52 protein-coding genes are annotated in these 50,291 nt (G+C 64.7%); 17 read left to right on the top strand and 35 right to left on the bottom strand.

Features of this window, described 5'->3' with window-relative positions; genetic code table 11:
* The coding region (locus A5634_RS22535; RefSeq protein ID WP_065146244.1) for a transglycosylase family protein at positions 1–1,054 on the top strand (1,054 nt) is incomplete at its 5' end.
* A gap of 81 nt (positions 1,055–1,135) precedes the next feature.
* Here A5634_RS22535 and A5634_RS22530 read toward each other — a convergent pair.
* From A5634_RS22530 to A5634_RS22515, 4 genes are read right to left on the bottom strand one after another with little or no spacing between them, the layout of a single operon-like run.
* Positions 1,136–1,561 (bottom strand): molybdenum cofactor biosynthesis protein MoaE, encoded by a 426-nt coding sequence (locus tag A5634_RS22530; RefSeq protein WP_065146243.1) that lies wholly within the window; start codon positions 1,559–1,561, stop codon positions 1,136–1,138.
* Positions 1,558–2,037, bottom strand: coding sequence for a MogA/MoaB family molybdenum cofactor biosynthesis protein (locus A5634_RS22525; protein ID WP_065146242.1), 480 nt, complete (start codon positions 2,035–2,037; stop codon positions 1,558–1,560). The genes A5634_RS22530 and A5634_RS22525 overlap by 4 nt, the downstream gene beginning before the upstream one ends.
* Positions 2,034–2,546, bottom strand: coding sequence for a cyclic pyranopterin monophosphate synthase MoaC (gene moaC, locus A5634_RS22520; RefSeq protein WP_065146241.1), 513 nt, complete (start codon positions 2,544–2,546; stop codon positions 2,034–2,036). The genes A5634_RS22525 and moaC overlap by 4 nt, the downstream gene beginning before the upstream one ends.
* 9 nt (positions 2,547–2,555) lie before the next feature.
* Positions 2,556–2,756 (bottom strand): hypothetical protein, encoded by a 201-nt coding sequence (locus tag A5634_RS22515; RefSeq protein ID WP_065146240.1) that lies wholly within the window; start codon positions 2,754–2,756, stop codon positions 2,556–2,558.
* A 63-nt stretch (positions 2,757–2,819) separates the two neighbouring features.
* On the opposite strand from A5634_RS22515, the gene A5634_RS22510 reads away from it, so the two are divergent.
* A complete protein-coding gene (locus tag A5634_RS22510) occupies positions 2,820–5,093 on the top strand; it encodes a helicase-associated domain-containing protein (RefSeq protein ID WP_065146239.1) in 2,274 nt (757 codons plus the stop codon).
* 8 nt (positions 5,094–5,101) lie between these two features.
* The gene (locus A5634_RS22505; RefSeq protein WP_065146238.1) at positions 5,102–6,751 is read left to right on the top strand and encodes a DNA repair helicase XPB; all 1,650 of its coding nucleotides are present in this window, start codon (positions 5,102–5,104) and stop codon (positions 6,749–6,751) included.
* A gap of 4 nt (positions 6,752–6,755) precedes the next feature.
* Here the strand turns inward: A5634_RS22505 and A5634_RS22500 are convergent, their stop codons facing one another.
* Entirely contained in the window at positions 6,756–7,901 is a 1,146-nt protein-coding gene (locus tag A5634_RS22500) for a thiolase family protein (RefSeq protein ID WP_065146237.1), read from the bottom strand.
* A gap of 178 nt (positions 7,902–8,079) precedes the next feature.
* Positions 8,080–8,496 (bottom strand): Zn-ribbon domain-containing OB-fold protein, encoded by a 417-nt coding sequence (locus A5634_RS22490; RefSeq protein WP_065146235.1) that lies wholly within the window; start codon positions 8,494–8,496, stop codon positions 8,080–8,082.
* Between the two features lie 148 nt (positions 8,497–8,644).
* On the opposite strand from A5634_RS22490, the gene A5634_RS22485 reads away from it, so the two are divergent.
* Complete coding sequence (locus A5634_RS22485) at positions 8,645–10,543, top strand: serine/threonine-protein kinase (RefSeq protein ID WP_155769667.1); 1,899 nt, start codon at positions 8,645–8,647, stop codon at positions 10,541–10,543.
* Between the two features lie 4 nt (positions 10,544–10,547).
* Positions 10,548–12,464: a serine/threonine-protein kinase gene (locus A5634_RS22480; protein ID WP_065146233.1), complete on the top strand. Its 1,917-nt coding sequence runs from the start codon at positions 10,548–10,550 to the stop codon at positions 12,462–12,464.
* Between the two features lie 6 nt (positions 12,465–12,470).
* On the opposite strand, the gene A5634_RS22475 is transcribed toward A5634_RS22480, so the two are convergent.
* Positions 12,471–13,454: an LLM class F420-dependent oxidoreductase gene (locus A5634_RS22475; protein ID WP_065146232.1), complete on the bottom strand. Its 984-nt coding sequence runs from the start codon at positions 13,452–13,454 to the stop codon at positions 12,471–12,473.
* 144 nt (positions 13,455–13,598) lie between these two features.
* Between A5634_RS22475 and A5634_RS22470 the strand changes: the two genes are divergently transcribed.
* Entirely contained in the window at positions 13,599–14,456 is an 858-nt protein-coding gene (locus A5634_RS22470; protein WP_065146231.1) for an LLM class F420-dependent oxidoreductase, read from the top strand.
* Positions 14,457–14,462: 6 nt separating this feature from the next.
* A complete protein-coding gene (locus A5634_RS22465) occupies positions 14,463–15,068 on the top strand; it encodes a class I SAM-dependent methyltransferase (protein WP_065146230.1) in 606 nt (201 codons plus the stop codon).
* Between the two features lie 151 nt (positions 15,069–15,219).
* Here A5634_RS22465 and A5634_RS22460 read toward each other — a convergent pair whose 3' ends face one another.
* A complete protein-coding gene (locus A5634_RS22460; RefSeq protein ID WP_065146229.1) occupies positions 15,220–17,364 on the bottom strand; it encodes a 3-hydroxyacyl-CoA dehydrogenase NAD-binding domain-containing protein in 2,145 nt (714 codons plus the stop codon).
* A gap of 16 nt (positions 17,365–17,380) precedes the next feature.
* Positions 17,381–18,592 (bottom strand): acetyl-CoA C-acetyltransferase, encoded by a 1,212-nt coding sequence (locus tag A5634_RS22455; RefSeq protein ID WP_065146228.1) that lies wholly within the window; start codon positions 18,590–18,592, stop codon positions 17,381–17,383.
* A 212-nt stretch (positions 18,593–18,804) separates the two neighbouring features.
* On the opposite strand from A5634_RS22455, the gene A5634_RS22450 reads away from it, so the two are divergent.
* Entirely contained in the window at positions 18,805–19,983 is a 1,179-nt protein-coding gene (locus tag A5634_RS22450; protein ID WP_065146227.1) for a pyridoxal phosphate-dependent aminotransferase, read from the top strand.
* Here the strand turns inward: A5634_RS22450 and A5634_RS22445 are convergent.
* Genes A5634_RS22445 through A5634_RS22430 form a run of 4 tightly spaced genes read right to left on the bottom strand, consistent with a single transcriptional unit; the run spans position 19,964 to position 22,600 of the window.
* Positions 19,964–20,413 carry an SRPBCC family protein gene (locus tag A5634_RS22445; protein ID WP_081290594.1) on the bottom strand — a complete coding sequence of 150 codons (450 nt, stop codon included), beginning with the start codon at positions 20,411–20,413 and terminating at the stop codon, positions 19,964–19,966. The genes A5634_RS22450 and A5634_RS22445 overlap by 20 nt on opposite strands.
* A 22-nt stretch (positions 20,414–20,435) precedes the next feature.
* Positions 20,436–20,906, bottom strand: a complete 471-nt coding sequence (locus tag A5634_RS22440; protein WP_081290593.1) for an SRPBCC family protein — start codon at positions 20,904–20,906, stop codon at positions 20,436–20,438.
* 57 nt (positions 20,907–20,963) lie between these two features.
* On the bottom strand, positions 20,964–22,151 hold the full coding sequence (locus A5634_RS22435) for a CaiB/BaiF CoA transferase family protein (protein ID WP_155769666.1): 1,188 nt from the start codon (positions 22,149–22,151) through the stop codon (positions 20,964–20,966).
* 8 nt (positions 22,152–22,159) lie between these two features.
* A complete protein-coding gene (locus A5634_RS22430; protein WP_065146224.1) occupies positions 22,160–22,600 on the bottom strand; it encodes an SRPBCC family protein in 441 nt (146 codons plus the stop codon).
* Here A5634_RS22430 and A5634_RS22425 point away from each other — a divergent pair.
* On the top strand, positions 22,599–24,329 hold the full coding sequence (locus A5634_RS22425) for an alpha-keto acid decarboxylase family protein (protein WP_081290592.1): 1,731 nt from the start codon (positions 22,599–22,601) through the stop codon (positions 24,327–24,329). The genes A5634_RS22430 and A5634_RS22425 overlap by 2 nt on opposite strands.
* Here A5634_RS22425 and A5634_RS27680 read toward each other — a convergent pair.
* From A5634_RS27680 to A5634_RS22395, 7 genes are all read right to left on the bottom strand, one after another.
* The gene (locus tag A5634_RS27680) at positions 24,288–24,497 is read right to left on the bottom strand and encodes a (2Fe-2S)-binding protein (RefSeq protein WP_081290591.1); all 210 of its coding nucleotides are present in this window, start codon (positions 24,495–24,497) and stop codon (positions 24,288–24,290) included. The genes A5634_RS22425 and A5634_RS27680 overlap by 42 nt on opposite strands.
* A gap of 3 nt (positions 24,498–24,500) precedes the next feature.
* Positions 24,501–25,130 (bottom strand): fatty-acid--CoA ligase, encoded by a 630-nt coding sequence (locus A5634_RS22420; RefSeq protein ID WP_065146223.1) that lies wholly within the window; start codon positions 25,128–25,130, stop codon positions 24,501–24,503.
* Between the two features lie 7 nt (positions 25,131–25,137).
* Entirely contained in the window at positions 25,138–25,782 is a 645-nt protein-coding gene (locus A5634_RS22415; RefSeq protein WP_155769665.1) for a twin-arginine translocation pathway signal, read from the bottom strand.
* Positions 25,779–26,663: a hypothetical protein gene (locus A5634_RS22410; RefSeq protein WP_081290596.1), complete on the bottom strand. Its 885-nt coding sequence runs from the start codon at positions 26,661–26,663 to the stop codon at positions 25,779–25,781. Before A5634_RS22410 ends, A5634_RS22415 begins: the two co-directional genes overlap by 4 nt.
* 402 nt (positions 26,664–27,065) lie before the next feature.
* Positions 27,066–28,469, bottom strand: a complete 1,404-nt coding sequence (locus tag A5634_RS22405; protein WP_065146222.1) for a FadD3 family acyl-CoA ligase — start codon at positions 28,467–28,469, stop codon at positions 27,066–27,068.
* 146 nt (positions 28,470–28,615) lie between these two features.
* A complete protein-coding gene (locus tag A5634_RS22400) occupies positions 28,616–29,806 on the bottom strand; it encodes an amidohydrolase family protein (protein WP_065146221.1) in 1,191 nt (396 codons plus the stop codon).
* 125 nt (positions 29,807–29,931) lie between these two features.
* On the bottom strand, positions 29,932–30,372 hold the full coding sequence (locus tag A5634_RS22395; protein ID WP_065146220.1) for a lipoprotein LpqH: 441 nt from the start codon (positions 30,370–30,372) through the stop codon (positions 29,932–29,934).
* Positions 30,373–30,471: 99 nt separating this feature from the next.
* Here A5634_RS22395 and A5634_RS22390 point away from each other — a divergent pair, with 99 nt between their 5' ends.
* Both A5634_RS22390 and A5634_RS27675 read left to right on the top strand, forming a co-directional pair.
* Positions 30,472–31,236, top strand: coding sequence for an enoyl-CoA hydratase/isomerase family protein (locus A5634_RS22390; RefSeq protein WP_065146249.1), 765 nt, complete (start codon positions 30,472–30,474; stop codon positions 31,234–31,236).
* Between the two features lie 62 nt (positions 31,237–31,298).
* Complete coding sequence (locus A5634_RS27675) at positions 31,299–31,664, top strand: hypothetical protein (RefSeq protein ID WP_155769668.1); 366 nt, start codon at positions 31,299–31,301, stop codon at positions 31,662–31,664.
* On the opposite strand, the gene A5634_RS22385 is transcribed toward A5634_RS27675, so the two are convergent.
* A complete protein-coding gene (locus A5634_RS22385) occupies positions 31,580–32,281 on the bottom strand; it encodes a TetR/AcrR family transcriptional regulator (RefSeq protein ID WP_065146219.1) in 702 nt (233 codons plus the stop codon). The two genes, A5634_RS27675 and A5634_RS22385, sit on opposite strands and share 85 nt — an antisense overlap.
* A gap of 205 nt (positions 32,282–32,486) precedes the next feature.
* Between A5634_RS22385 and A5634_RS22380 the strand changes: the two genes are divergently transcribed.
* Complete coding sequence (locus tag A5634_RS22380; protein WP_065146218.1) at positions 32,487–33,758, top strand: cytochrome P450; 1,272 nt, start codon at positions 32,487–32,489, stop codon at positions 33,756–33,758.
* A 12-nt stretch (positions 33,759–33,770) separates the two neighbouring features.
* Here A5634_RS22380 and A5634_RS22375 read toward each other — a convergent pair whose 3' ends face one another.
* From A5634_RS22375 to A5634_RS22360, 4 genes are read right to left on the bottom strand one after another with little or no spacing between them, the layout of a single operon-like run.
* Positions 33,771–34,052: a cytochrome C oxidase subunit IV family protein gene (locus A5634_RS22375; protein ID WP_065146217.1), complete on the bottom strand. Its 282-nt coding sequence runs from the start codon at positions 34,050–34,052 to the stop codon at positions 33,771–33,773.
* A gap of 3 nt (positions 34,053–34,055) precedes the next feature.
* Complete coding sequence (locus tag A5634_RS22370) at positions 34,056–34,640, bottom strand: cytochrome c oxidase subunit 3 family protein (protein WP_065146216.1); 585 nt, start codon at positions 34,638–34,640, stop codon at positions 34,056–34,058.
* Positions 34,637–35,434 carry a hypothetical protein gene (locus tag A5634_RS22365; protein ID WP_065146248.1) on the bottom strand — a complete coding sequence of 266 codons (798 nt, stop codon included), beginning with the start codon at positions 35,432–35,434 and terminating at the stop codon, positions 34,637–34,639. The genes A5634_RS22370 and A5634_RS22365 overlap by 4 nt, the downstream gene beginning before the upstream one ends.
* Positions 35,435–35,460: 26 nt before the next feature.
* Positions 35,461–36,252, bottom strand: coding sequence for a hypothetical protein (locus A5634_RS22360; RefSeq protein WP_437340006.1), 792 nt, complete (start codon positions 36,250–36,252; stop codon positions 35,461–35,463).
* A gap of 99 nt (positions 36,253–36,351) precedes the next feature.
* On the opposite strand from A5634_RS22360, the gene A5634_RS22355 reads away from it, so the two are divergent.
* Entirely contained in the window at positions 36,352–36,942 is a 591-nt protein-coding gene (locus A5634_RS22355) for a TetR/AcrR family transcriptional regulator (RefSeq protein ID WP_065146214.1), read from the top strand.
* Positions 36,943–37,011: 69 nt separating this feature from the next.
* A complete protein-coding gene (locus tag A5634_RS22350; protein ID WP_065146213.1) occupies positions 37,012–37,296 on the top strand; it encodes a hypothetical protein in 285 nt (94 codons plus the stop codon).
* Between the two features lies 1 nt (position 37,297).
* Here A5634_RS22350 and A5634_RS22345 read toward each other — a convergent pair whose 3' ends face one another.
* Positions 37,298–37,702, bottom strand: a complete 405-nt coding sequence (locus A5634_RS22345) for a hypothetical protein (protein WP_065146247.1) — start codon at positions 37,700–37,702, stop codon at positions 37,298–37,300.
* A 165-nt stretch (positions 37,703–37,867) separates the two neighbouring features.
* Between A5634_RS22345 and A5634_RS22340 the strand changes: the two genes are divergently transcribed.
* The 3 genes from A5634_RS22340 (at position 37,868) to A5634_RS22330 (ending at position 39,712) form a co-directional block, all read left to right on the top strand.
* Positions 37,868–38,581, top strand: a complete 714-nt coding sequence (locus A5634_RS22340) for a hypothetical protein (RefSeq protein ID WP_065146246.1) — start codon at positions 37,868–37,870, stop codon at positions 38,579–38,581.
* A 23-nt stretch (positions 38,582–38,604) separates the two neighbouring features.
* Positions 38,605–39,114 (top strand): twin-arginine translocation pathway signal, encoded by a 510-nt coding sequence (locus A5634_RS22335; protein ID WP_065146245.1) that lies wholly within the window; start codon positions 38,605–38,607, stop codon positions 39,112–39,114.
* Positions 39,115–39,196: 82 nt separating this feature from the next.
* Positions 39,197–39,712 carry a hypothetical protein gene (locus tag A5634_RS22330; protein ID WP_065146212.1) on the top strand — a complete coding sequence of 172 codons (516 nt, stop codon included), beginning with the start codon at positions 39,197–39,199 and terminating at the stop codon, positions 39,710–39,712.
* Positions 39,713–39,732: 20 nt separating this feature from the next.
* Here A5634_RS22330 and A5634_RS22325 read toward each other — a convergent pair whose 3' ends face one another.
* From A5634_RS22325 to A5634_RS22285, 9 genes are all read right to left on the bottom strand, one after another.
* The gene (locus tag A5634_RS22325; protein ID WP_065146211.1) at positions 39,733–41,370 is read right to left on the bottom strand and encodes an MCE family protein; all 1,638 of its coding nucleotides are present in this window, start codon (positions 41,368–41,370) and stop codon (positions 39,733–39,735) included.
* Positions 41,371–42,657 carry an MCE family protein gene (locus tag A5634_RS22320; RefSeq protein ID WP_065146210.1) on the bottom strand — a complete coding sequence of 429 codons (1,287 nt, stop codon included), beginning with the start codon at positions 42,655–42,657 and terminating at the stop codon, positions 41,371–41,373. It abuts the gene before it with no gap.
* The gene (locus tag A5634_RS22315) at positions 42,654–44,075 is read right to left on the bottom strand and encodes an MCE family protein (RefSeq protein ID WP_065146209.1); all 1,422 of its coding nucleotides are present in this window, start codon (positions 44,073–44,075) and stop codon (positions 42,654–42,656) included. The genes A5634_RS22320 and A5634_RS22315 overlap by 4 nt, the downstream gene beginning before the upstream one ends.
* Positions 44,072–45,154: an MCE family protein gene (locus A5634_RS22310; RefSeq protein ID WP_065146208.1), complete on the bottom strand. Its 1,083-nt coding sequence runs from the start codon at positions 45,152–45,154 to the stop codon at positions 44,072–44,074. Before A5634_RS22310 ends, A5634_RS22315 begins: the two co-directional genes overlap by 4 nt.
* Positions 45,147–46,178: an MCE family protein gene (locus A5634_RS22305; protein ID WP_065146207.1), complete on the bottom strand. Its 1,032-nt coding sequence runs from the start codon at positions 46,176–46,178 to the stop codon at positions 45,147–45,149. Before A5634_RS22305 ends, A5634_RS22310 begins: the two co-directional genes overlap by 8 nt.
* Positions 46,175–47,434 (bottom strand): MCE family protein, encoded by a 1,260-nt coding sequence (locus A5634_RS22300; RefSeq protein ID WP_065146206.1) that lies wholly within the window; start codon positions 47,432–47,434, stop codon positions 46,175–46,177. Before A5634_RS22300 ends, A5634_RS22305 begins: the two co-directional genes overlap by 4 nt.
* A 28-nt stretch (positions 47,435–47,462) precedes the next feature.
* A complete protein-coding gene (locus A5634_RS22295) occupies positions 47,463–48,308 on the bottom strand; it encodes an ABC transporter permease (RefSeq protein WP_065146205.1) in 846 nt (281 codons plus the stop codon).
* 45 nt (positions 48,309–48,353) lie between these two features.
* Positions 48,354–49,160: an MlaE family ABC transporter permease gene (locus A5634_RS22290; RefSeq protein ID WP_065146204.1), complete on the bottom strand. Its 807-nt coding sequence runs from the start codon at positions 49,158–49,160 to the stop codon at positions 48,354–48,356.
* A 298-nt stretch (positions 49,161–49,458) separates the two neighbouring features.
* A partial coding sequence (locus A5634_RS22285) for a CoA transferase (protein WP_065146203.1) occupies positions 49,459–50,291 on the bottom strand: 833 nt, incomplete at its 5' end.

Here is a 50,291-nt window from a genome sequence, read left to right as displayed (position 1 = left end):
TACCTCCAGCGTCAGCGTCGCCAAGATCGCCTTTACCGGCGCAGTGCTGGGCGGCGGCGGCATCGCCATGGCCGGCCAGGCCGCGGCAGCCACCGACGCCGAATGGGATGCGGTTGCCCGTTGCGAATCTGGTGGCAACTGGGCGATCAACACCGGTAACGGGTTCTACGGCGGCGTGCAGTTCGCGGCCGGCACTTGGTCCTCGCACGGCGGCGGCGAGTTCGCTCCGTCCGCCCAGCTGGCCAGTAAGGACCAGCAGATTGCGATCGCTGAGCGCGTGCTGGCCACTCAGGGCCGCGGCGCCTGGCCCGTGTGCGGCACCGGCCTCTCGGGCCCGTCGCCGCGCAACGTTCTTCCCGAGCCGGCTGCGTTCAACCAGCCGGTGGACGCCCCAGAAGTCAACGGCGAGGCCATTCCGGACCTGCCGCCGCCCGTAGAGGTTCCGGCGCCTGAGGTGCAGATGGCCGGCAACGACCTCAGTCTGGCCCCGGCTCCGGCCGACCTGCCGCCCGCTCCCGCCGACCTGCCTCCGGCACCGGCCGAACTGGCCCCGGCACCCGCCGACCTCCCGCCAGCCCCGGCCGACCTGCCTCCGGCACCCGCCGACCTGCCGCCGGCACCGGCCGAGCTGGCCCCGGCACCCGCCGACCTCCCGCCAGCCCCGGCTGACTTGCCTCCGGCACCGGCCGACCTGCCTCCGGCACCCGCCGACCTGGCCCCGGCACCGGGCGACTTGCCTCCGGCTCCCGCAGACCTGCCTCCGGCACCGGGTGACCTGCCTCCGGCTCCCGCCGACCTGGCCCCGGCACCGGGCGACTTGCCGCCTGCTCCGGCCGACCTCCCGGCTCCCGCTCCGGCGGTCGTCGAGACCGGCTTCCTGCCCGAGCCGCAACCGGCTGACGTGCCCGCGCCGGCGCCGGCTGACGTGGCCGAGCCCGCCGGGCCCGTGGAGATCCACCAGGTTGCCTCTGTCGGCTACACCCGGCAGCTGTGGCAGGCGATCGTGGACCAGAACGTGGCCGGCAACGACGCGCTCGACGCACTGGTCAGCTAGTACCGCGAACTGACGCAAAAGCACTCGCACGCATGGCGTGTCGGGTGCTTTGCGTCTGTTGGCGCGTGAGCCCGTCGGGGGTCAGGCCGAGCCCACCCACTCTTGGGACCCGTCTTCGAAGAACTGGTGCTTCCACACCGGTAATCGAGCCTTGATGGTGTCGACCAATTGCGCGCAGGTGGCAAACGCGGCTTTTCGGTGATCGGCGGCCACGGCCGCCACCAAAGCGGCGTCCCCGATGTGCAGCACGCCGATGCGATGGCTGGCAGCCACGGCCCGGATCCCGCTGGCCGCCGCGGCGACCTCGGCAACCACCTCAGCAAAGACCGCCGAGGCCGTCGGGTGCGCGGAATACTCCAGCCGAACCACCTGACGTCCGCCGTCGTGGTCCCGGATCATGCCGACAAAGCCCACGACCGCGCCGGCAGACTGGTGACCCACCAGCGCCTCGTGCTCGGCGAGAGAAATCGGCTGCTCGGTCACTGCGGCGCGCAGCACCAGAGTCATCGGTTGTGATCTTTGCCGGCGAGCTGGTCCAGCGCATGCTGCAGTATGTCGGCGAGGACCCCGAGACCGTCTTTGACGCCACCGGGCGACCCCGGGAGGTTGACAATCAGCGTCCGCCCGGCCACCCCGCACACCCCGCGCGACAGCATGGACGTCGGCACTTTCGACTCGCCGGCACGGCGAATCGCGTCGGCTACCCCGGGGACGACGTAATCCAGGACCGCCACGGTCTGTTCCGGGGTGTTATCGGTGGGCGATATTCCAGTGCCGCCGGAGGTGATGATCAGGTCGACCCCGTCGTCCAAGGCGTCATACAGGGCCTCTCCAACCGCGTTACCGTCGGCGACGACCCGGGGTGAGACGGGCAAAAACCCATGCTGCTCAAGCCATTCCGCGATGATGGGACCGCACTTGTCGGTGTAGACACCGGCCGAAGCGCGGGTCGAGGCGATGATTACGCGTGCTGACCGGCTCATCGTCTGACCCAACTTCCGCTGCGACCGCCCGCTTTGCTCAGCACTCGGATGTCGTCGATGCGGGCCGCCGGATCGACCGCTTTGATCATGTCGTACAGGGTCAAGGCCGCCACACTGACGGCGGTCAACGCCTCCATCTCCACCCCCGTTCGATCGGTACTGCGCACCATGGCAGTGATCTCGATATCCGCTATGCCAACGGCGAAGTCGACGTCGACACCGGTGAGCGCAAGCTGATGGCACAGCGGGATCAAATCACTGGTGCGCTTGGCAGCCAGGATGCCCGCCACTCGCGCCGTGGCCAGCGCATCCCCCTTCGGCAACCCACCGGTGGAAATCAGCGCTATGACGTCTGCAGAGGTGCGCAGGGCGCCAGCGGCGACGGCGACCCGCCTCGTGGTCGCCTTCTCGGTGACGTCGACCATGTGCGCTGCTCCCTGCTCATCCAGGTGCGACAACGCGGACACGGGCGCCTCAGCGTTCTTCTCAGAGGCGCCATCTCCGGACATCCCGGTGACCTACCAGGTAGCGACCGTCACCGGATGAACATAGGGCAGCTCGTCGGCAGGCAACGGGAACACCACTTCACCAAACGGCGAGAGCGCACCCGTGCGATCCGTTACGAGTTCGCTCACCGCGTGGTCGTCGGGGTCCGTGGTCGGCCAGCCGTTGTCCACGTACTTCGCTTTACGCGCCTTGGTGTCAGCCACGCCCCCCATTCTGACAGGTCCGTGGATAGTCGGCGGCGGAAGGCTCCGGGTCGGGCCTAGGCTTGATCACCGATGACCGACCACACCCCGGATATCCCGCTGGGGTCCTGGCTGGCCGATCTGCCCGACGAGCGGCTGATTCTGCTGTTGGAGCTGCGGCCGGACCTTGCCCAGCCGCCACCTGGCAGCATCGCGGCACTGGCCGCGCGCGCCCAAGCGCGTCAGTCGGTCAAGGCTGCCACCGACGACCTCGACTTTTTGCGGCTCGCGGTCCTCGACGCCTTACTGGTGCTGCAGGCCGATACCGAACCGGTGCCGGTTGCCAAGCTGATGGCGCTGATCGGCGAAGTCACTCCGGCGGCCTCGAACGATCTGGAGGCCCAGGTAGCCGCTGCCCTGGACGACCTCAAGCAACGTGCCTTGGCCTGGGGTGAAACCGCGATACGGGTGGCCGCCGACGCCGGTGCCGCGCTGCCATGGCATCCCGGCCAGGTCACGCTCGAGGATCGCACCCACACCGGAGACCAGATCGAGGCCTTGATCGCCGCGACCGACGACGCGCAGCGCGACGTTCTGGACAAGCTGCTCGAAGGGTCCCCGATGGGTCGCACCCGCGACGCCGCGCCCGGAGCTCCGCCCGACAGGCCAGTACCCCAGCTGTTGGCTACGGGGTTGCTGCGGCGCATCGACGCCGAGACGGTGATCCTGCCCCGCCACGTCGCCCAGGTGTTGCGCGGTGAGAAACCCGGTCCGATGCAACTGGCCGAGCCCGACCCGGTGGTGTCGACCACTAAAGTCGGCGATGCCGACGCCGTGGCCGCCGGAGCGGTTATCGACCTGCTCCGTCAAGTTGACGTACTGCTGGAAAGCCTCAGTGCGGCACCGGTTGCCGAGCTGCGCAGCGGCGGGCTGGGAGTTCGTGAACTCAAACGGCTGGCCAAAGTCACCGGAATCGACGAGCTGCGGTTGGGCTTGCTCCTCGAGATCGTGTCGGCGGCCGGGCTGATCGCCAGCGGGCTGCCAGATCCCGAACCTTCCTACGGCGACGGACCGTATTGGGCGCCGACGACAACCGCCGACCGGTTCAGCACACTGAGCCCCGCCGACCGGTGGTATCTGCTGGCCAGCACCTGGCTTGACCTGCCGGGCCGGCCGGCCCTGATCGGCAGCCGCGGACCCGACGGCAAACCGTATGGCGCGCTGTCGCATTCGTTGTTCTCTACCGCCGCACCGCTGGATCGACGACTGTTGCTGGGCATGCTGACCGGGCTGCCCGGCGGCGCCGGCGTCGATGCGCAGACCGCATCCGCGGCGTTGATCTGGCGACGCCCGCGCTGGGCCCGACGGCTGCAGCCCGACCCGGTCGCCGACCTGCTGACCGAGGCACATGCTTTGGGCTTGGTGGGACGAGGGGCGATCAGCACGCCCGGTCGAGCGTTGCTGGACGACGACGATTCCGCCGCCGTCGTCGACGCGATGACGCGCGCGCTGCCCAAGCCGATCGACCACTTCCTGGTCCAGGCCGACTTGACCGTAGTGGTCCCGGGTCCGTTGGAACGCGACCTCGCCGACGACCTGGCCACCGTGGCCACCGTGGAATCCGCCGGTGCGGCGATGGTGTACCGGGTCAGCGAGCAGTCGATTCGGCACGCGCTGGACATCGGCAAGACCCGCGACTGGATGCACGCGTTCTTCGCCAGCCATTCCAAAACCGCGGTGCCGCAAGGCCTCACGTACTTGATCGACGACGTCGCGCGCCGGCACGGCCAACTTCGCATCGGTCTGGCCACCTCCTTCGTGCGTTGCGAGGACCCGGCGCTTTTGGCTCAGGCGGTGGCTGCGCCGGCCGCCGAGCCGCTGCACCTGCGCGCGCTCGCTCCGACGGTGGCGGTATCACCGGCGTCGATCGGCGAGGTGCTCAACGCGCTGCGGTCCGCGGGTTTTGCGCCGGCCGCCGAGGATTCCACCGGTGCCATCGTCGACGTGCGGGCCCGCGGCGCCCGGGTACCCGCGCCGCAGCAGTACCGGTCATACCGGCCGCCACCTCGGCCCAGCAGCGATGCCCTCAACGCGATCGTCTCGGTACTGCGCAAGGTGACCGCCGCCCCGTTCGGCAACATCCGCGCCGACCCGGCCGTCGCCATGTCAGTGCTGCAACGGGCGGCAAAAGACCACGACACGGTGTTGATCGGCTATCTCGACGCGGCGGGGGTGGCCACCCAGCGGGTGGTGTCGCCCATCGTCGTCAAAGGCGGCCAGTTGGTGGCCTTCGATTCGGCCAGCGGGCGCTTGCGCGACTTCGCCATCCACCGCATCACATCGGTGATGTCGGCCACCGACGGATAATGGGACTTATGAGTGACGGACCGTTGATCGTGCAGTCGGACAAGACGGTGCTGCTGGAAGTGGATCATGAACTGGCCGGGGCGGCGCGTGCCGCGATCGCGCCGTTTGCGGAACTGGAACGCGCACCAGAGCACGTGCACACCTATCGGATCACGCCGCTGGCGCTGTGGAACGCGCGCGCCGCGGGTCATGACGCCGAGCAGGTGGTGGACGCCCTGGTCAGCTTCTCCCGGTACGCGGTGCCGCAGCCGCTGTTGGTCGACATTGTCGACACCATGGCCCGCTACGGCCGGCTGCAACTGATCAAACACCCCGCGCACGGCCTCACTCTAGTGAGCCTGGACCGCGCGGTGCTTGAGGAAGTGCTGCGCAACAAGAAGATTGCGCCGATGCTGGGTGCCCGTATCGACGACGACACCGTGATGGTACACGCGAGTGAGCGCGGCCGGGTCAAGCAGATGCTCCTCAAGATCGGTTGGCCCGCAGAGGATCTCGCGGGCTACGTGGACGGCGAGGCGCACCCGATCAGTTTGGAGCCCGACGGGTGGGAGCTGCGTGACTACCAGCAGCTGGCCACCGACTCGTTCTGGGCCGGCGGATCCGGCGTCGTGGTGCTGCCCTGCGGCGCCGGCAAGACCCTGGTCGGCGCGGCCGCGATGGCCAAAGCCCAAGCGACGACACTGATTCTGGTCACCAACATCGTTGCGGCCCGGCAGTGGAAGCGCGAACTGGTGGCGCGCACCTCGCTGACCGAGGACGAAATCGGTGAATACTCGGGTGAGCGCAAGGAGATTCGGCCGGTCACCATCTCGACGTACCAGATGGTCACGCGTCGCACCAAGGGTGAGTACCGGCACCTGGAACTCTTCGACAGCCGCGACTGGGGCCTAATCATCTATGACGAAGTGCATTTGCTGCCGGCGCCGGTGTTCCGCATGACCGCCGACCTGCAATCCAGGCGACGGCTGGGCCTGACCGCCACGCTGATCCGGGAGGACGGCCGGGAGGGCGACGTGTTCTCCCTGATTGGCCCGAAGCGCTACGACGCGCCGTGGAAAGACATTGAAGCACAAGGTTGGATCGCGCCGGCGGAGTGTGTGGAAGTCCGGGTCACCATGACCGACAACGAACGGATGATGTACGCCACTGCCGAGCCCGAGGAACGATACAAGCTGTGCTCGACGGTGCACACGAAAATCGCTGTGGTCAAATCGATTCTGAAGAATCATCCCGGTGAACAGACGTTGGTGATCGGCGCCTATCTGGATCAGTTGGACGAACTTGGGGCCGAACTCGATGCCCCGGTGATTCAGGGTTCGACGAAGACGCGCGAGCGTGAAGACCTCTTCGACCAGTTCCGGCGCGGGGAGATCGCCACGCTGGTGGTGTCGAAGGTCGCCAATTTCTCCATCGACCTACCGGAAGCATCTGTGGCGGTGCAGGTTTCGGGCACCTTTGGGTCCCGCCAGGAGGAGGCGCAACGGCTCGGCCGGTTGTTGCGTCCCAAAGCCGACGGCGGGGGCGCCATCTTCTATTCGGTGGTGGCGCGCGACAGCCTGGATGCCGAATACGCCGCTCATCGGCAGCGATTTTTAGCCGAGCAGGGTTACGGCTACGTCATTCGGGACGCCGACGACCTGCTGGGCCCGGCCATCTAGCGCGCTAGAGCGACAGGATGGTCGCCGACGCCGTCCCCGGAGCGCCGTAGACCTGTGCCAGCCCGACCTGCGGGTTACCCGGCACCTGACGTTCGCCAGCCTCACCGCGCAACTGTCGCACCAATTCGTGCATCTGCCGCAACCCGGAGGCGCCGATGGGCTCGCCGTTGGCAATCAAACCGCCGTCGGTGTTGACGGGCATCGAGCCGTGAATCTCGGTGGCACCGTCGGCAAGCAACTTCTCCTGCTCGCCGTCGGCGCACAACCCCGTTTCGGCCATGTGGATGACCTCATTGCCGGCGTCGGTGTCCTGCAATTGCGCCACGTCGACGTCCTCAGGTCCGATGCCCGCGGCCTCGTAAGCCGCCTTAGCGGCGTACACCGTTGGCGACACGTCTTCGTCGAGCGGGGCGAAGGTGGCGTGCACTTCGTAGGCGCCGTAACGGCGGGTACGAATCTCGCAGGCGCGCACATATACCGGCTTGTCGGTGAACTTGTGCGCGATGTCGGCCCGGCACATCACCACCGCGGCGGCCCCTTCGTCGGGCGCGCAGAACATGTACTGGGTCAACGGGTAGTTGAGCACAGCCGAGTTGAGAATCTCCTCTTCCGAAATCGCCTTGCGCCGGAACGCATTCGGGTTCAAGGCACCGTTGCGGAAGTTTTTGGCGGCCACCTTGGCCAAGGTGGCTTGGGAGATGTTGTGGTCGTGCAGGTACTTGTTGGCCTTCATGCCGAAAAACTTGGTGGTGACAAACTGCCCGTTCTCGGCATACCACTGCGGCAAAGCCAGCTTGGCGGGATCGTCGGTGAACGCGCCGCGCGGGTGCTTGTCCAGGCCGATGGCGATGCCGAGGTCGTACTTGCCCAATCGAATGGTGTCTGCCGTCTGCTGGATCGCGCTGGCGGCGGTGGCGCAGGCATTGAACACGTTGGTGAACGTGATGCCGGTCAGGCCGACCAAGCGGGTCACGGCATCGGGGTTGGACACTTCGTGGCTGCCGCCGAAGCCGAACTGGATGTCCTTCCACTCCACGCCCGCATCGACGAGGGCGGCCTGGATCGCCTCCGCGCCCATTTGCATGGCGGTCTTGTCGAACCGGCCGAACGGGTGCAGGCCTACACCGATGATGGCAACGTCATTAGTCATTAGAGGGCTCCTCTCTTACGAGCATTGCGACCCGCTTCACCCGGCACCGCCGCGTTCGCGATCGCCACGGGGTCCAAATGGTGGCGACCCGCTTCACCCGGCTTCGCCGCGTTCGCGATCGCCACTGCTGAATGGTGGCGACCCGCTTCACCCGGCTTCGCCGCGTTCGCGATCGCCACTAGACCGGCTGGAACGCGAAGGTCAGAACTTCTTCGCCGTCCGCATTCGTGGTCAACGGCACGAAGGTGAGTTCAACCTGCTGGCCGAACTGGAGCTTGGCCGGGTCGTTCTCGGTCAGCCTGCCTTCCACGCGAATGACGTCACCGAGTTGGACCAGTCCAACACCGAACGGCACGAACTCCTTGCCGACCGGGCCCGCGTAGGGAGCGCCCGGCGGAAACCCTTGGGTGGTCCATGCCACCAAAGTGCCCTGCCGTGGCAGCAAGACCTCGCTCATCTCGCCGACACTGCAGCGCGGACACCACTGCTGCACAGGGAAAGTAGTGGCGCCGCAGCCGTCGCATCGACTGCCGATCAGCTGCGGGTTCTCGTCAGGCCAGGTCGAGATATCCGGGGCCAGTGCCTTTTGCTGCATCGAGGATCCTCCGTCGGACGCGAGAAAATGCGACTGACCAGACCGTACAACGGTATTCCATAAAAGTGGAAATCACATTCTCCAAGACACGGACCGGCCGCTTACGTTGTCACTGCCATTGGAAATGCCCAGCATTTACGATTTGCCCATGGCGCTTGAGGTTGGCCAGATGTTCGCTGGCTACACGATCCTGCGGGTGCTGGGCGCCGGGGGCATGGGTCGCGTGTATTTGGCGACGCATCCACGGCTGCCGCGCGAGGACGCGTTGAAAGTCCTGCCTGCCGAGTACACCGACGAACCGGAGTACCGCACGCGGTTTGCCCGGGAAGCCGATCTCGCCGCCGGACTGTCCCATCCGCACATCGTGCGGATCTATGACCGTGGCGAGGAAAACGGCCAGCTGTGGATCTCGATGGACTATGTGGCCGGCACTGACGTCTCGCATCTCCTGGCGGAGCGCTATCAGGGCGGCATGCCCGTCGACGAAGCGGTGTCGGTCATCTCCGCAGTCGCCTCAGCCCTGGACTATGCCCACCATCGCGGCCTACTGCATCGAGATGTGAAGCCCGCCAACATCCTGCTCACCGAGCCCGACGGCGGACAGACTCGACGGATCTACCTGGCCGACTTCGGCATTGCGCGCCGCATCGACGACTCATCCGGCCTCACCGGCGTCAACATGGCGGTGGGCACTGTCGCCTACGCTGCACCCGAGCAGCTGATGGGCAGCACCGTCGACGGTCGCGCTGATCAATACGCGTTGGCCTGCACCGCTTTTCATCTTCTGACCGGTGCTCCGCCGTTTCAGGATGCCAATCCGACGGTAGTGATCACTCACCATGTCAGTTCCACACCGCCGGCCATCGGCGCTCGTCGTCCCGAGATGTCCGGATTGAATCCGGTGTTCGCCAAAGCGTTGGCCAAAGATCCGGCGAGCCGATACCCCAGCTGTAGCGACTTCGCCTTGGAATTGAGCAAGCACCTGACGCCGTATAACTACGACACCCCGGTTGCGTTGCACGCCCAGCACACTCAGCCTTCAATTCAACTCCCGGCACCGGCTCAGCAGAGCTCCAAGCTGTGGTCGCAGCGGCCAGCGGTACTGATCGGCGCGCTGCTGGCCGTCGCTCTACTGGTCGTCGGCGCTGTCTTCGTCGGCGTCCAGCTCACCCGCCCGGACAAGCAAGCGAGCGCTCCGGCCCCCTCGGCCAGCGCGGGACCTGTTGGCGCGACGCCCGCGGCGGCCCAGGGGCCGTTCACGGGCACCTACCGCGCCGATTTCAGTCCGGTCGGCAATCTGGACGACCCCCCGGCGCCGGACGCAAAGCCGTCCACCGCCACCTATGGCGTGCGGTCGGTGTGCGGCGGCGCGGGTTGTGTGGCGACGGCGTCCCGGCTCAGCGGCGAGACCGCGTTCGCATCGACGATGGTATTTGACCTGCTCGGCGGAAGCTGGGTGGCCGTAGCCCTTTCCACCCACCCCTGCAACGAATACACCAGCGAGATCTGGGAAGTTTTCACGCTGCAAGCACGTCCCGATGGCACGCTCGCCGGCGAGCAAACCCGCACCGCCCGCAATAACTGTCAGGAAAAGCGAACCGTCACGTTGACCCGCACCGGTGACCCACCCTCGGGCCTTCCCGACCCGGCTACCCTCCCGCCGCGGGTGACGTCAGTCGCCGAAGCGTTTCGTGGACACTACAAACTCGCCCGGACGTTTGTCGGCGGGCAGCCCCAACCTTTGGGCGACTCCGGGATCGTGACGAACTGCCTGCGAACCGGCGACCGGTGCATGAGCTACTTCCACTCCAAATCCGGTGACGTACCAATGCTTTTCGCAGGCGGCGGTTGGACGTGGGACGACCTGACCAAGGGCAAATGCCCGGACGGCAATTCGGCGACATTGCGTGCCAGCGCGACGTTTCCGCTCCCTCAGCCCATGCAGGATCCGATCACCGCACTGTCCGGCCACGGACACTGGGCGCAAACCGGGTCCTGTGCGGTCGACATCGATTTCGACGAAGTATTCACGCGCACAGGCGATTAGCATCATGGTGCTGCACATCGGCCAACAGTTCGCCGGATACACCGTCCTGCGAGTGCTGGGTGCCGGCGGCATGGGCACGGTGTACTTGGCGACGCACCCGAGGTTTGCGCGTCAAGACGCTCTGAAGGTCCTGCCCACCGAGTACACCGACGACGCGGAGTACCGGGCGCGGTTCACCCGGGAGGCCGATCTGGCGTCGGGGTTGTCGCACCCGCACATTGTCGGCATCCAAGACCGTGGCGAGTACGACGGCCAGTTCTGGATCTCGATGGACTACGTGCCCGGCACCGACGCCGCTCGGCTGTTGGACGAGCGCTACCAGTCAGGAATGCCCGTCGACGAGGTGATTCCGATCGTCAAGGCGGTCGCCTCGGCGTTGGACTACGCCCATCACCGCGGTCTCTTGCACCGTGATGTCAAGCCCGCCAACGTGTTACTGACCGACGCGGACGGGGAAGGTCGGCGGGCCTATCTCGCGGATTTCGGGATTGCCCGCCGCATCGACGATTCGGCAGGCCTGACCGAGACCAACGTGGCAGTAGGCACGGTGTCCTATGCAGCACCCGAACAGCTCCGCGGTGATCCGGTCGACAGCCGAGCCGATCAATATGCCTTGGCTTGCACGACATTTCACCTGCTAACCGGTGCGCCGCCGTATCCGGATGCCAACCCCACGGTGGTCATCACCCAGCACGTGTACGCGCCGCCACCGTCAATCAGTGCGCGACGTGCTGAATTGGCCGGACTGGATTCGGTTTTCATCCGGGCCATGGCCAAGGAACCGTCCGGACGGTTCGACAGTTGCGGCGAGTTCGCGACACAACTACAGAGCCACGTCCACTCCGCAAGTCAAAACACCGCGCCCGCTTACCTTGTCGGCTCCCCCACCGTGCCGGCACCGGTTCGCAAGGCCCCGCGCAAACGGTCCGGCGTCCTAATTGGGGCGCTCACGGTTGTCGCGTTGCTGACCGCTGGCGGTGTCTTCGCCGGGATCTCCTTCACCCACAAGCGCAACACGGCGCCATCGACGGCCGCGCCAAGCACTACGGTCAGCGCGGCGCCGACATCGACGTCCACCCCGACGCCAACCCCGGGTCCGCCGACTCCCGGACCGTTGAACGGGGCCTACCGGGTAAATCTCGGCGCGGCAACCGATCTCGATGGCAACGGCAGAGGAGCCGGACCTGCGACGGTCAGCTACGGGCTGCGCTCGGCATGCCAGCAACGCGGGCGGGGTACCGACTGCATCGCGACGGCTTCGCAGTTGTCCGGCGGTGGCGGGTTGGCCACCCCGATCGTCTTCGACGAGATCGACGGCCGTTGGGTGGCTGTGGCTGTCGTGACCGACCAGTGTCGAGCCGTCCGGTCCGAATTCTGGCAGGTTTTCACGCTAGAACCGGGTCCTGACGGCACGACTTTGACCGGCGAGCTAACCCGGACGACCTCCAATACCTGCCGGGACAAGAGACCGGTAACTTTCACGCGCACAGGGGATCTCGATGTAGATACTGTTGCGGACCCGGCCAGTGTGCCGCCGCGGGTGTCCTCGCCAGCCGCGGCGTTGCACGGCCGGTACAGCCTGCTGCGCAGCTTCGCCAACGGACTGCCCGCGCAGCCGGGCGAAGCCGCTGTCGCGACCGCGTGTCTGCGCACGGGTGAGCGGTGCATGAGCTATTTCCACGGCCCCGCCGGCGACACACCACTGATATACGCCACCGGCGGCTGGACGTTGAACGCCGAATCCGATTATGCGTGCCCAGCCGGTGGCACAACGCATTTCAGCGCCACGGCCCGGTTTCCCCTACCGAACCCGCCGCAGGATCCGGTCCAGCTACTCAACGGACAGGGTCACCAGGAACAGACCGGGGCGTGCGCCGTCAACACGTCCTATACCGAAACGATCACGCGCATCGGCGATTAGCGGCGGTCAGCTCAGGGCGGGAATCACTTCACGTTCGAAAAGCTCGACGCCGGAACGATCGTAGGCAGCTTCCGGGAAGTAGCAGATTGCGTATTCGCAGCCGAGGCCGCGAAGCTTCGTCAGCCGCTCGATGACCTGTTCTGGCGTGCCCGTCGCCGAATCCGCGACCCCGGCCACCATCGAATCGGCCAGCGCTTCGGGCACGTAGTCGGCCAACCGATCGCGCGCCCGCTGCAGCCGATCCTTGACCTCGGCGTCCGACGTGCCGACCACGGCGGTGAAATTGGCCGACCGCACAATGGCGTCGAAGTCGGTGCCGAGGTTGCGGCAGTGCTGGGCAAGCACCTCGGACTTGTGCGCAAAAGCCTCCAGCTCCGGCGTGAAGTTGGTGTACTGCGCATACTGCGCCGCGATCCGCAACGTCACCTTCTCACCGCCCCCGGCGATCCAGAGCGGAAGACCGTTGTCCTGTAATGGTTTCGGCGCGACAATCGCGCCGTCGACCTGGTAGTGCTTGCCGTCGAAGCTGACCCTCCCGTCTCGCCAGGCGTCGCGCATGATCTGCACGCCTTCGTCAAGCCGGGCCAGTCGGACCCCCGCTGACGGAAAGCCGTAACCGTAAGCGCGCCACTCGTGTTCATACCAGCCGCCGCCAATACCCATCTGGACGCGGCCACCGGAGATGATGTCGGTGGTGGCAGCCACCTTGGCCAGGTAGACGGGATTGCGGTAGCTCATCGCGGTGCACATCTGGCCGAGCTTGATTCGCGGGGTAACCGCGGCGTAGGCCGCCATCAACGACCAGGCCTCGTGCGTGGCTTCGTCGCTGGGCATTGGGACGGTGTGGAAGTGGTCGTAGACCCACAGCGAATCCCAGGCACCGCCGTCGGCATACGTGGCCAGTTCGCGCATCACCTCCCAGTGCCGCTCGGGTTCGATGCCGACGAGATCCATTCGCCAGCCCTGGGGGATGAAAAGACCGAAGCGCATAACTGGCACTCTAACGCTGCCGCGACGGCGTTCCGGCCCCGCGCTGGCGGACCGTCGCCGTCAACGCCGGGTTCGGGGCGATCTTCTGCGCACGGCGACGTTTGGCAACATGTAAGCAGGGTCGCAGACGGAAGGAATAGCTTGATGGAGTTGTCCGGTCTAGGCGTGTGGAGCAGTCAACTGCGCTACGGTGACGCCTCCGAAGCCGCAGACGCCGCAGCAGAATTGGACGAGCTCGGGTTCACCGCGCTATGGATTCCCGACGTCGGCGGACCGGTGCTGGATGCGGTGGGCCGCCTCCTGACGGCGACCAAGCGCACTGTGATCGCCACCGGCATCCTCAATCTGTGGATGCACTCTCCCGACGACGTCGCCGAATCCTATGCCGCACTGACCGCCGAGCACGGCGACCGCTTCCTCCTCGGCATCGGGGTCAGCCACGCACCCCTGATCGACGCAGGTAACCCGGGCCGGTACCGCAAGCCACTGGCGGCGACTGCGTCGTTCTTGGACGGCTTGGACGCAGCAGCACAACCGGTGCCCGCCGATCGGCGGGTGCTGGCCGCACTCGGTCCCAAGATGCTGGAGTTGTCGGCCACCCGCGCCCGGGGCGCGCACCCCTACCTCGTCACCCCCGAGCACACCGCCTCTGCTCGTGCGACTTTGGGCAAGGGCCCGTTGCTGTTGCCCGAACAGACCGCAATTCTGACCGACGACGCCGACGAGGCACGAAGCATCGGAACCGACTGGCTGCGCGGCTATCTGGCGATGCCGAACTACGCCAACAATCTGCGGCGCAGCGGATTCTCCGACGATGACCTGTCGCAGGTCAGCGATCGGCTCTTCGATGCGATCATCGTGTGGGGCGACGAAGAAGCGATCCTGCGCCGAGTGGCCGAGCATCAATCCGCCGGCGCCGATCATGTTTGCGTCCAGGTGCTGGAAGCCGACCCCCGGTCGTTCCCCCGGGAGCAGTGGCGCCGCCTCGCTGCCGCAAGTTGAGCGCCGATGGCACTCAGTCACCGGCTCAAACACCTGCAGTATCGGACGTTGTACCGGCTGGGCTTCGTCCCCTGGGACGGTCACCCGATCGGTGCCAAGCTTCGAGAGTTGGTCGAAGACAACGGATTTGCTCCGGGATCCGCTCTTGACATCGGTTGCGGCACCGGGGACAACTCCATCTATCTGGCCAAGCGCGGGTGGCAGGCGACCGGAGTGGACTATGTGGCCCGCGCGCTCGACAAGGCACGGGCCAAAGCCATTGCGGACGGTGTCGAGGTCAGCTTCGTCCAGGCGGACGTCACCCGGTTGAGTTCGGCCGGCGTGGGCCGGGATTTCAGGTTGATCGTCGACAGCGGATGCCTGCATGGCATGAATGACGACGACCGCGACGCCTACGTTCGCGAGGTCACGGCAGTGGCGTCAGCAGACACCCGCCTGCTCATCTTTGCGATGGTTCCCGGCGGTTCGCCGGGCGTCCGTGGGATCGACCTGCCCGAGATACGGCGACGGTTCACGCCCGGCTGGACCGTGTTGTCCTGCGGCGACGAACCATCACTGGACCACAACGGCAAAAATCCGGGCCGCTACTACCTGCTGCAGCCGGCCGGTTAAACGCGAAAAGCTCAAACCGCGCTGTCTCGGGGGTTGTCGCTGCGAGCCGGGCAAATATCTACATGCCCCCGCGTGCCGCGACCTTGCGCAAACACAAAGGCGCCCTGGAACGCATTGTCCCAGGGCGCTTTTGCTGCTGCTCGCGCTACCGCTACGTCAGCGAGTCCGGCGGCAAGAAGCGCTCGCCGTACTTCTCGGCCAACTCGCGGGCCCGGGCCACAAAGGCTTCCTTGCCGCGGCCGAGCGGACCCTCGTAGCCCACGATGTACTGCGCGCTTCCACCGGTCCACGGCGGGAAGCCGATGCCCATGATCGATCCGATGTTGGCGTCGGCCGTCGACGTCAGCACGTTCTCGTCCAGGCACTTCTGGGTTTCCAGCGCCTCGGCGAACAACATCCGGTCGATCATGTCCTGCAGCGGCGGCTCCGCGGAACCGGACTTGAACGTCTCCCGCAGGCCCGGCCACAATCCGGACCGCTTGCCCTCGGGGTACTCGTAGAAGCCGGCGCCCTTCAAACGCCCGGAACGGCCGAGCTCGATCATCTTTTCCACCACGGCTTCGGCCGGGTGCGGCTCGTACTTCCCGCCCGCATCTTCGACGCCCTTGCGAGTGGCGAGGGCGATCTTGTGCATCAGCTCGAGGTTGAGCTCGTCGGACAGCTGCAGCGGCGGAGCGGGGTATCCCGCCTGCGAACCGGCCTGCTCGATCGACGCCGGCTCCACACCCTCACCGAGCATCGCCAACGCTTCGTTGACGAAGGTGCCGATGACGCGCGAGGTGAAGAAGCCGCGGCTGTCGTTGACCACGATCGGGGTCTTGCCGATGGCCAGGGTGTAGTCGAACACCCGCGCCAGCGCCTCGTCAGAGGTCTTCTCGCCCTTGATGATTTCCACCAGCGGCATCTTGTCGACCGGCGAGAAGAAGTGGATCCCGATGAAGTCCTCTTGGCGCTTGACGCCGGTCGCCAGACCGGTGATCGGCAGCGTCGAGGTGTTGGAACCCAGGACCGCGTTGGGCTCGACGACGTCCTCGATCTCCTGGAACACCTTGTGCTTGAGTTCCTGGTTCTCGAAGACGGCTTCGATGACGAAGTCGACGCCCTTGAGGTCAGCGGGGTCGGCGGCCGGAGTGATCCTCGCTAGGAGCGCTTCGCTCTTCTCCTTCGTGGTACGGCCGCGCTCGAGCGCCTTGGCTTCCAGCTTCTCGGAGTAGCCCTTGCCCTTCTGAGCAGCCTCCAACGAGACGTCCTTGAGCACCACGTCGTAGCCGGCCTTGGCCGAGACGTAAGCGATACCGGCGCCCATCATCCCGGCGCCGAGCACACCGATCTTGTTGATCTTGACCGGCTCGATGCCGTCGGGCCGCGAACCACCGTTGTTGATGGTCTGCAGGTCGAAGAAGAACGCCTGGATCATGTTCTTGGCGACCTGGCCGGTGACCAGCGAGGCGAAGTAGCGGCTCTCGATGCGGCTGGCGGTGTCGAAGTCCACCTGCGCACCCTCGACCGCGGCGGACAGAATCGCCTTGGGCGCGGGCATAGGTGCACCCTTGAGCTGCTTGCGCAACAGCGCCGGGAACGACGGCAGGATGGACGCCAACCCCGGCGACGACGGGGTACCGCCGGGCATCTTGTAGCCCTTCTTGTCCCACGGCTGCTCGTGCGAGTCCGGGTTGGCCTTGATCCAAGCCTTGGCGGCCGGCACCAATTCCTCGACCGTCGGCAGCAATTCGTCGACCAGTCCGATTTCCTTGGCCTTCGCCGGCTTGAACCGGGTGCCCTGGGACAGGATGTTCACGAACGCGTTCTGGATGCCGAACATCCGCACCGTCCGGGTCACACCGCCACCACCGGGCAGCAGGCCCAGGGTCACCTCGGGCAGACCGAGCTGGCTGCCTTTGACGTCGGCGGCGATGCGGTGGTGGCAGGCCAGTGCGATTTCCAGACCGCCACCGAGGGCCGCCCCGTTGATCGCGGCGACGACGGGCTTGCCCAGCGTCTCCAGCGTGCGCAGCTGCTTTTTGACCGTCTCGACGGTGTCGAAGGACTGGCCAGCGTCCTCGGGCCCGGCCTGGATCATCGACGTCAGGTCACCACCGGCGAAGAAGGTCTTCTTGGCGCTGGTGATCACCACACCGGTGATCGAATCCTTCTCGGCGACAAGGCGTTCCACTGCCTTGCCCATCGACTCGATGTAGGCCTCGTTCATGACGTTGGCCGACCCCGACGGGTCGTCCAGGGTCAGGGTGACGATGCCGTCGTCGTCCTTGTCCCACTGAATTGTGTTGTCAGCCATTGCTGTTCGAAACCTCTCAGACTCGTTCAATGATCGTCGCGACACCCATGCCGCCGCCAATACAAAGCGTGACCAACGCGCGCTGGGCGTTGCGCCGCTCCAGCTCGTCGACCATGGTGCCCAGGATCATGGCGCCGGTGGCGCCCAACGGGTGACCCATCGCAATGGCGCCGCCGTTGACGTTGAGCTTCTCGTCCGGGATGTTGAGGTCCTTCTGGAACTTCAGCACCACCGAGGCGAATGCCTCGTTCAGTTCGAACAGGTCGATGTCGTCGACGGTCAGGCCCGCCCGGTCCAGCACCTTCTTGGTGGCCGGGGTCGGGCCGGTCAGCATGATCACCGGGTCGGCACCGCTGGTCGCGGTGGCAACGATGCGCGCACGCGGGGTCGCGTTGATGGCCGCCCCAGCCTTTTCCGAACCGATCATGACCAGCGCGGCGCCGTCGACGATGCCCGAGGAGTTGCCACCGGTGTGGACGTGGTCGATCTTCTCGACGTAGTGGTACTTCTGCAGCGCCACGTCGTCGAACCCGCCCATGGCCGCCAGCGCCTCGAAGGCCGGCTTCAGCTTGCCCAGGCCTTCCTTGGTGGTGTCGGGGCGCATGTGCTCGTCGTGGTCGAGGATCAGCAGACCGTTCTGGTCGCGGACCGGCACCACGGACTTGGCGAAGTAGCCGCCTGACCACGCCTCGGCGGCCTTCTCCTGGCTGCGCAGCGCGTAGTTGTCCACATCGTCACGAGAGAAGCCCTCGATCGTGGCGATCAGGTCGGCACCGATTCCCTGCGGCACGAACATCACGTCGTAGTTGGTGGCCGGGTCCAGTCCCATAGCGCCGCCGTCGGAGCCCATCGGCACACGGCTCATCGACTCCACGCCGCCGGCCAGCACCAGGTCGTCCCAGCCGGAACGCACCTTCTGTGCGGCGGTGTTGACGGCTTCGAGGCCGGATGCGCAGAACCGGTTGAGCTGGACGCCGCCGGAGGTGACCGGCATTCCCGAGGCCAGCACCGCGGCGCGGGCGATGTCGCCGCCCTGGTCACCGACGGGCGAGACGCAACCCAGGATGACGTCGCTGATCAGGTTCTCGTCGAGGTCGGGGTTGCGCTTGCGCAGCTCCTCGATCAAACCTACGACCAGGCTCAATGGCTTGACTTCGTTCAGCGAGCCGTTACGTTGCTTGCCGCGCGGCGTGCGGATGGCCTCATAGATGAAGGCTTCTTCGGACATGTCGATTTCCTGTTCCAAAAGGGAGGGTTTGGACCGCCTTTAAGATTAGGTCCAGGTAAAGAACCCTAACAGGGTCCTCGGCCAACCTGTTGGTTGGGCGGGCAGCCGCAGGTCAGAGCGCGCTCAGCCACGCCGAGCGTCACGCTGGCGTGGTCCTGGACGCCCAATGCCACGCCAGCGTGACGTTCGCACGCGCCTTAAGCTCGTCCACCATGACGGTGCGAGGGCTGCAGCCATACGCGACCACGGTGTTTGCCGAGATGTCGGCGCTGGCCGCGCGCATCGGCGCGGTGAACCTCGGCCAGGGCTTTCCCGACGAGGACGGCCCGTCGGAGATGCTCCAAGCCGCCCAGCAAGCCATCGCCGACGGCGTCAATCAATACCCCCCCGGCCTGGGCATCGCGCCGCTACGTCAGGCCATCGCCGCGCAACGGCAGCGCCACTTCGGCATCGAATACGACCCGGACTCCGAGGTGCTGGTCACCGTCGGCGCCACCGAAGCGATCGCCAGCGCGGTACTGGGCCTGGTCGAACCCGGCTCCGAGGTCCTGATGATCGAGCCGTTCTACGACTCCTACTCCCCGGTCGCGGCAATGGCCGGCGCGCACCGGGTGACGGTGCCGCTGGTCGCCGATGGGCGTGGCTTCGCGCTGGACGTCGACGCACTGCGAAACGCGGTGACGCCCCGCACACGTGCCATGATCGTCAACTCGCCGCACAACCCCACCGGAACCGTGCTGAGCAGCTCCGAACTTCAGGCGATCGCCGAAATAGCAGTGGCGGCAGACCTTTTGGTGATCACCGATGAGGTGTATGAGCATTTGGTCTACGACAGCTACCGTCACCTGCCGCTGCCCGCCTTCGAGGGTATGGCAGCACGCACGATCACCATCTCGAGTGCGGCCAAGATGTTCAACTGCACCGGCTGGAAGATCGGATGGGCTTGCGGCCCTGCAGAACTCATCGCCGGGGTGCGTGCGGCCAAGCAATACCTGAGCTATGTCGGTGGGGCGCCATTCCAGCCCGCGGTGGCCCTGGCGCTAGACACCCAGGACAGTTGGGTTGGGAGACTGCGTAGTTCGCTGCAGGCCCGACGCGATCGTCTGGCGTCCGCACTGACCGAGATCGGCTTCGCGGTGCACGACAGCCACGGCACCTATTTCCTATGCGCCGATCCACGTCCGCTGGGCTATGACGACAGCACCGCGTTCTGTGCGGCATTGCCCGAAAAAGTCGGCGTGGCGGCCATCCCCCTGTCGGCATTCCTGGACCCGGCCGGCAAACACACAGAACTGTGGAACCACCTGGTGCGCTTCACTTTTTGCAAACGCGACGACACCCTCGACGAGGCGATCAACCGACTGGCCGCGCTCAGAGACAACGCGGGGTAGTCCCCATCACCCGACGGCGCAGGCCCTCGGTCGCGGCATCGAGGATCTTCTTGCGGGCCCGGTTGACTAGGAATTCTGGCAGGGGTACCGATGGCTCGAGCGTGATCGTGAACCGCACCCGCGTCTTGTCGTCGGCCTCCCGACTCAAGTTGTATTCACCGTGCTGAGCGTGTTGCTGCTTGGTCTTCTTGGCATCCCAGACCACCCAGTCCGAGCCCCAGTGGTATTCCAGCAGTTCCCGGTCGACGATGCCGACCACCTTGATGACGACCTTGACGAATCGCGGACGGCCGTTCGGCCAGGTTTCTACTACTTCGGCCCGCTTATGTACCGACGACCACGACGGCACCGCCGCCATGTCGGCAAGTGCGTCGATGATCACGTCCGGCGAAGCGTCTATCACGACTTCGCGAGATGCTTGTATTGCCACTGCTCTTCAAACTAGCAATCAGTTATCGGTCGGCGGGTCGTGATGTGTCCTGTCCCGAGATCTCGCCCATCACACGCTCCTGCAGGCCTTTGACCGCGGCATCCATGATGTGCTCGCTGGCCCGACGGACGACAAATCCGGGAATCGGTCCCGACGGTTCCACCGTGAGATCGAACCGCACCCGTGTCTTGTCGAGCCCCTCGGGCGTGAGGTTGTACTCGACATGTTGCCCATGCTGCTGGGCAGTCTTGTCTGCGTCCCATACCACCCAGTCCCGGCCCCAGTGATATTCAAGGATCTCTTTGTCGACCAGACCCATGATCTTGACCGTCGCCTTCACGTGGTGAGGCCGCCCGTCGGGGTAATAGTCGATCACTTCGACGCTTTTATGCAGGGGCGACCAAGACGTCAGGTTGCTGACGTCTGCCAGCGCCTCCATGACCACTTCCTGGGGCGCATCGAGGACGAATTCTCGTGATGCTTTTACGGCCACCGAGTTCAAGCTAGCAACGCTGCAGCGCGCTCGGGCGCTGTTGGAGCAAATAGTCGCTTACCACCCGATTTCGTCGAGCGCGGTGGTCCTGGCCGGCGGCGCACCAACCGGTCCGGCCGCGGTGCGCGAGAACCGGGGCGCCGGCGCGGCCTGTTGGACACCATGCGCGGTGATCACGGTGGAACGTCTCGTCAGATGCGCGTCGTTGGCTGCTTCATGCCAGGTCAGCACCGGCGTCACGCAGGCGTCGGTGCCGGCGAAAACCTTCGCCCACTCGTCGCGGGTGCGACTGGCGAACTTCTCGGTGAACAACTCGCGCATGCGCGGGAACTCGGCGACGTCCGACTGCCGGGGCACCTCATCGGCCGCCAAGCCAAGCCCGGCCAGCAACGCGGCGAAGAATTGGGGCTCGATGGCGCCGACGGCCATGTACTTGCCGTCGGCGGTCTCGTAGCAGCCGTAGAACGGGGCGCCGCCGTCGAGCAGGAACGACTCGCGCTCGTCGCGCAGCGCACCGGTCGACTTCATCGTCCACATCATCTGGGCCAGCACGCTGACCCCGTCCACCATCGCGGCGTCGATCACCTGGCCCCGGCCCGAACGTTCCCGTTCGTACAGGGCGGCGACGATACCCAGCAGCACCAGCATCGAGCCGCCGCCGAAATCGGCCACCAGGTTCAGCGGCGGCATAGGCGGTCGGTCGCGGTAACCGAGCGACGACATGGCGCCGGTCTGGGACAGGTAGTTGATGTCGTGACCCGCCGTGGTGGCCAGCGGCCCGTCCTGCCCCCAGCCGGTGATGCGCGCATAGATCAGCCGGGGGTTGACCGACGCGCAGTCGTCGGGGCCGATGCCGAGACGCTCACAGGTACCGGGCCGGAAACAGTCCAGCAGCACGTCGGCTTTCGTCGCCAACTCCAGCAGCAGCCCGGGTTGCGCCTTGATGTCCAGGTCGACGATTCGCTTGCCGCGGTGCAGGAGATCGCGGTCCTCGGCAGGCATTCGAAGGCCGGTCTTATGGTGGCGACCCGCTTCGCCCGGCTCCGCCGCGCTCGCGATCGCCACGGCCCGATGGTGGCGACCCGCTTCGCCCGGCTCCGCCGCGCTCGCGATCGCCACGGCCTTCCGACGCACCCGCACCACGTCGGCGCCCAAATCGGCAAGCACCATTCCGGCGTGTGGTCCCGGCCCGATGCCGCCCAGTTCGATGACCCGCACCCCGGCCAGCGGACCCTCACCGACCACGCGGCTACTTAACCCTTCTTCACCTTCAGCACGCGGTTCCGCAGATCCTTCGTGGCCGAGTCGATCGTCCCCTTGACGGCCCGCTTGAGCACGAAGCCGGGCAGCGGCACATTCGGATCCGCGAGGAGGTCGAACTTGACCAGGGTGGAGTCCCCCTTGGGAACGAGGACGTACTTTCCGTCCTGGGCCTTCTGTTGGGCCGAACTGACCAACTCCCAACTCACTTGGTTGTCGCCCCACGTGTAGGCGACCACTTGTTCGTCGGTGATCCCCGCGACTTTGACCTTCATCTTGACCTTGCTGGGACGCCCGTCGGCTCCGGTCTCGAGGATCTCGGCGCTCTGATGCGGTTCGGACCACTCGGGCATCGCCTCAAAATCGGCGATGACATCCAGGATCTCCTCGGGACTGGCTTCGATGACGATCTCGCGGGATTCTTTGATTGCCATGGCCCGCACGATATCGCGGGAATGCCTCCGCGGAATAGTCTCTTTTGCGCGTACGGTCGATTGCGTGACTGAACCCGTCTATACCGTCGGCGATTTCCTCCTCGACCGGCTTGCCGAACTCGGCGTCACCGAGATTTTCGGAGTGCCCGGCGACTACAACCTGGCGTTCCTCGACCACATCGTGGCCCACCCGAAGCTGCGCTGGGTCGGTAACGCCAACGAACTGAACGCAGGTTATGCCGCCGACGGGTACGGCCGGCTGCGTGGTTTGTCCGCTGTGGTAACGACATTCGGCGTGGGTGAACTGTCCGCTACCAACGCGATCGCGGGAAGTTTCGCCGAACACGTACCCGTAGTGCACATCGTCGGCGGCCCTTCCAAGGACGCTCAGGCCACCCGACGGGCGTTGCACCATTCCCTCGGCGACGGCGACTTCGAGCACTTCTTCCGGATCAGTCGCGAAATCACTTGCGCCCAAGCTAATCTCATGCCTGCAACGGCCTGCCGTGAGATCGACCGAGTGCTCAGCGAGGTGCGAGAGCAGAAGCGGCCCGGCTACCTTCTGCTGTCCACCGACGTCGCGCGCTTCCCCACCGAACCGCCCAGCGCGCCGCTGCCCCGCTACACCGGCGGCACCAGCCCGCGGGCGTTGACGATGTTCACCGAAGCTGCCGCCAAACTGCTCGGTGACCAGCAGCTGACCGTGCTCGCCGATCTGTTGGTTCATCGCCTGCAGGCGGTCCCCGAACTCGAAGCTCTGCTGGCGGCCGACGTGGTGCCGCACGCAACGTTGATGTGGGGCAAGAGCTTGCTCGACGAGAGCTCACCCAACTTCCTCGGTATCTATGCCGGAGCTGCCAGCGCCGAACGGGTGCGTACCGCGATTGAACAGGCCCCGGTGCTGGTGACGGCCGGGGTGGTGTTCACCGACATGGTCAGCGGCTTCTTCAGCCAGCGCATCGACCCGACCCGCACCATCGACATCGGCCAGTACCAGAGCAGCGTGGCCGACGAAGTGTTCGCGCCACTGGAAATGACTGCCGCGCTGACGGCACTGACCGCAATCCTCACCGAGCGCAACGTCAGTTCGCCGGCCGTCGCGCCGCCGCCAACCGAGCCGCCGCGACCCACGCCCGCGCGCGACGAACCGCTCACCCAGTCGATGGTCTGGGACCGGCTCTGCTCCGCACTGACGCCAGGAAACGTGGTGTTGGCCGATCAGGGGACTTCGTTTTACGGGATGGCCGATCACGTCCTTCCCCAGGGCGTCACGTTCATCGGCCAACCCCTTTGGGGCTCAATCGGTTACACCTTGCCTGCAGCGTTCGGCGCGGCGGTCGCCCATCCCGATCGCCGCACGGTGCTGCTGATCGGCGACGGCGCCGCGCAGTTGACCGTGCAGGAACTGGGCAGCTTCTCGCGCGAGGGGCTCTCCCCCGTCATCGTGGTGGTCAACAACGACGGCTACACCGTCGAGCGGGCGATCCATGGCGAAACAGCTCCGTACAACGACATTGTGGCGTGGCGCTGGACCGACGTGCCCAACGCCCTGGGGGTAGCGAATCACCTGACGTTTCGGGCGCAGACCTATGGCGAACTCGACGAGGCGCTCACCGCGGCCGCCGAGCACCAGGACCGGATGGTGTTCGTCGAAGTAGTGCTGCCACGGCTCGAAATCCCGCCGTTGCTAGGGCAACTCGTCGGGCCTATGCAGCCGAAGGCACACTGAGCCTGTCGTGCTCGACGACGTGATGATGGCCCGCACGGTGCGACGGCAGCGCCCACAATCGGCCCCCGCGCCGCACGCCGACGCGACCTGATTGGTCGTCGTCGCCCCGTCCGCTACCGCGTCGGCGACCATCTGACTGGTGATGCCGTAGCACAGGCACACGAACATCGGTCAGTCCGCGTCGATCCGCATCATGTCGAAAAACCGGCCGACGAACAGCGGCGGATAGGCGCCCACTCCCGCGCCACCGCGCATCCACTGCGCGGTGGCGTCCGGGTGGTCGATCCACTGCCGCGCGCCCTCCTCGTCGGGAAACTCCTGCAGAATCAGCACTTCCTGAGCATCGTCGAAAGCCTGGAAAACCCAGGTCTTTCGGACACCGGCAGCGGCGAAGCGGTCCATCGCCAGCCTGACCTCGGCGCCCAACGTGGACACGTCGTCCACCGATGCGAACGCGGCCAGCACCACACCGGGGGCTTTCGGGACCGCCAGCGGTGTGGCAACGAAACGCTCCACGATCTCACCGGCGAACACCGCCGGGATGTCTTCAACGCCGGCCTCGTCAAACCAGTCGAAGAAGACTCGTGAGCGCAGCAGTTCCACGATGGGCTCGCGGCTGTGCACGCCGATCATCACCAGGACGCGCCCGTAGTCATGTGTCGAGGCGTAGACCAGAACGTGGTGAGCACCGATGTCGGCGAGAGCCTCGCGATTGCGTTCCAACAACGGCCACACCCGGGTCGGATCCGGAATCCGGTAATCCGACGCGATCACCATCGAATGAATGTCGCCGTCGCTCATCGCACCCCTACGCCGGATTGAACTGCGAAATAAGCCACTTCCCATCGGCTTTCGTCAACGTGACCAGCACGCTGCTGGATGTCATCGTCGGCTCCGGCCGGTCCTTGCTCTGGGTGCTCTGGTTGACGAACAACAGCACGATCGCCGAGTCAGGGTGGAACTCGGTCAGCGCGGCCCGCAGCACTACCGCGGTAGTTTTCACCGCTTTCTGTTTGGCTGCCGGAGCGACGATCTGTTGGGTGAACTGGTCGTAGTACGACAGAAAATCGCCGGTCAAATGCGATCTGGCGGTGGAGAAGTCGTGCTCGAGAGTGTCGGGCGCATACGACAGGATGGCTACCGTTCCATCGCTGGCAGCCGTGATCGCCGCCTTCGCCGCGTCGGCGTTGACCGCGCGATCAGGTTGGTAGGAGAACCAGAACAGCCAGCCCAGCACGCCCAGCGACACGACCACCAACAGGGCCAGTGCGCCGACACCGATCTTGCCCCAGAGTCGACTTGTCTTGCCCGGTGACCGCTTCGGGCGACGGGTGAAGCGCCGCAGCCGTCCCGGCGGTGCCTTCTCGACGTCCGCTGTGGCTTCGGCCTCTTCGGTCTGAGCGGCTTCGGTTTCCTCGATGTCGTCGGCGACAGGCGCTTTCTCTACCGTCACGGGACGAACTCCACTTTCGACATCTTGAGCTGGCCGCCGTCACGAGTGACCGTCACGATCAGCCGGTACTTCCGTGGATCCTGTTTGGCCCCAGCCGCATTGGTCACTTCCGAGGTGCTTGCGACCAAGACCACCGCGGAGTTGTCGGTCATCGTGTCGAGGTCGACCGCGGTGGCTTGGACGCTGCCTTGGGATATAACTTTGGATTCGGTGACGACGTTGGTGAAGTCGTCAGCCATCTTGAGGAAATCGTCCTTGAACGTTCCGGTGGAGACTTCCAGGATGTTCTGCACGCCCTGCTTGGCGTGTTGGAAGTCCAGTGACGTCAGGGTCACCACGCCTTGGCGCGCGGCTGCCGAGTACTCGGCGACTTGCGCGCGCTCGCGGACCGCTTTCTTGTGCAGCACGGCCATTTCCACGCTCGCCCCCAGCGCGACGAGAGCGACGACGACGGCAAGCACGGCCGCAACCGCGGACCATTTCGGACGCTTCAGCTGGGCGAGCCGAGGCCGGCCCGGTTCGTAAGATTCAGAAACCGGCTCTGTCGCCGTTGATTCCGGCTCAACGGCATCCGAACCATTGTCTGCCTCGGCAACTTCGGGCTCGGTGGCTTCCGCTTCGGCCGCAGGCTCCTTCTTCTCCAGCTCCACCTTCCGGGCGGTGCGCACCTCGGTCGCAACGGAATCCGCCGGTTTTGCCGACGCGCCCTGTCGGCCAGGCTTCTTGGCGTCGACGAGTTCGGCCTCGCGGCGCAACGCAATGGCGCGGGCACGAGCGCGGGCGGCGGCCGCAAGAGCTTCGGCTTCGGCGGCCTCAGCCTCGGCCTGCTCGGCCAGAGACCTCATTTCCGCGGCAGTGGGCGGGGTGTCGCCCTTGCTCACCGCGACCAACACCGTGTCCGGAGCATCGTGGCGGACCCCAGTCTCCGCTCACCGGTTCGAGAACGAGGCTGCTCGTTGCTCAATCTCCAAACTCCTCTGCCGCTTACCCGTCGCTGACACAACCCTCTGTGCCGCCGACGGTATCGGAACGAACCTATCCACTTATTCCGATGCCGCGCGGGATGCGCCGGGCGTCGCCGTGGGCCACCCTACTCGGCAGCGGCGAGAGCGCGCGACCATATCGGACGCGCAGCACCGTTCCCTTCGGGAGAACCCTCCGAGAGGCACATTATCACTCTTTGCCGCATCGGACCCCCGGCTTGCTGCAAACAACGGCCAGACACCGCGCACACGCAGTGGAAATAACATTCTCGTTTCGGGCATATCCGGGGCGCGCCGGGCCTAGCGAAGCAGGTCTTTGACCACCTTCCCGGTCGCGTTCAGCGGCAAGGCCTCGAGGAACTCCACCGATCGCGGCACCTTGAATCCGGCCATCTGATCGCGGCACCAGGCGATCAATTCATCACCGCCGACAGCGCCATTCTTGACGACAAAAGCCTTGCCGACCTGCCCGAGCCGATCGTCGGGCACCCCGATCACAGCTACCTGAGCGACCGCCGGGTGCTTCAGCAGGAAGCCCTCGATCTCGGCCGGGTAGGCGTTGAAGCCACCGACGATGAACATGTCCTTCTTGCGGCCGACGATGCGCAGCCGCCCCGAGTCGTCCAAACGTCCCAGATCTCCGGTGTGCAGCCAACCGTCGACGTCGATCGCTTCCGCTGTCGCGGCCGGATCGTCCAGATAGCCCTGCATGACCCCGTAACCGCGGACCAGCACCTCACCGTCATCAGCGACCCGCACCTCAACATCTGCACACGGCAGCCCGGCTGTTGTGGCCACGTCCTCGAAGGAGTCACCCGGCCTTGACAACGTCACGTTGCCCGCTTCGGTGAGACCGTAACCGGTCATCAGCGTTTGAAACGGCAGCTCGTCATGAATGCGCCGGACCAGTTCGACCGGAATGTCCGCGGCGCCGGTCACCGCTGCCCGCAGCGTCGCCAGCTTGCCCTTGTCGTGGATCGACAGCAGCGAGTGATAAAGCGTTGGCGGGCCGGGCAGCATCGTGACACGTTCGCGCGCAATAAGATCCACCACCGTATCCACATTGAAGACCGCCGCCGGCAACATGGTCGCGCCCCTCAAGAAGGACGTGACGAGCCCGGCCTTGAACCCGAATGTGTGGAAATAGGGGTTGATCTGCAAGTAGCGGTCGCCGTTGCGCAGGTCCGCCAGCGTTGCCCACTCCTCATACATGCGCAGCGTTTGACGATGGTTCATCATCGCGCCCTTCGGGCGTCCCGTGGTGCCCGAGGTGAAGATGATGTCGGAGATGTCGTCGCCACTCACCGGGCATTCGAATGGCGAACCGCTGGAAAGGAAATCGGATTTGAGGTCGATCAGCGGGATCCCGGCGGGTGACGAGTACTCCTGATCCAGGAACCCCGACTGGACCAGGACAGCCTTCACCCCGCTGCGGACGATGATGTCTTCGACCTCGGCGGGTTTGAAGCGGGTGTTGACCGGCACCAAAACGCCGCCCGCCGTGAGCAATCCGAAGGCCGCGACAATCCACTCGGCGCAGTTGGGCGCCCAGATGGCCACCCGATCGCCCTTGCCGATCCCAAGGCCAGCGTAAGCGCCTGCCGCACAACGGATTCGATCGACAACCTGGTTGAAGGTGTAGCGCAGCGGACCGTCCACGACCGCTTCCGCATCGCCGAAGCGGTCCGCCGCGCTCAAGACCATCTCGGGGATGGTTTGCCACGGGAGGGGGTCAGGCCTAATTGCCCGCCTCCTCCTCAGACCGCTGCGCGGTCTGCATCGTCACCGGGCCAGATCCGATTGCCCGCCTCCTCCTCAGACCGCTGCCCGGTCTGCATCGTCACCGGGCTCTACACCGTGACGAGGCGGCCGAGGTTGCCGCCCATGATCTTTGCCTGGTCGTCGACCGACAGGTGCGATAGCGCGTTGACGTAGAAAGTCGGCTCCGCCAACCCTTCTGGATGCGGCCAGTCCGATCCGTACAACACCTGGTCCACACCCACGAGGTTGATCAGGTCGTCGATGCCGTCCTCGAAGAACGGGCTGACGTGGATGCGGTTCTTGACCATCTCGACCGGGTCGCTCGGGAAAGCTTCCGGGGCCTTTCGGAATACCTCGGCCAGGCCGTCCGGCAACGGAGTCATCCACTTCGAACCGGCCTCGACGATCGCGACCTTCAGCTTCGGGTGGCGGTACAGCGCGCCGTGGATGACCCAAGAGCCCACCGCGTCCTGGATCGGCCGCCACTCGTTGAGGATGCCCATCGCATTGGTCTGGAACGGCAGCATCTCCTGTTCGGCGCCATCCCACTCCGAGGTGTACCGGGAGTAGCCGCTGTCACTGGAGTGCATGCCGACCAGCAGGTCGTACTCGACGACCCGCTCCCAGAACGGGTCGAACTCCGGCACCGCGAACGACCGCGGGCCGCGGAATCCGGGGACCGGAGCCGGGCGGACCAGGATGCAGCGGGCACCACGTTTGACCGCCCACTCCAGCTCCTCGATCGCCTTCTCGACGATCGGCAGGGTGATGACCGGCGTGGTGAAGATGCGGTTCTCGTAGTTGAAGCCCCACACCTCATGGAGCCACTCGTTGAGCGCATGGATCAGGACGTGGATGGCGACCGGGTCGTCACGCAGCCGTTCCTCGAGCAGGCTGGCCAGGGTCGGGAACATCAGGGTGCGGTCCAGACCCAGCTCGTTCATCTTTTCCAGCCGCGGTCCGGGCTCGAAGAAGGCCGGGATCGCGCGCATCGGCTCACCGAACAGCTCGCGCTTGCTCTTGCCGTCCGGGTTGCCGTACTTGAAGTACTCCTCCCAGGCGCCCGGCCGTGCGACTACCTCGAAGGTGGGGTTGGGAATGTAGTTGCTGATCTGACCCCGGATGGCGATCTTGGTGCGCCCGTTGATCTGTACGTACTGGACGTGGTTCTTGTACTCCTTGGGTAGGAACTGGGTGAGCGCCTCCGGCGGCTCGTAGAGGTGGTTATCCGCGTCAAAGATCGGAAACGGCACGTCCTCCCGATGCGACAACTGCCCCATGAAATCCTCCTTCGCAATTAGTGAGAATCATATTCTCTTACCCGAACGTTAGCAACGCCCGCCGAGCAGACGCAAAGGCACCCGTTCGGATCCGAAAAGAGGTACTTGTGCGTCTGCTCGCCGGTTCAGCAGGTCGCCTTGATCTTGAAGTCCGCGGCCACCGCTTCCGTCGGCTTGGCGGTCGTCGCTCCGTTGACCGTGCCCGAAATCAAGAAATTGCTGCCATCGAAACGGGTCTCGGCCGCGCCGCCCCCGCCGGGCGCAGCCGTCGTCGTACCGGTGAAACCGCCGAAGTTGTGGAAGCGCACGGAGACCGTCGTGGCCGGATGCTTGCGCTGGTCGATGACGACGGTCGCACCGGACTCGTCGTTGCCGAGTGCGATCGTTCGATACCACTCCTGCTGGTAGCACCGGACGACACCGGGGCGCACCTCGGTTCCGTTGACGGTCGCCGTCGCGGTACTGGCGAGTTGCCCCTGTGAGGGCGCACTGCAACCGCCGAGCGCGACCGCTGCGAACGCTGCCGCCATCACCGCCGCCGTCGCAGCCGACATTCGGTTCCGCACTGGCACCTCCTACACAACTTCTGCGACCTGCACCGATGATGCTATTCTCCGTCAGCGAGAATGCCAATATCGCTGTTCTCGTCCGAGGAGAAAATGACCATGGTCGACCTGGAGTTCGACGAGTTCGGCACCGGGGTCGCGGTCCTGACCATCGACCGCCCGCACGCGCGCAACGCCATTTCGTTAGAGACCATGGGCCAGCTGGACGAGGCAATCGATGCGGCCGCCGGCGCGCAAGCGCTGGTTATCAAGGGTGCCGGCGACCGGGCCTTCGTCTCGGGCGGAGATCTCAAAGAGCTGAGCGCATTGCGCACCGAGCAGGACGCCGCGGCGATGGCACGACGGATGCGGTCGGTGTGCGACCGGCTGGCAGCGTTCCCGGCTCCGGTGATCGCGGCGATGAACGGCCACGCGTTCGGAGGTGGCGCCGAAGTTGCTGTCGCCGCCGATATCCGGGTGGCCGCCGATGACATCAAGATCGCCTTCAATCAAGTACAGCTGGAGATCATGCCGGCCTGGGGCGGCGCCGAACGGCTGGCAGCGCTGGTCGGTAAGAGCCGCGCACTGCTGTTGGCGGGCACGGGAACCGCACTCGAGGCCGCCGAGGCCGAACGAATTGGCTTGGTGGACTTGGTGTTACCGCGTGCATCTTTCGAGTCGGCCGACAAGGGCTGGCGCTCGGTCGCCAATTCGCTGGCCCGACGTCCAGCGGCCGAGATAAAGCGAGTAATCGGGGGCGTTTCTGCTGATGAGGCGATAGCATCGTTTGCACGGCTGTGGGTTGGCGACGCGCACTGGCAAGCGGCAGAACGGGTCATGAACCGCACAGCCAATCCGCGCCCAGCAGCCGGAGGAGCGATATGACGACCGCCGCAACAAAGCAACTGGGCGTGCGTGCCGGGGCGGCCCTCACGCTCCCGCTGGCCCTGCTGCTGAACCCTGGTCGCGCACAGGCCGACGACCCGCCGATGCATCAGGTGGTCTACACCATCACGGCGAAGAACCCGGTCTACGCCGACATCTACTACCAGGACCAAGACCCAGCGGTGTTTGCCGACTACAGCCACAACCCGTACACGTTCACACCGAATATCCAGGCCGATATCGCGCCGGGAAGGCCGTGGTCCCAACTGGTGATGCTGGCGGATCCGGCCCACTGGGCGATGGTCAGCGTCAGCACCCAGCGGCAACCAGGTTCACCGGGATTTCACTGCACGGTGTCGGTTGACGGCGCGGTTGTCGTGTCCAAGGACGGAGATCGGGGCGCGCTTTGCTCGCTGCGCACCTGGTGAACCACCCAGGCCGACGGCATGTCCGTCATCGGTTGGGGCTCGCCTTCCAGCCGGCGCAGATGCTCTTCGACGAACTCCATGGTCTCGGCATGTCCTCCCGACATGCCCAGGGCCCGTTCGAGTACCAGAAACCGCGACAAACTCGTCATGAGCACGGTCCATACCAGCGGCGGCACATCCTCACCGGCTACCGAATAGCGCTGCAACGCCGCCGAGACGGCTTGGCATTGTTCCTCGCGGAAACGTTCGGCGTAGTAAGCGATTTCGGCTCGCATTTCTTTGCGGTGGTTCGCCAACGCCATGAATTCCATCGATATCCGGGTGAAGCCCGGATCGGTGCCGAACCGCCACAACGCCCACAGCGGCTGCGGCGATTGCAAAATCCGGGCCTGCGCCTGCAGCCCTTCCTCGGCGCGGCGGCGAAACACGGCCAGGAACAGCTCTTCCATGGTGCGGAAGTAGTAATGCACGAGTTGCGGCTTGAGCCCGGCTTTGTTCGCGAGGCGTCGCGAGGTCACCGCGGCATAGCCCTCCTCGAGCATCAACTTCTCGGCAGCATCGAGCAGCAAGCCGCGATTCTTCGCGTCCGGCGCCCCAATCCTGCGGGCCGATGTCATGCCGTCCCCCGTACTCCGCGCTCGCCTCGCGGTCACGCCGATCGTAGCCACCCGAGACCTTGCGGCCCTGCGTGTGACCTTGACCACGACAATACTGCCATGCTAAGCAAGTGCTCAGCAGATTAATTCTGGCGGCGCCAGCTCTCGTCGCCGACTCAGCATTTGGCAACCCGCACTTGGGGCCGGCTTCGGGAGGACGCACGCTATGAGCAATTTCGACACCATCGACTTCTTCACCGACCCCGCACTGGTCCCCGACCCGCATCCGTATTTCGACTACCTGCGCAGTCAGAACCCGGTGCTGCGGCTACCCCACTACGGGGTCATAGCCGTCACCGGATACGAGGAGGCCACCGCGGTCTACAAGGACACCGATTCGTTCTCCAACTGCGTTGCGCTGGGCGGTCCCTTTCCGCCGCTGCCGTTCGAACCCGAGGGCGACGACATCAACGCACAGATCGATGAGCATCGGGAGAAGTTCCCGATGTATGAGCACATGGTCACCATGGACCCGCCCGATCACAGTCGGGCGCGGTCGATCTTGAGCAGGCTGTTGACACCGAGCCGGCTCAAGCAGAACGAGGAGTTCATGTGGCGCCTTGCCGACCGGCAGCTGGACGAGTTCCTCGTCAACGGAAAGTGCGAATTCATCAGTGAATACTCAAAGCCGTTTGCCACGTTGGTAATTGCCGATCTGCTCGGCGTCCCAGAGGAAGACCACAAAGAGTTCCGTGTCGTCTTGGGCGCCGATCGGCCGGGGCGGGTCGGGGCACTGGACCACGAGTCGGTGGGAGTCAATCCGTTGGAGTGGCTCGATGAGAAGTTCTCCTTCTACATCGAGGACCGACGCGCGGAGCCGCGCGACGACGTGCTGACCGCGCTGGCAACCGCGAAGTACCCGGACGGGTCGACGCCCGAGGTGATCGACGTGGTTCGTTCGGCGACGTTCCTGTTCGCAGCCGGACAGGAGACCACGGCCAAATTGCTCAGTGCCGCACTGCAAGTGATCGGCGACCGGCCCGAGATCCAGCAGCAGCTCCGTGACGACCGCAGCCTGATCCCGGGCTTCATCGAGGAGTCGCTGCGGATGGACAGTCCGGTCAAGAGCGATTCGCGGCTGGCGCGCCGAGCCACCCAAGTGGGCGGCGTCGATATTCCGGCCGGCACCGTGGTGATGGTGTTGCCGGGCGCGGCCAACCGCGATCCCCGCCGGTTTGAGAACCCGCACGAGTTCCGTCTTGATCGCAAGAACGTGCGCGAGCACATGGCGTTCGCCCGCGGCGTGCACTCCTGCCCGGGCGGGCCGCTCGCGCGGGTGGAGGGCCGCGTCTCCATCGAACGCATCCTGGACCGGATGGCCGACATCCAACTCGACGAGGCCCAGCACGGTTCGCCGAACGATCGCCGGTTCACCTACGAGCCCACCTACATTCTGCGGGGGCTGAACAACCTGCACCTGACGTTCACACCCCAGTAGGCGCCCCGGGGGTCAGTGAATCGCCAGCCCCACGAAGTAGCTGCCGAACATTCCGGCCCCGATCAGCAGCACCCACGCGTCGGTCAGCCGGCGCAGTACCACCGGGGCTTCCCTGACCTCCATGAACTCACGAAAGATGATGCGCACCTTGATGAGTGCGATCACGATGACGCTCGAGGTAACCACCACGTTGAACCGGAACGACCCATCGGCCGAGTGGTCTATCCACAGATAGGCCAAGGTGAGCGCAGCCAGTACCGCCCACACCACCAGCAGTCTCTTGTTGAAGTTCACCTATCACCTCACCACGTATAACAGCGCGAAGATGAGCACCCAGAGGAAATCGACTGTGTGCCAATATGTCGCGCAGGTTTCGACCAGCACCTGGGATTCCTGGGTTCCGCGCCTTGCCCCGCGAAGCCGGTAGACGATGATGCCCAGGACGACGAACCCGATCAGCAGATGCACAAAATGAATGCCGGTGAGAAAGAAGTAATACGTGAAGAAGTCGTTGCTGGTTGGGCCGTTTCCCGCGTGTACCAGCCGGGCCCACTCAAACACCTTGAAAAACAGGAAGATTGCGGCGAGCGCGGCGGTGACGAAGACGTCCCGCAGCGCGGCCCGGTGAGCGCCCGAACGCGCAGACTGCACGCAGCGCGCCACCGACCAGGAGCTGAGCAGCAGGATAAGGGTGTTGAAGACACCGACGCGTAGGTCCAAATGCGCCTGGGAATGCAGGAATAACTCGGGACTTCGGGTTCGGTAGAAGAGGTAGAAGCCGAAATACCCTGTGAAGACCAGGCTCTCGAACAAAACGAACGCCCACATGTCGGGCTGGCCCGGCACGAACGTGCGCTGGTGACGGTCCGTCGTGGCGGTCATGACGCGCTCACCCGCTTTGCGGGCAGGTCCGGCAGCGGCCCGTCGCCGAAGTCTTCGCGCCGGATCATCCGGAAGAGCATGACGACGAACGTGACTTGATAGATGCCAAAGACCACCATGTCCAGCCACCAGGCGATCTGACCGTTCCAGGCCAACACACCGCGCCCGAAAAGCCAGCACGGCGCCACGACGACTTCTGTGAGTGCGTTGCAGAGGTTGAGATAGCCGAACCACTTTGGAAACACCCGGTTTTTGTCGATCAGAATCGCGACCATCCAGATCAGCGAACCGATCAGGAAAACTCCCATGGTTCCGTCGAAGGACAGGAAGGCGAAGTCGTAAAGCCAGCCGATCACCTTGGGATCGCGCTGCGGCCGCAGCGTTGCGACGATCAGTGCGATACAGAGCAGTAGCAAGCCGGGAAGTGCACTGAGCGAGTAGATGATCAGGTAGGAGTACCCGAACGCGCGGCTGATCGACATGCGCCGCATCGAATACGCGATGAGGGCGTTGTTGACGGCGGTCATGCCGGTGATGGCGAAAATGACGCCGAGGCCCACGGGTATTCCGAGGTGGCGCTCGTGGAACCAACCCACCTGCGTCGCCAGATCCGCGGTGGGTTGCGGCGGCGGCTGGACGCGCGCCAAGACGAAGATCATCGGAAAGAAGAGGTTGTAGAAGACAACGAGCGTCCACCATGCCAGCCACAGTTCGCGCTTTGGGTTGTGCCGCAAATGCCAGGCGATCCGCTGATGCCACCAGCCCGAAGGAGGACCTGCGGGCTGCCCCGCCACGAGCTCCGCCGGTACCGCCGTGGTGCTCACGCGACGTCCAATTCTTCTCCGTGCCTTTGGGTCTCGGCTCGTTCGCGGTACACCGCCTGGGCCAGGACGATGCCCATCACGACGACCCAGACCCCGATCGCGACGTTCTTCACCCAGAACGACAACACCCCGTCCCAGGCCAGCGGGCCGGACAGTGACAGTCCGACGAATGCTGCCGGTGCGAGCGCGGCGGCAATGACGAAGTTGAAGTGGGCCACCCACCGGCTGAATACCGGCCGAGGCTGATCATCGAAATAGATTGCCACGGCCAGGATCACGCTCTGGGCGATCAGAAAAGGAACCAACATGGTGAAGGTGATCCAGGCGAAGTCGTTGAGCAACTGCGTCAGTTCAGGGCTGCGTTCCGGGCGGAAGGCAGCCAACAGCCAACAGACGTTCGCGACGAGAAACAAGCTGGGACCGCCTGCGACGCAACCCAGCATCGCGTAGGAGAAGATTGGCGTGCGGTGTGCCATCCGGCGGATCTGCATCACGATCAGGCACAGAATCGGGACCAGGCACACGCCGAACCAGTTGAAGACGATCATGCTGTAGCGGATCTGGGGGAGGTGCGCCGGGTCGCGGTAAAACGCGGCGACCTGCTCCGCCGACAGACTGGGTGACATCGGCGGATTGAAGCCCGGGAACAGAAAGAATGCCGCGATCCAGACGATCACCGTCACCGGCAATGTCCAGAGCAGGATCAGCTCACCGTCGCTACGCCGCAACCCAACTCGCGACGGCGGCTCAGCTTGGTCTGTGCCCGTCCTTGTTTGTGGGTCCGGCATCGCCGACTCCTTCCCCGTACGACATCGCGCGGCAGGCTCGTCAGCGAAACTAGCCGATCGGCTATTGGAGGTCAATAGCCGATCGGCTAGGCTGCAGGTGTGGTCGAGACGCAGTCCCGGAGCCAGTTCCGCTTCATCCCTCGCACCGCCGCGCAGGTCCGGATACTCGACGCCGCCCTGAAATTGATTGCCGAACACGGCGTCGGGGGCACCTCGTTGCAGATGATCGCCGACGCGATCGGCGTCACGAAAGCGGCCGTCTACCACCAGTTCAAGACCAAAGAGCAGATCGTCATCGCGCTCACCGAACGCGAACTGGGCGGGCTCGAAGAGGCGCTGGAGGCCGCTGAGGCGCACGAACACGGCACCAAAGCCCGCGAGGTGTTGCTGAACAGGGTCATCGATCTGGCCATCGAAAGACGGGGCGCCGCAAGCACACTGCAGTTCGACCCGGTGGTGGTGCGACTGCTGGCCGAGCACGAACAATTTCAACAATTCATCGCCCGGCTCTACGGCGTGCTGGTCCCCACACTGGGCGAAGACGCCAGCGAAGACGCGCGAGTATCAGCGGCCATGCTCTCGGGCGCGATCGCGGTCGGTGTGATGCATCCACTGGTGGCCGATGTCGATGACGAGAGGCTGCGCGCGCAGTTGCTGCGGATCACCATGCGGCTGTTCGACTCGGGTTGAGCAACGGTGGATCTATCGCATTCTGTCCGTTCCGTTTTCACAACGGGGCATAGCGGTTACCGTGCTCTTATGGACTGTGTCAGGCGGCTGGCTATCGCAGCGGCTTTGGTTACCACCGGTTTTGGACTGGCCAGCGCGGCCGCCGCTTCGGCCGATGACCCGCCGTGGCCATGGGTGGGATACCACTGGTGCCCGGGCCAGCCCTTCGATGCGGCGGCGTGGGGCCCGCAATGGGATCCGACCACCTGCCACGACGCGCATCATCGCGACATGGACGGCACAATCCATGACCGCGACTACTTCGGACCCGGACCCTTCCAGGATCAGCCCAATATTCCGAACAACCGGCCCTAGCTCAGGTGTCCCCGCGCTCCCAGACTTTCTTGCCGTCATGGGGATTGCAGACGAGGAAGAGTCCATCCGGCGCCTGCGCCACGTAATACTCCGGGTACTCCACGCACGAGGAATTCTCGACTTTGACACCGACCATCGGCGGGGACCGGAACCATCGGGGCTCATACCTTCTCGGCGATCCGCAGAACATCAATCGCCCCGGTTCCGTAGCGAAAGACACGTAGTAGTCGGCGGTGCCGAACACGTAATAGGTGGTGTTGTCGCATGGTGCGCCAAGCACCTGGTGCCCGGCGATCCCCGGCGTGCAATCGGGGTAGTCGCAGCCGACTGGGTCGGCGGCCGCCTGTGGTGTCGCCAGCCCGCCAAGGGCCAGCAACACGGCGACCGCAGCCACAATGAATCGCACTAGCTTAATTTGCCACAGCAGCACAAAAAATTCATTACCTTGGGCGCAGCCGGTAAGAAAATTCTCCCTTTCGGAGAAGCCATCCCGCAGTCCCCGCCGGCCATGGCACCGACTCCTGTCGGTGATAATGTGACTGACTCGTAGTTGCGGGGTGAGGAGGTGTTCATGCCGCCGCGCAAGCCGTCAGCCAAAGCGCTCGACACCGAGCCAGTCGAGGAATCTGAGGACGACTTGGCCGCGGTGGAAGCGCGCGCCGAGGCCGCCCGCACCCGGGCTACGCTGCTGCGGGAACAAGCCGACGCGGCCGCGGACGATGGAACCGACCCAGACGAAGACGAACACGAACACAAAGACGAAGATCAGTCGGTACCGGCGCGGCGCTGGCGACCGCACCGACCCGGTCGAAAAGCCGCCGCGGTTGCCGCCGCAATCCTCGTCGCCTGCGCGGCGCTGGCGGGCAGCGGTTTCCTGCTCTGGCATCACCACCGCGTCGTGCAGCACGATCAGCGCTCCGAGCAGTTCGCCGCCACCGCGCGCAACGCCGTGGTGACGATGATGTCGATCGACCCGAACAAGGCCAGAGACGACATGCAGCGCTTCGCCGACTCGACCACCGGGCAGTTCAAGGCCGGTATTTTGATGGGTGCCGAGGACATGGTCCGGGCGCTCCAGGAATCCAAGGTGGTCACCAAGGTCAGTGTGCAGGCCGTGGCCGTGCAGTCCATGACCAAGGACTCGGCCGTGGTGCTGGTCGCGGCCAAATCCGAGCTGACCAAACCCGATAAGGACAAGCCGGAAATCCGGACGTGGCGCCTGGTGGTCGACGTGGAGCGAGATGCCGGCGCGCTCAAGGTTTCCAAGATCGAGTTTGTGCCGTGACGGTCTCGAGCAGCGGAACGCGGGTGAAGCGGAGCCTGCCCCGTCGTTGGCTGGCGCGGTGGCGCCCAATTCTGCTGACGGTTCTGGTGGTCGGCACGACGGCCTTCGCTGCCGGTTACTTCCAGCTTGTCTACCGCACCGATATGGAGACCGACCGCGCGGTGACTCGTCAGGTCATCAGTGCCGCCAGCGATGGCGCCGTTGCGCTACTGTCCTACTCTCCCGCCACGCTGAGCCGGGATCTGGCTAACGCCAAATCCCGCGTCACCGAGAATTATCTGCCCTATTACCAGCAATTCGCCGACCAAATTGTCGGCCCATCGACGCAGCGTGCACAGGTCACCACCACCGCCACCGTGGTCCGAGCGGCCGTCTCCGAACTGCATCCGAATTCGGCTGTCGTGCTTGTCTTTGTGAAGCAGAAAACTGCGAGTAAGGAAAAGCCGGAGCCAGTAGTGACATCGAACAGCCTTCGGGTTACGTTGAAAAAGGTCAACGGTTCGTGGCTTATTGAGAAATTCGATAGTGCGTGAACGCACCTCGCGTTTCTCTCGAAGCGAATTTTGGGCCTTACCGGAGAATGCCGGTATGCAGCGCGTCGAGGAGTAGCAAGTGATGCGTTCGATAAGCGCCGCGGTATGCGCGGCGGCGGCAGCCGTCGGCCTGGTCGGTGCGGTGGGGATGGCGCCCGCGGCGCGGGCCTACGACCCCTCGGTGAACGGAACATTCACCGCCACGATGGTTGGCGACTGGGCCAGGACCCGGACCGTGTATCACGACGAAGACGTAGTGCGGAGCACCTGGACTATCACCTCCTCGTGCGCGACCGCCCAGGACTGCAGCGGCAAGGTGGTCAGCGATCAGGGCTGGAGTGCACCAATGGTGATGCACGACGGACTCAATTGGTATGTCAAGCGCGAGATCCCGAACTGGGAGGTGTGTGCGGACGGCACCTCATTCGTCGGCCACGAGGTTTTCTACTTCTATCCGGCGAATCCCGAAACCGGCGACAATGTCCTTGGCTCACCGGTTTTCGCTGGACGGGAACACACCACCGGCCCTAGTGGCGCGTGTGGCACCAACGCCCCGCTATATATCGAGCAACCGTTCCGGCTGGACCGGATCAGCTGAACCGGCCCGTTTGTCGCCGATCAGGTGGCGAACATGTCCTTCCAGGTTTTCGGTGCCTTCGCGGGGATGAGATCCGTCTGGCGGAAAACCTGGCCGTCGGGGGTCATGTAACTGCCGGTCTCGGTGCTGTACTGCGCGAAGGCCAGTGAAGGACCCGATGGTAATCCGTTGCCGCCGAACGCACTCGGCGCGGCTGACGGCCCGCCCGAAGCGGGTGCGGGGGCGGGGGCGGGGGCTGCGCCCGGTGCCATATCAAGTGGCGCTATCGAAGCCACCTCTCCCATCGGCGCCTGTGGGGTGACTCCGGGTGCTACCGGCGCTCCGGCGGGCGGTGGCACCACTCCGGGAGGCAGCGGGGTGCCCTCCACCGGGCCGAAGATCCTCTCCCGGTTCCAGTTGACCCGGTCGTCGGGAGGGATGCCCTGCGCGAGCAGGTTCGGGTCCAGCGGATAGGTACCGAACGCGTGCTGTCTCATGGCCAGCGGAATGAAAGGCTTGTCGCTGTCGCAGATTTCGACGGTCGGCGCGCGCTTGCCGGGATGTCCCATGCAGGGGTAGTTACGGGCGCCCCGCACCCCGATCGGGGAATCCTGCGGCAGTTTGCAGTACAGCCCGTCTGGCGTGTCGATAACTGAGGTGTCCGACGGCGACCGCCACTGACTCGGCGGCAGGAAGCCGACGGTACAGGCCGGCGGGTCACTGATGATGAGATTGAAAGCGCCCGTGGCCAATCCGGACGGGCTCTTGGAGCCCAGGAATGACTGGATAGCGGCGGTGAACGGCGGCAACAGCACCAACACTTGTTCGAGCGAAGCATGGTAAGTCACCCCGATCTGGCCGATCGTGGTGAGGTTCGCCAGCAGCACCGGCAGTGTCGGTTTGATCTGATCGAGCAGTCGGGACGCCTCGTTGAAAGCCTCGGGTCCGCGTTGCAGGACGGTACGTATCTGCGGATCGTTGGTCGCCAACTGCCCGGTGACCCCGGCAAGGCTGCGGGCCCAGCGCCGGATGTCGTCGGTGGTCTGAGCTTGGCTGTCCAGCAGCCGCCCGGTGTCCTCGGTCAAGCTGCGGGCCTGGTCGGCGACGCCGTTGAGGTCCCCGGAGATTCGCGCCGAAGAGTCGAACAGCGAGCCGAAATCGTAACTGGCTCCGTTGAATGCCTTGAACGACTCGTCGAGCAACTGGGTGAGCTTGCCCTGCGGGATGCTGTTGAGTAGCGCGCTGGTCTGATCCAGCACCGGCCCGATCGGCTGTGGCACCTTGGTGTTTTTCGCGGTGATCACCGAGCCGTCACGCAGGTAGGGGGGCGAGTCAGTTCGCGGCAGCAGGTCGACGTACTGCTCACCAACCGCGGAAATGCTGCGGACCTCTGCCTCGAGGTCGGCCGGGATCTTCGGCGAATTATCAAGCCTCATAGTGGCTTTCGCGCCGTGGGCGGTGAGCTCAACCGAGGTCACCTTGCCGATCTGCACTCCGCGGTAGGTCACGTTGCTGAACCGGTAGAGGTTGCCGGACTCGGGCAGTTCCAGTGTGACGGTCATCTTGCCGATGCCGAGCAACGTCGGGGCCTGGATGTAGAACACGACCATCACGAACAGGCCGACGATCCCGACGATCGCGAAAACCGCCAATTGGATGCGGATAAAGCGGGTCAGCATTTAGCCACTCCCCTCCGCTGGCGCGACCGCAGGTGGCAGCCCACCAGGCAGTGGCGCATCTTGATCCGGCGGCGGCGCGGCAGCGGACGGCGGACCGGGCGCCGGTGCGGCAGCGGGCGGGCCGGGCGCCGGTGCGGCCGCCGGCGGGGGCCCGGGCAGTGCGAAGGACCCGGGCGCACCGGGCAACGCGCCATACCGGAACTGCAGGTACTCCGGATCACCGGGCACCGGAACACCTTCTGCGCCTATCCGTTCCCAGTGGGTGCCGCGCAGGATGCTCTTACGCAGACCGGCGTTCGTCAGGTCGATGACGAAATACCCGTTGACATAGTCGCCTCGTATGTAGCGGTCGATAAATCCTTGGGTGAACGGAAAAGTCGGGGCGTAGGAGATTGCTGCGTCCAGATCGGGCCCGACGTCGGCGAGCGCCTTGATAGTCGGTTCGAGGTTTTTCAAGTTGTTGACCAAATCGGATCCGGCTTCGTTGACGAGCCTGGTGGCCGTGTTGCCGAACGTTCCGAGTTTATTTAGCGCACTTGTGAGTCGGGGCCGTTCCCGGTTGAGCACGTCCAGCGCCGGCGGGATCTTGTTCAGCGCTTGGGTGATGACGTCACGCTGTCCGGCGAGTGTCCCGGAAAGGCGGTTCAGTGCCTGGATCGATGAGACGAGGTTGTCGCGCTGCTGATCGAAGGTCCCGACGAACCTGTCGAGTCGGTTCAGCAGCTCGCGAACATCGCTCGCGCGCCCGGACAGGGCGGCGTTGAAGTTGTTGATGATGTCGCCGATCTGTCCCAATCCTCCGGCGTTGAGAACGACCGACAGTGAGGACAGCGTCTGCTCTGTCGACGGGTAGGTCGAGGACCGGTTCAGCGGGATCGTCGCACCCGGTTGCAGCTTGGCTGCGCTCGGCTGCTGACCCAACGGCGTATTCAATTGCAGATGCATCGATCCCAGCAGGCTGGTCTGCCCTACGCTGGCCACCGCGTTGGCCGGAATCTTGGTGCCGGACTGCACCGAGATTTCGACATTGGCGTGCCAGCCCTTAACCGTCATCTTCCGGATGCTGCCGACGATGACATCGTTGATCATTACCGGCGAATTCGCTTCCAGGGTACCGACGTTCGCGATTTCCACATGGTAGACGTTGGAGTCTGGACCGCGTCCCACCGCTCCAGGCAGCGGCAGCGAGTTCAAGCCGCTGAACGCGCACCCGGTCGCCGTGAGCATCACACAGCCCAGTACGCCGAGCACCATTGCGATGCGTCGCAACACAACTCGGGCGGTCATGGCTGCGGCCTTTCCGCGGGCAGAAGCAATTCCGGCACGCTCGCCGGTGCCGGCATCGGATCCGGCGGAGCAGCTGGCGGCACACTTGGCGGCGGCGGTTCGGGCATCGCCGCTCCCGGTATGCGTGCGGGCGGGCCGGGCGGCGGCGGTGCCTCTGGATAGTCACCTGGCAATCCGGTGTAGGCCGACACGGCGGGCGGCAGTTCGGGCGCTACCGGTTTGGGGCCTTCCCCGCCGGGCGCCAGGCGTGGCTCGGTATAGACGACGTTCTTCGGGTCGAATGCCGGTGCCAGGATGGGGTTTACCGGAATCGGAAGATAGTTGAAATTGAAGAAGGTCAACGGGTTGAACACCTTAAGTGCCGGGCTCAGATACAGCCCGCACAACTTGCCGGTCTCGACCGAGGTGACGTTCTCCAGCGCGCCGATCTGCGAGCAGAACGCCCACGTCGGGTTGCTCAGGTTCTGCACACCCACCCCACCGCGGACGTTGCCGACATCCGGGTCGTAGTCGTTGTAGGCGTTGGCCAATGCATTCGGCGCCACGTGCAACACGTTCTGCAGTGCCATCTTGTTGTCGACGAGAATCTGGGTGAGATCGGCCAACCGGGTGATCTGCTCGGCCGTCTGCTCACGCGTGCCTGCGATGAACCGCTGCACCTCCCCGACTGCCACCGAGAGATCCGTTAGGGCGGCATCGAGATTCGTCTTGTTGTCATCGAGCACGCTGGTGAGGGTGGCCAGCCGATCGTTGAACTGCACCAGCTGAACGTTGCTGTCCCGCAACGCGCCAACGAATGTCTGCAGATTCTTGATGATGTCGACGACGTTGCCGCTGCCGTTGGCGAAAATCCGTCCCAGCTCTGACAACTGAGCCAAAGTCTGGCGCAACTTGTCGCCGTTGCCACCCAGCGCGTTGGCCGCGGCGTCGATGAACCGGGACACCGAAGGCGTCGAGACCCTGCTGTTAGGACCGAAATCCGTTGCCAACCGCATCAATTGGTCTTTGATCTCGTCCCACTCGACCGGCGTCGCCGTTCGCTTGACCGGTATCACGGCGCCGTCGGCCATGGTGGGGCCCGCCGACCGGTAAGCGGGGGTGAGCTGGACGTAGCGCGCGGCCACCAGGTTCTGGGCAACGATCACGGCCTTGGCGTCCGCCGGAATCGACACGCCATGGTCGACGTGCATCACGATCCGCGCCTGGGTGCCGGCGGGCTCGATCGATTCGATGGTGCCGACCTTGAGACCCGAGACCCGCACATCGTCACCGGGATAGATCGCGGTAGCGGTGTGGAAGTAGGCGGTGATCGTGGTGGGCCGGAAGAAAGTGTTGCGAATCGCGACTCCCGCGCCGACTACTACGAGGCCGACCAACAGGATCGCCAGCCCGATCTGCAGAACCTTGCGCCGCATCATCGCGACCCTCCGGGGTTCTGGTTGAACGGGAACGGCAGCAGCGATCGCGGTCCGGCGTTGTCCGGCGGCTGCCCCGGGGCGCCGTAGGCACGGAAGCCGAAGGCGTAGTCGAACAACCACTGGAAGAACTGCAGGGTGAACAAGTTCGGGATGAACGGGTTGTAGTAGAACCCGCTCGAGACCGTCTCGCCCTGGGTCAATTCGAACTTCGCCAGCCCGGGTATCGCCTGGGCGAGGTTGTCTCGGTTGCTTTGCAGCATCGCCGTCACGGAGTTCAGCTTGGCCAGCGTCGGCGCCAACTCCGCTTCGTTGTCGTGCACCAGTCCGGTCAGCTGTTTGGCCACCGCCGAGGTGCTGGCCAGTAGCCGCACGATCGCCTGCCGGCGCTCCACCAGGGTGGAAAGCAGAAGATCGGAGTTGAGGATCAAGGTGTTCACTTGCTGACTGCGTTCGGAAAGGATGTGGGTGACGTCGGCAGCGCCCTTGAGCAACTGACTAAGCGTCTGGTTGCGATCGTTGAGTGTCGAGGAAAGCCGGGTGACCCCGTCGAACGTCGGACCCAATTGCGGCGCAATCTGATTCAGCGTCGTGGACAGGGTGTCGAGGGACTGGTTGAGGGTGTCGGTGTTGGTCCCGGCGATGTCGGTCGCCAAGTCTCCGACGGCCTCGGACAGCGAATACGGAGACGAGGTGCGAGACAGTGGGATGACCGACATCGGTCGCATGGTGCCGCTGCCGGTTGATTCCACGGTGAGCACCCGCTGGCCCAACAGCGAGCCCGTTCTGATGTGAGCGGTGCTGTCGGAGCCGAGTTGCACCGCGCCTTTGACGGTGAAGGTGACCAGGACGTCGCCGTTGTGCAAAGTCATTCCGGAGACACTGCCGACTTTGATCCCGGAGACGGTCACGTCATTGCCGGACACCAGTCCTCCGGCGTCGGCGAACACCGCTTGGTATTGAACCGAGGTGGCCCGCTGCAGTAGCGCGTCGGGGGACAACCCGACGGCAATCACAAGCACGATCAGCACCGCGCCGATGAATCCGGCGCGAATGAGGTGTGTTCCGCGGTATTTAAGCATCGGGTTCCGCGCACCTCCCGGTGACCTGGTGGGTCACACCCACTTCCACCGTTCGGTACTGCAGATCCGACACGCGCAACGCCAGGCCGCAGAGGTAGTAGGGGAACCACGCGCCGTAGGCACCGAGTCTGGTCAGCTTGCGATAGTTGTTGGGCAACTTCTTCAGCGACACGTCGATGAGGTTCTTGTCGTTGTCCAGCAGCGGGGCCAGCCGATTCAATTGATCCACCGTGCCGGCCAATGGCGGGCGCGCGCGGGTGAGCAGATCCGCGATCGACGCGGTTCCGTTGTCCAGGGCGGTGATCGCGGCGCCGATGGTGTCGCGATCGGAGCTCAGCCCACTGATCAGGCGCTCGAGCCGGTCGATTGCGCCGGAAAACTTGGTGCCTTCCGTGTTGACGGTGTTCACCACGGTGTTGAGATTGTCGATCAGCGCCTGCACCGTTTCACCGTTGTCGGCCAACGTGTTTGAAAACGACGACGTCCTGGACAACAGCGACTGCAGGGTGGCGCCCTCGCCTTGGAATACCTCGATGAGCGATGCGCTTAACGCGTTGACGTCTTCTGCCTTGAGCCCCTTGGTAACTGGCCTCAGTCCACCCAACAACAGATCGAGATCCAGCGCCGGGGCGGTGCGATCGATCGGGATCTCCGCACCTTCCTTCAGCTGCTGGGTGGACCCGGGACCATCGAGTAGTTCGAGGTAGCGGTCCCCGACCAGGTTCAGATAACGAATGACGGCCCGGGTTCCATTGGTGAGCACCACATCGCGGTCGGCGTCGAACTTCACCAGAACTTTCTTGTCCGCCCGCAACTCGACACTGTTGACCGTGCCGACTCGGACCCCGGCCACCCGCACCGTCTGTCCCTGTTTGAGCCGCGACACATCGGTGAAAACCGCCGAATACTCTGTCTTCGAACCGGTTTGGTACTGACCGAAGATGAAGAACAGCGAAATCGTCAGCAGCACCATCACCAGCGCGAAAGCGCCGAATTTGATGAGCATTCCGCGTGAGCCGCTCATCCGGGTTGTCCTACCTGGAACGAGTTACGCGGCGGCCCGTCGATGGGTCCGTACAGCAGTTGTTTGAGCCCGTCCGAGTTCAGCAGCAATTGCGGGTTCCCATACTCCTGCGGGTTGGCACCGACGTCGGCGACAATGAACGGCGGTGCAACGTCAAAGGGTACGACGGGAAGAGTCTGACACTGCGGACCGCCAGTTGCGGCAACCTTGGGCAGATTGCTGGGGTAGCGATAGCGTTCGGCACCGAAGCCGAGGAAGACCAGCACCTTGATCATCGGTTCGGGCAGGTTCGGGGCGTGCAGGTTCACCAGCGAACCGGACAGACCACACCACAGTGCTTCGTGGTACTCGTTGGTCAGGTTAGTGGTCGGCAACAGCAGATGCAGGGAGTCGGTCAGCCCCTGCCGGTTGCCGCCGATGACCTCGTTGCCGATGTCGGCCAAGCCGATCGAACTGATCAGAAACGCGTCCAGGTTCTGTTGCTCTTCGACAATCGACTTGCTGATCCGGGTCGCATTCTCCGCCGATCGGATGAGGTCCGGCGCCGCGTCGGCGTAGGCATTGCTGACCGCGGGCAGCACCGTCAGGTCGTGATTCAGCGCGGGCAGGGCCGGATCTTGTTTGGCCAGAAACGCATTCAGATCCGACAGGGCCTGGCCGATCTTTTGGCCGCGGCCATTGAACGCCGCCGCTATGGCACCGAGAGTTTCGTTGAGTTTGGCGGGATCGATGCTGGACAACACGCTGGTGAGCTGTTGGAAAACGGTGTTGATCTCCACCGTGACGCCCTTGCCGTCCAGCACCTGGTGGGGCTGCAGGGTCTCGCGCGACGGTTGTTCGGGGGGAACGAACTGGACGAACTTCGCGCCGAAAACCGTTGTCGAGGCAATATCCACCAGTACGTTGCGTGGAATGAGATGCATTGCCGACGGTTGCATGGCGAGGTGCAGAACGGCCTGACCGTTGGGGCGCTCTTCGATCGAATCGACCTTGCCCACCACGACGCCGCGCATCTTCACTTTGGCTTCCGGGTTCATCACCAGCCCGGCGCGGTCGGACACGACGGTGACGGGCACGCTTTCGGTGAAATCACCGCGGAACAGTCCGACGGCGACGGCGACAATCGCCAGGACGACGACGATCGTGGCCAGGCCCATCAGTGGGCGTGCGTAACTGCGCGGCTTCGGTCGGCCGGAGCTGTGCGACCGGCCCCTGCTGCTGGGGCCATGGCGGCCCGCCGGCACATGTGATGTCACTGGACTCTTTTCACCTCCCCCATCGTCATCACCCGGACAGATTGAAGTTGCCGTTGGAACCGTAGATGGCCAAGGAGATTAGCAATGTCACCGAGACGACCACGATCAGCGAGGTTCGCACCGCGTTGCCCGTGGCGACGCCGACACCGGCCGGACCACCCGAAGCGAAGAAGCCGTAATAGGTGTGGATCAACAAGATGGTGATCGCCATCAACACGGCCTGCAAGAACGACCACAGCAAGTCGATCGGGTTGAGGAATGTCGTGAAGTAGTGCTGGTACAAACCGCCCGACTGCCCGAACAGGACCACCGTGGTGAATTGGCTGGCCAAAAACGAAAGGGTAACGGCAATGCTGTAGAGCGGAGTTATGGCCAGCATGCCGGCCACGATCCGGGTGCTGACCAGATACGAAACCGGCCGAATAGCCATGGATTCCAGCGCATCGATTTCTTCGTTGATCCGCATGGCGCCCAGTTGCGCAGTCACCCCGGCACCGAACGTGGCCGCCAATCCGATTCCCGCGACGATCGGCGCCGCGATGCGAACGTTGATGAAGGCCGCGAGAAACCCGGTGAGCGCCTCGATACCGATATTGCCCAGCGAGCTGTATCCCTGCACCGCCAGGGTGCCGCCCGCGGCCAGGGTCAAGAAGCCGACGATCACGAGTGTGCCGCCGATCATCGCCAAAGTGCCAGCACCCATGCTGATTTCGGCGATGAGACGAACGATCTCGCGGCCGTAGCGGGTGACCGCGAACGGAATGCCGCCGATCGCCTTGCCGTAAAACAGCGTGTGATCGCCGATTCGGCCCAGGCTTCCGACCGGCCTCTGCAGTTGTCGCGTCAGACGCGGATAGACGGCTCGCAGCGCCACAATGAGTGCTTACACCTCCTTCAGGATCGTCTGCCCCCGGCTCATCTACTTGGCCGACATTCGGATACCGATAGCGGTGACAACAACGTTGACCACGAAGAGCGACATGAACGCGTACACGACCGTCTCGTTGACAGCGTTGCCAACGGCCTTCGCGCCGCCACCGGTTATCGTCAGCCCCCGGTAGCACGCGACCAGTCCGGCGATCAGGCCGAAAAGTGCTGCCTTGACACAAGAAATGATGACCTCGGGCACGCCGGTCAACAGGGTGATGCCCGCGGCGAACGCGCCGGGATTCACGTCCTGGACGAACACCGAGAAGATATAGCCGCCCAGAATGCCGATGATGACGACCAGGCTGTTCAGCAACAATGCAACCAGTCCGGAAGCCAACATGCGGGGTGTGACCAAACGCTGAATCGGGTTGATGCCCAGCACTTCCATCGCGTCGATCTCTTCGCGGATGGTTCGCGAACCCAGGTCAGCGCACATTGCCGTGGCACCGGCTCCCGCCACGATCAACACGGTTACCAGCGGACCGACCTGGGTGACCGCGCCGAACGCGGCGCCTGCGCCCGACAGGTCGGCGGCACCGAGTTCCCGCAACAGGATATTGAGGGTAAAGCTGACCAACACGGTGAACGGGATGGCCACCAACAACGTTGGCGCAAGGGCGACCCGTGCCACGAACCAGGACTGTTCCAGGAACTCACGCCACTGGACGGGCCGGCGGAACGCAAACTTGATGGCATCCGCGGACATGGCAAACAGCGCGCCAACGGCTTCCATGGGTTTGGAACCTCGCCCCAATACGATGCCCGGGGTCCAGCGCTCCGCCCCCTTATTCCCCATGTGTCTGAGATCCTCTCCGGATCGTGGACTTGACGCTTGCGCCAATTACGGTGTGCGTCAACTCGTTACGGTCCGCGGATGCCACCGTCCGCGAACATCGCGGCGTTATGACACCGTCAGCAAGCGCTACCATCCGCACGCCGACTACTCCGTTCGGTCGCATGAGCTGCCGCCTCCCAGCCATGCCGGCCACCCGGACCCCCACGTCTGGACGCGTTTGGCGATTATGACTCATACCACTCCCGGTGAGAATGGTAATCGCACAACCGTTATCGGCCATTCGCAGTCCTCGAAGCTCTTAGGTAACCGCGCCGGCGGTCTTGAGTTCGATGATGCGGTCCCAGTCGAGTCCCAATTCCAATAGGATTTCGTCGGTTTGCTCGGCGAATCCGGGAGCCGGGCCGGTCTGCGGTGCGGTGACGTCGAACTGCACCGGGTTGGCCACCAGGTCGAGTTCGCCTGCGCGCACCACGTATTCATTCGCACGGATCTGCGCGTCGTCGACCGCTTGCAGGGTGTCCTGCACCGGCGCCCACGGTCCCGCGAGCGTCGCAAAGCGTTCGCTCCACTCGGCAAGCGTGCGGGTTGCGATCACTTTGGTCAAGATCTCAACGGCATCTGCTGTATTGGCCGCGATCGTCTCGGCGTCCGCGAAACGCGGATCGTCGATCAGTTCTGGACGGTCGATGTGTCGGCACACGTCGGCCCAGAACTTGCCGGGCTGCATCATCACCAAGGAGATGTAGCGTCCATCGGCGGTCGGATAGACACCCACCAGAGGGTTGATCGGCGACCCGTGGATGCCGGGTGGCGGTGCCTGCATCAGCTGGCCGAGGTGGTTGGTCAGCGCGACCGTGTGTCCCAGTGACCACAGTCCACTGCCCAGCAATGACACGTCGACGATCGACGGCTCACCGGTGCGCTCACGTTTGAGCAGCGCCGCGGCGATGCCGCCGGCGAGGTTGGTGCCCGAGATGGTGTCACCGTAGGCCGGACCGGGCGGATTGATCATGCCCTCATAGCCCATCGGGGTGATGGTGGCCGCGGTTCCGGCCCGGCACCAGAACGCGGTCATGTCGTAGCCGCCCTTGACTGATTCCGCACCGCGCGGGCCCAGCGCGCTGCCGCGGG

The sequence above is a fragment of the Mycobacterium asiaticum genome, from assembly GCF_001673365.1.
Classification (GTDB): Bacteria; Actinomycetota; Actinomycetes; order Mycobacteriales; family Mycobacteriaceae; genus Mycobacterium; species Mycobacterium asiaticum_A.
Note: the sequence above shows the minus strand (reverse complement) of the source record. Positions and strands in the feature narration are given on the sequence as shown.

Excerpts from the sequence above, each read along its gene's own strand:
- A5634_RS22530 (WP_065146243.1), bottom strand. The coding sequence starts at position 1,561 with ATGACTCTGGTGCTGCGCGCCGCAGTGACCGAGCAGCCGATTTCTCTC.
- A5634_RS22525 (WP_065146242.1), bottom strand. The coding sequence starts at position 2,037 with ATGAGCCGGTCAGCACGCGTAATCATCGCCTCGACCCGCGCTTCGGCC.
- moaC (WP_065146241.1), bottom strand. The coding sequence starts at position 2,546 with ATGTCCGGAGATGGCGCCTCTGAGAAGAACGCTGAGGCGCCCGTGTCC.
- A5634_RS22515 (WP_065146240.1), bottom strand. The coding sequence starts at position 2,756 with ATGGGGGGCGTGGCTGACACCAAGGCGCGTAAAGCGAAGTACGTGGAC.
- A5634_RS22510 (WP_065146239.1), top strand. The coding sequence starts at position 2,820 with ATGACCGACCACACCCCGGATATCCCGCTGGGGTCCTGGCTGGCCGAT.
- A5634_RS22505 (WP_065146238.1), top strand. The coding sequence starts at position 5,102 with ATGAGTGACGGACCGTTGATCGTGCAGTCGGACAAGACGGTGCTGCTG.
- A5634_RS22500 (WP_065146237.1), bottom strand. The coding sequence starts at position 7,901 with ATGACTAATGACGTTGCCATCATCGGTGTAGGCCTGCACCCGTTCGGC.
- A5634_RS22490 (WP_065146235.1), bottom strand. The coding sequence starts at position 8,496 with ATGCAGCAAAAGGCACTGGCCCCGGATATCTCGACCTGGCCTGACGAG.
- A5634_RS22485 (WP_155769667.1), top strand. The coding sequence starts at position 8,645 with ATGGCGCTTGAGGTTGGCCAGATGTTCGCTGGCTACACGATCCTGCGG.
- A5634_RS22480 (WP_065146233.1), top strand. The coding sequence starts at position 10,548 with ATGGTGCTGCACATCGGCCAACAGTTCGCCGGATACACCGTCCTGCGA.
- A5634_RS22475 (WP_065146232.1), bottom strand. The coding sequence starts at position 13,454 with ATGCGCTTCGGTCTTTTCATCCCCCAGGGCTGGCGAATGGATCTCGTC.
- A5634_RS22470 (WP_065146231.1), top strand. The coding sequence starts at position 13,599 with ATGGAGTTGTCCGGTCTAGGCGTGTGGAGCAGTCAACTGCGCTACGGT.
- A5634_RS22465 (WP_065146230.1), top strand. The coding sequence starts at position 14,463 with ATGGCACTCAGTCACCGGCTCAAACACCTGCAGTATCGGACGTTGTAC.
- A5634_RS22460 (WP_065146229.1), bottom strand. The coding sequence starts at position 17,364 with ATGGCTGACAACACAATTCAGTGGGACAAGGACGACGACGGCATCGTC.
- A5634_RS22455 (WP_065146228.1), bottom strand. The coding sequence starts at position 18,592 with ATGTCCGAAGAAGCCTTCATCTATGAGGCCATCCGCACGCCGCGCGGC.
- A5634_RS22450 (WP_065146227.1), top strand. The coding sequence starts at position 18,805 with ATGACGGTGCGAGGGCTGCAGCCATACGCGACCACGGTGTTTGCCGAG.
- A5634_RS22425 (WP_081290592.1), top strand. The coding sequence starts at position 22,599 with ATGGCCCGCACGATATCGCGGGAATGCCTCCGCGGAATAGTCTCTTTT.
- A5634_RS22430 (WP_065146224.1), bottom strand. The coding sequence starts at position 22,600 with ATGGCAATCAAAGAATCCCGCGAGATCGTCATCGAAGCCAGTCCCGAG.
- A5634_RS27680 (WP_081290591.1), bottom strand. The coding sequence starts at position 24,497 with ATGTTCGTGTGCCTGTGCTACGGCATCACCAGTCAGATGGTCGCCGAC.
- A5634_RS22420 (WP_065146223.1), bottom strand. The coding sequence starts at position 25,130 with ATGAGCGACGGCGACATTCATTCGATGGTGATCGCGTCGGATTACCGG.
- A5634_RS22405 (WP_065146222.1), bottom strand. The coding sequence starts at position 28,469 with ATGGTCTTGAGCGCGGCGGACCGCTTCGGCGATGCGGAAGCGGTCGTG.
- A5634_RS22400 (WP_065146221.1), bottom strand. The coding sequence starts at position 29,806 with ATGGGGCAGTTGTCGCATCGGGAGGACGTGCCGTTTCCGATCTTTGAC.
- A5634_RS22390 (WP_065146249.1), top strand. The coding sequence starts at position 30,472 with ATGGTCGACCTGGAGTTCGACGAGTTCGGCACCGGGGTCGCGGTCCTG.
- A5634_RS22385 (WP_065146219.1), bottom strand. The coding sequence starts at position 32,281 with ATGACATCGGCCCGCAGGATTGGGGCGCCGGACGCGAAGAATCGCGGC.
- A5634_RS22380 (WP_065146218.1), top strand. The coding sequence starts at position 32,487 with ATGAGCAATTTCGACACCATCGACTTCTTCACCGACCCCGCACTGGTC.
- A5634_RS22370 (WP_065146216.1), bottom strand. The coding sequence starts at position 34,640 with ATGACCGCCACGACGGACCGTCACCAGCGCACGTTCGTGCCGGGCCAG.
- A5634_RS22360 (WP_437340006.1), bottom strand. The coding sequence starts at position 36,252 with ATGCCGGACCCACAAACAAGGACGGGCACAGACCAAGCTGAGCCGCCG.
- A5634_RS22350 (WP_065146213.1), top strand. The coding sequence starts at position 37,012 with ATGGACTGTGTCAGGCGGCTGGCTATCGCAGCGGCTTTGGTTACCACC.
- A5634_RS22340 (WP_065146246.1), top strand. The coding sequence starts at position 37,868 with ATGCCGCCGCGCAAGCCGTCAGCCAAAGCGCTCGACACCGAGCCAGTC.
- A5634_RS22330 (WP_065146212.1), top strand. The coding sequence starts at position 39,197 with ATGCGTTCGATAAGCGCCGCGGTATGCGCGGCGGCGGCAGCCGTCGGC.
- A5634_RS22325 (WP_065146211.1), bottom strand. The coding sequence starts at position 41,370 with ATGCTGACCCGCTTTATCCGCATCCAATTGGCGGTTTTCGCGATCGTC.
- A5634_RS22320 (WP_065146210.1), bottom strand. The coding sequence starts at position 42,657 with ATGACCGCCCGAGTTGTGTTGCGACGCATCGCAATGGTGCTCGGCGTA.
- A5634_RS22315 (WP_065146209.1), bottom strand. The coding sequence starts at position 44,075 with ATGATGCGGCGCAAGGTTCTGCAGATCGGGCTGGCGATCCTGTTGGTC.
- A5634_RS22310 (WP_065146208.1), bottom strand. The coding sequence starts at position 45,154 with ATGCTTAAATACCGCGGAACACACCTCATTCGCGCCGGATTCATCGGC.
- A5634_RS22305 (WP_065146207.1), bottom strand. The coding sequence starts at position 46,178 with ATGAGCGGCTCACGCGGAATGCTCATCAAATTCGGCGCTTTCGCGCTG.
- A5634_RS22290 (WP_065146204.1), bottom strand. The coding sequence starts at position 49,160 with ATGGGGAATAAGGGGGCGGAGCGCTGGACCCCGGGCATCGTATTGGGG.